The 57,671-nt window shown below is 73.5% G+C and carries 45 protein-coding genes and 5 pseudogenes (1 of these 50 only partly in view); 23 read left to right on the plus strand and 27 right to left on the minus strand.

What is annotated here, in order from left to right; all coding sequences use genetic code 11:
* On the minus strand, window positions 1–1,224 hold the 5' portion of the coding sequence (locus ACRYRX_RS06055) for a phosphoenolpyruvate carboxykinase (GTP) (RefSeq protein ID WP_432510932.1). The gene continues 732 nt to the left of window position 1, outside the view; only the first 1,224 of its 1,956 coding nucleotides appear in the window; the start codon lies at window positions 1,222–1,224; its stop codon lies off the left edge, out of view.
* Between the two features lie 224 nt (window positions 1,225–1,448).
* Between ACRYRX_RS06055 and ACRYRX_RS06060 the strand changes: the two genes are divergently transcribed.
* Complete coding sequence (locus tag ACRYRX_RS06060) at window positions 1,449–1,847, plus strand: OsmC family protein (RefSeq protein ID WP_432510933.1); 399 nt, start codon at window positions 1,449–1,451, stop codon at window positions 1,845–1,847.
* Window positions 1,848–1,890: 43 nt separating this feature from the next.
* Window positions 1,891–2,892, plus strand: a complete 1,002-nt coding sequence (locus ACRYRX_RS06065; protein WP_432510934.1) for a polysaccharide deacetylase family protein — start codon at window positions 1,891–1,893, stop codon at window positions 2,890–2,892.
* 360 nt (window positions 2,893–3,252) lie between these two features.
* Here the strand turns inward: ACRYRX_RS06065 and ACRYRX_RS06070 are convergent, their stop codons facing one another.
* The 4 genes from ACRYRX_RS06070 to ACRYRX_RS06085 all read right to left on the minus strand — a co-directional run bounded on the left by ACRYRX_RS06070 (window position 3,253) and on the right by ACRYRX_RS06085 (window position 7,947).
* Complete coding sequence (locus ACRYRX_RS06070; RefSeq protein ID WP_432510935.1) at window positions 3,253–4,779, minus strand: GntP family permease; 1,527 nt, start codon at window positions 4,777–4,779, stop codon at window positions 3,253–3,255.
* Between the two features lie 86 nt (window positions 4,780–4,865).
* Window positions 4,866–5,747, minus strand: a complete 882-nt coding sequence (locus tag ACRYRX_RS06075) for a carbohydrate ABC transporter permease (protein WP_432510936.1) — start codon at window positions 5,745–5,747, stop codon at window positions 4,866–4,868.
* Window positions 5,744–6,661, minus strand: coding sequence for a carbohydrate ABC transporter permease (locus tag ACRYRX_RS06080; protein WP_432510937.1), 918 nt, complete (start codon window positions 6,659–6,661; stop codon window positions 5,744–5,746). Before ACRYRX_RS06080 ends, ACRYRX_RS06075 begins: the two co-directional genes overlap by 4 nt.
* Window positions 6,658–7,947, minus strand: coding sequence for an extracellular solute-binding protein (locus ACRYRX_RS06085; RefSeq protein WP_432510938.1), 1,290 nt, complete (start codon window positions 7,945–7,947; stop codon window positions 6,658–6,660). The genes ACRYRX_RS06080 and ACRYRX_RS06085 overlap by 4 nt, the downstream gene beginning before the upstream one ends.
* A 161-nt stretch (window positions 7,948–8,108) precedes the next feature.
* Between ACRYRX_RS06085 and ACRYRX_RS06090 the strand changes: the two genes are divergently transcribed.
* The gene (locus tag ACRYRX_RS06090) at window positions 8,109–8,624 is read left to right on the plus strand and encodes a hypothetical protein (protein ID WP_432510939.1); all 516 of its coding nucleotides are present in this window, start codon (window positions 8,109–8,111) and stop codon (window positions 8,622–8,624) included.
* 22 nt (window positions 8,625–8,646) lie between these two features.
* On the opposite strand, the gene ACRYRX_RS06095 is transcribed toward ACRYRX_RS06090, so the two are convergent.
* The 3 genes from ACRYRX_RS06095 to ACRYRX_RS06105 are packed head-to-tail and all read right to left on the minus strand — an operon-like array spanning window position 8,647 to window position 11,681.
* A complete protein-coding gene (locus tag ACRYRX_RS06095; protein WP_432510940.1) occupies window positions 8,647–9,288 on the minus strand; it encodes a hypothetical protein in 642 nt (213 codons plus the stop codon).
* Window positions 9,289–9,328: 40 nt separating this feature from the next.
* Window positions 9,329–10,012 (minus strand): response regulator, encoded by a 684-nt coding sequence (locus ACRYRX_RS06100; protein ID WP_432510941.1) that lies wholly within the window; start codon window positions 10,010–10,012, stop codon window positions 9,329–9,331.
* A complete protein-coding gene (locus tag ACRYRX_RS06105; protein ID WP_432510942.1) occupies window positions 10,005–11,681 on the minus strand; it encodes a sensor histidine kinase in 1,677 nt (558 codons plus the stop codon). Before ACRYRX_RS06105 ends, ACRYRX_RS06100 begins: the two co-directional genes overlap by 8 nt.
* Window positions 11,682–11,931: 250 nt before the next feature.
* On the opposite strand from ACRYRX_RS06105, the gene ACRYRX_RS06110 reads away from it, so the two are divergent.
* From ACRYRX_RS06110 to ACRYRX_RS06125, 4 genes are read left to right on the plus strand one after another with little or no spacing between them, the layout of a single operon-like run.
* The gene (locus tag ACRYRX_RS06110) at window positions 11,932–12,990 is read left to right on the plus strand and encodes a Bug family tripartite tricarboxylate transporter substrate binding protein (RefSeq protein ID WP_432510943.1); all 1,059 of its coding nucleotides are present in this window, start codon (window positions 11,932–11,934) and stop codon (window positions 12,988–12,990) included.
* The gene (locus tag ACRYRX_RS06115) at window positions 12,987–13,526 is read left to right on the plus strand and encodes a tripartite tricarboxylate transporter TctB family protein (RefSeq protein WP_432510944.1); all 540 of its coding nucleotides are present in this window, start codon (window positions 12,987–12,989) and stop codon (window positions 13,524–13,526) included. Before ACRYRX_RS06110 ends, ACRYRX_RS06115 begins: the two co-directional genes overlap by 4 nt.
* Complete coding sequence (locus ACRYRX_RS06120) at window positions 13,526–15,070, plus strand: tripartite tricarboxylate transporter permease (RefSeq protein ID WP_432510945.1); 1,545 nt, start codon at window positions 13,526–13,528, stop codon at window positions 15,068–15,070. Before ACRYRX_RS06115 ends, ACRYRX_RS06120 begins: the two co-directional genes overlap by 1 nt.
* A complete protein-coding gene (locus ACRYRX_RS06125) occupies window positions 15,067–15,468 on the plus strand; it encodes a universal stress protein (protein WP_432510946.1) in 402 nt (133 codons plus the stop codon). The genes ACRYRX_RS06120 and ACRYRX_RS06125 overlap by 4 nt, the downstream gene beginning before the upstream one ends.
* Before the next feature lie 24 nt (window positions 15,469–15,492).
* Here ACRYRX_RS06125 and ACRYRX_RS06130 read toward each other — a convergent pair whose 3' ends face one another.
* On the minus strand, window positions 15,493–16,158 hold the full coding sequence (locus ACRYRX_RS06130) for a 5' nucleotidase, NT5C type (RefSeq protein ID WP_432510947.1): 666 nt from the start codon (window positions 16,156–16,158) through the stop codon (window positions 15,493–15,495).
* Window positions 16,159–16,357: 199 nt separating this feature from the next.
* On the opposite strand from ACRYRX_RS06130, the gene ACRYRX_RS06135 reads away from it, so the two are divergent.
* The gene (locus ACRYRX_RS06135) at window positions 16,358–16,720 is read left to right on the plus strand and encodes a hypothetical protein (protein ID WP_432510948.1); all 363 of its coding nucleotides are present in this window, start codon (window positions 16,358–16,360) and stop codon (window positions 16,718–16,720) included.
* 214 nt (window positions 16,721–16,934) lie between these two features.
* The gene (locus ACRYRX_RS06140) at window positions 16,935–18,158 is read left to right on the plus strand and encodes a saccharopine dehydrogenase family protein (protein WP_432510949.1); all 1,224 of its coding nucleotides are present in this window, start codon (window positions 16,935–16,937) and stop codon (window positions 18,156–18,158) included.
* 315 nt (window positions 18,159–18,473) lie between these two features.
* Here ACRYRX_RS06140 and ACRYRX_RS06145 read toward each other — a convergent pair whose 3' ends face one another.
* The 9 genes and pseudogenes from ACRYRX_RS06145 to ACRYRX_RS06185 form a co-directional block, all read right to left on the minus strand.
* Window positions 18,474–19,934: an aspartate ammonia-lyase gene (locus ACRYRX_RS06145; RefSeq protein ID WP_432510951.1), complete on the minus strand. Its 1,461-nt coding sequence runs from the start codon at window positions 19,932–19,934 to the stop codon at window positions 18,474–18,476.
* 17 nt (window positions 19,935–19,951) lie between these two features.
* Complete coding sequence (locus ACRYRX_RS06150; RefSeq protein ID WP_432510952.1) at window positions 19,952–21,457, minus strand: APC family permease; 1,506 nt, start codon at window positions 21,455–21,457, stop codon at window positions 19,952–19,954.
* A 45-nt stretch (window positions 21,458–21,502) separates the two neighbouring features.
* Window positions 21,503–22,603: a M20 family metallopeptidase gene (locus tag ACRYRX_RS06155; RefSeq protein ID WP_432511048.1), complete on the minus strand. Its 1,101-nt coding sequence runs from the start codon at window positions 22,601–22,603 to the stop codon at window positions 21,503–21,505.
* Between the two features lie 44 nt (window positions 22,604–22,647).
* Window positions 22,648–23,322, minus strand: a complete 675-nt coding sequence (locus ACRYRX_RS06160; protein ID WP_432510953.1) for a DUF1028 domain-containing protein — start codon at window positions 23,320–23,322, stop codon at window positions 22,648–22,650.
* Window positions 23,319–23,741 carry a RidA family protein gene (locus ACRYRX_RS06165; protein WP_432510954.1) on the minus strand — a complete coding sequence of 141 codons (423 nt, stop codon included), beginning with the start codon at window positions 23,739–23,741 and terminating at the stop codon, window positions 23,319–23,321. The genes ACRYRX_RS06160 and ACRYRX_RS06165 overlap by 4 nt, the downstream gene beginning before the upstream one ends.
* Window positions 23,741–25,042 (minus strand): flavin-containing monooxygenase, encoded by a 1,302-nt coding sequence (locus tag ACRYRX_RS06170; protein ID WP_432510955.1) that lies wholly within the window; start codon window positions 25,040–25,042, stop codon window positions 23,741–23,743. The genes ACRYRX_RS06165 and ACRYRX_RS06170 overlap by 1 nt, the downstream gene beginning before the upstream one ends.
* 107 nt (window positions 25,043–25,149) lie before the next feature.
* A pseudogene (locus ACRYRX_RS06175) lies at window positions 25,150–26,699 on the minus strand (GMC family oxidoreductase).
* Window positions 26,686–28,287 (minus strand): annotated as a pseudogene (locus ACRYRX_RS06180) (purine-cytosine permease family protein). The pseudogenes ACRYRX_RS06175 and ACRYRX_RS06180 overlap by 14 nt, the downstream one beginning before the upstream one ends.
* A 27-nt stretch (window positions 28,288–28,314) precedes the next feature.
* On the minus strand, window positions 28,315–29,241 hold the full coding sequence (locus ACRYRX_RS06185) for a LysR substrate-binding domain-containing protein (protein ID WP_432510956.1): 927 nt from the start codon (window positions 29,239–29,241) through the stop codon (window positions 28,315–28,317).
* Between the two features lie 275 nt (window positions 29,242–29,516).
* Between ACRYRX_RS06185 and ACRYRX_RS06190 the strand changes: the two genes are divergently transcribed.
* From ACRYRX_RS06190 to ACRYRX_RS06210, 5 genes and pseudogenes are all read left to right on the plus strand, one after another.
* Window positions 29,517–31,010 (plus strand): aldehyde dehydrogenase, encoded by a 1,494-nt coding sequence (locus tag ACRYRX_RS06190; RefSeq protein ID WP_432510957.1) that lies wholly within the window; start codon window positions 29,517–29,519, stop codon window positions 31,008–31,010.
* Window positions 31,007–32,674 carry an amidohydrolase gene (locus tag ACRYRX_RS06195; RefSeq protein ID WP_432510958.1) on the plus strand — a complete coding sequence of 556 codons (1,668 nt, stop codon included), beginning with the start codon at window positions 31,007–31,009 and terminating at the stop codon, window positions 32,672–32,674. The genes ACRYRX_RS06190 and ACRYRX_RS06195 overlap by 4 nt, the downstream gene beginning before the upstream one ends.
* A gap of 17 nt (window positions 32,675–32,691) precedes the next feature.
* Complete coding sequence (locus ACRYRX_RS06200; protein WP_432510959.1) at window positions 32,692–34,656, plus strand: primary-amine oxidase; 1,965 nt, start codon at window positions 32,692–32,694, stop codon at window positions 34,654–34,656.
* A 9-nt stretch (window positions 34,657–34,665) separates the two neighbouring features.
* A complete protein-coding gene (locus tag ACRYRX_RS06205; RefSeq protein ID WP_432510960.1) occupies window positions 34,666–35,151 on the plus strand; it encodes a hypothetical protein in 486 nt (161 codons plus the stop codon).
* 131 nt (window positions 35,152–35,282) lie between these two features.
* Window positions 35,283–36,669 (plus strand): annotated as a pseudogene (locus ACRYRX_RS06210) (MFS transporter).
* Between the two features lie 1,342 nt (window positions 36,670–38,011).
* On the opposite strand, the gene ACRYRX_RS06215 reads toward ACRYRX_RS06210, so the two are convergent.
* Together ACRYRX_RS06215 and ACRYRX_RS06220 are read right to left on the minus strand one after the other, a co-directional pair.
* Complete coding sequence (locus ACRYRX_RS06215) at window positions 38,012–38,425, minus strand: PIN domain-containing protein (RefSeq protein WP_432510961.1); 414 nt, start codon at window positions 38,423–38,425, stop codon at window positions 38,012–38,014.
* Between the two features lie 169 nt (window positions 38,426–38,594).
* Window positions 38,595–38,739 (minus strand): annotated as a pseudogene (locus ACRYRX_RS06220) (type II toxin-antitoxin system VapB family antitoxin); the annotation flags it as partial.
* Between the two features lie 116 nt (window positions 38,740–38,855).
* Here ACRYRX_RS06220 and ACRYRX_RS06225 point away from each other — a divergent pair.
* Window positions 38,856–39,596 (plus strand): tyrosine-type recombinase/integrase, encoded by a 741-nt coding sequence (locus ACRYRX_RS06225; protein WP_432510962.1) that lies wholly within the window; start codon window positions 38,856–38,858, stop codon window positions 39,594–39,596.
* Between the two features lie 32 nt (window positions 39,597–39,628).
* On the opposite strand, the gene ACRYRX_RS06230 is transcribed toward ACRYRX_RS06225, so the two are convergent.
* Window positions 39,629–40,351, minus strand: coding sequence for a DUF6518 family protein (locus tag ACRYRX_RS06230; RefSeq protein WP_432510963.1), 723 nt, complete (start codon window positions 40,349–40,351; stop codon window positions 39,629–39,631).
* A 199-nt stretch (window positions 40,352–40,550) separates the two neighbouring features.
* On the opposite strand from ACRYRX_RS06230, the gene ACRYRX_RS06235 reads away from it, so the two are divergent.
* Complete coding sequence (locus ACRYRX_RS06235) at window positions 40,551–41,012, plus strand: hypothetical protein (RefSeq protein WP_432510964.1); 462 nt, start codon at window positions 40,551–40,553, stop codon at window positions 41,010–41,012.
* Between the two features lie 463 nt (window positions 41,013–41,475).
* On the plus strand, window positions 41,476–41,904 hold the full coding sequence (locus ACRYRX_RS06240) for a hypothetical protein (protein WP_432510965.1): 429 nt from the start codon (window positions 41,476–41,478) through the stop codon (window positions 41,902–41,904).
* Window positions 41,905–42,019: 115 nt separating this feature from the next.
* Here the strand turns inward: ACRYRX_RS06240 and ACRYRX_RS06245 are convergent, their stop codons facing one another.
* The 3 genes from ACRYRX_RS06245 to ACRYRX_RS06255 form a co-directional block, all read right to left on the minus strand.
* The gene (locus ACRYRX_RS06245) at window positions 42,020–42,559 is read right to left on the minus strand and encodes a hypothetical protein (protein WP_432510966.1); all 540 of its coding nucleotides are present in this window, start codon (window positions 42,557–42,559) and stop codon (window positions 42,020–42,022) included.
* A gap of 158 nt (window positions 42,560–42,717) precedes the next feature.
* Window positions 42,718–43,788, minus strand: a complete 1,071-nt coding sequence (locus ACRYRX_RS06250; RefSeq protein ID WP_432510967.1) for an ATP-binding protein — start codon at window positions 43,786–43,788, stop codon at window positions 42,718–42,720.
* Window positions 43,789–44,355: 567 nt separating this feature from the next.
* On the minus strand, window positions 44,356–45,444 hold the full coding sequence (locus ACRYRX_RS06255) for a diacylglycerol/lipid kinase family protein (RefSeq protein WP_432510968.1): 1,089 nt from the start codon (window positions 45,442–45,444) through the stop codon (window positions 44,356–44,358).
* 227 nt (window positions 45,445–45,671) lie between these two features.
* On the opposite strand from ACRYRX_RS06255, the gene ACRYRX_RS06260 reads away from it, so the two are divergent.
* The 4 genes from ACRYRX_RS06260 (at window position 45,672) to ACRYRX_RS06275 (ending at window position 50,761) form a co-directional block, all read left to right on the plus strand.
* Window positions 45,672–46,037, plus strand: a complete 366-nt coding sequence (locus ACRYRX_RS06260; RefSeq protein ID WP_432510969.1) for a hypothetical protein — start codon at window positions 45,672–45,674, stop codon at window positions 46,035–46,037.
* 129 nt (window positions 46,038–46,166) lie between these two features.
* Window positions 46,167–48,482: an MMPL family transporter gene (locus ACRYRX_RS06265; RefSeq protein WP_432510970.1), complete on the plus strand. Its 2,316-nt coding sequence runs from the start codon at window positions 46,167–46,169 to the stop codon at window positions 48,480–48,482.
* A 348-nt stretch (window positions 48,483–48,830) separates the two neighbouring features.
* Window positions 48,831–50,105: a sensor histidine kinase gene (locus ACRYRX_RS06270; RefSeq protein ID WP_432510971.1), complete on the plus strand. Its 1,275-nt coding sequence runs from the start codon at window positions 48,831–48,833 to the stop codon at window positions 50,103–50,105.
* Entirely contained in the window at window positions 50,102–50,761 is a 660-nt protein-coding gene (locus ACRYRX_RS06275) for a response regulator (protein WP_432510972.1), read from the plus strand. The genes ACRYRX_RS06270 and ACRYRX_RS06275 overlap by 4 nt, the downstream gene beginning before the upstream one ends.
* A gap of 147 nt (window positions 50,762–50,908) precedes the next feature.
* On the opposite strand, the gene ACRYRX_RS06280 is transcribed toward ACRYRX_RS06275, so the two are convergent.
* On the minus strand, window positions 50,909–51,751 hold the full coding sequence (locus ACRYRX_RS06280; RefSeq protein ID WP_432510973.1) for an SDR family NAD(P)-dependent oxidoreductase: 843 nt from the start codon (window positions 51,749–51,751) through the stop codon (window positions 50,909–50,911).
* A gap of 938 nt (window positions 51,752–52,689) precedes the next feature.
* Complete coding sequence (locus tag ACRYRX_RS06285; protein ID WP_432510974.1) at window positions 52,690–53,355, minus strand: TetR family transcriptional regulator; 666 nt, start codon at window positions 53,353–53,355, stop codon at window positions 52,690–52,692.
* Window positions 53,356–53,483: 128 nt separating this feature from the next.
* Here ACRYRX_RS06285 and ACRYRX_RS06290 point away from each other — a divergent pair, with 128 nt between their 5' ends.
* Complete coding sequence (locus tag ACRYRX_RS06290; RefSeq protein WP_432510975.1) at window positions 53,484–55,889, plus strand: MFS transporter; 2,406 nt, start codon at window positions 53,484–53,486, stop codon at window positions 55,887–55,889.
* Between the two features lie 421 nt (window positions 55,890–56,310).
* Here ACRYRX_RS06290 and ACRYRX_RS06295 read toward each other — a convergent pair whose 3' ends face one another.
* Complete coding sequence (locus tag ACRYRX_RS06295) at window positions 56,311–56,898, minus strand: SMP-30/gluconolactonase/LRE family protein (RefSeq protein WP_432511049.1); 588 nt, start codon at window positions 56,896–56,898, stop codon at window positions 56,311–56,313.
* Between ACRYRX_RS06295 and ACRYRX_RS06300 the strand changes: the two are divergent.
* Window positions 56,809–57,502, plus strand: a pseudogene (locus ACRYRX_RS06300) (IS3 family transposase); the annotation flags it as partial. The gene ACRYRX_RS06295 and the pseudogene ACRYRX_RS06300 overlap by 90 nt on opposite strands.
* Window positions 57,503–57,671 lie beyond the last annotated feature (169 nt).

Raw genomic sequence — 57,671 nt, forward strand, 5'->3', positions numbered from 1 at the left:
GCCGATCCGCGGCGTCCAGTCCTCGCCCCGCCAGTCCACCAGGTGCTCGGGGGTCTCGTCGGTCATCCCCTCCCACCACACGTCGCCGTCGTCGGTGAGCGCGACGTTGGTGAAGATGACGTTCTCGGACAGCATCTCCATGGCGGTCGGGTTGGTCGACCAGCCGGTGCCCGGCGCGACGCCGAAGAACCCCGCCTCGGGGTTGATCGCCCGCAGCCGGCCGTCGGGGCCGGGTCGCATCCACGCGATGTCGTCGCCGATCGTCTCCACCCGCCAGCCCGGGACGGTGGGCCGCAGCATCGCGAGGTTCGTCTTCCCGCACGCCGAGGGGAACGCCGCGGCGAGGTGGAACACCCGCTGCTGCGGGGAGGTGACCTTCAGCACGAGCATGTGCTCGGCCAGCCAGCCCTCGTCGCGGGCCATGGCCGAGGCGATGCGCAGCGCGAAGCACTTCTTGCCCAGCAGGGCGTTGCCGCCGTACCCCGACCCGAACGACCAGATCTCCCGGGTCTCGGGGAAGTGCGCGATGTACTTCAGGTCGTTGCAGGGCCACGGGACGTCGGCGCGCGAGCGGCCGATGGCGTCGACGAGCGGGAAACCCACGCTGTGCACGGCCGGCACCCACGGCAGGCCCTCGTCGATGGCGGCCAGGGCGGGCGCACCCGTCCGGGTCATGATCCGCATGGAGACCACCGCGTACGGGGAGTCGGTGACCTGGACCCCGAGCTGGGAGATCGGCCCGCCGACCGGTCCCATGGAGAACGGCACGACGTACATGGTCCGGCCGCGCATGCAGCCGGAGAACACCCCGTCGAGCTCCTCGCGCAGCGCGCCCGGTTCACGCCAGTTGTTCGTCGGGCCGGCGTCCTCGCGACGGTGCGAGGCGATGAACGTCCGCGACTCCACCCGCGCGACGTCGTTCGGTGCCGACCGCGCCAGGAAGGACCCGGGCCGCAGTTCGGGGTTCAGCGGGATCAGGGTGCCCGCGGCGACCATCTGCGCCGTCAGCCGGTCGTGCTCGGCCTGCGAGCCGTCGCACCAGACCACCTCGTCGGGTTCGGTCAGGCGGGCGATGTCGCGCACCCACGCCAGCAGTTCGGGGTTCCGCGTCGGGGCGCTCACCTCCAGGCCGGGCGCCCGCAGGCTGCCCGTCCCGCTCCCCGGCGTCCCGGAGCCGGTGGCGGGGCGCGGCGTCGTGGCGGTGGCGTCGAGCTGGATGGTCATGGAGTTCCTCCCCGGTGAGTCGGATCCTCACCATCCAGCGCCGGAGGAGGCCTCGTGCACCCCTCAGCACCATGAAGATCGGCGGTTCTTCACAACAGCGGAACTCGGGTTGGGAGGTGACGGGCTCCACGAGGGTCGGGGCCGGTGTCTCCCGGGGGCGACGACCACCACCGGCCGGTTCCCTCCACCGTGCGGCACCCCGGGACTGCTCGTACGGTCGCGTCATGGCACACGACCTGTACACCGCCAGCGTCTCGGCCACCGCGGGCGCCGTCCGGTCCGACGACGGCGCCCTCGAGCTCGAGGTCCGCGAGGCGACCTCCTCCCAGGACGGATCGGCCACCAACCCCGAGCAGCTCATGGCCGCCGCTCTCGGCAGCTGCCTGCTGGAATCGCTCAAGATCGCGACGAGCACGACCGGCGGCAGCGACGACGGCGTGCAGGTGCAGGCGCAGGTGACGCTGGCCGAGGCCGAGGGGGCCGGGTACTCGGCCCGCTACGAGCTGTCCGTCACGCTGCCCGACGCCGGCACCGACCCCGAGGCGGTGCTGCAGCAGGCGCTGTCGCTGTGCCCGTTCACCAAGAGCATCGACGCCGGCAGCCTCGACGTGCACCTGGCCTGAACGGCCGGCCGCCGTGCCGTCGCACCCGCCCACGCCGGCTGAGGTGCTGCGCTCGGCGGTCGCCGTCGCCGCCGAGGACGAGGAACGCGCCGGGGTGGCGATGTTCCTCGGGCTGCACCCGGCTCCGGCGACCCCCGCCGCCCCCACCCACCCCGCCGACCCCGGGCTCGGGCGCCGGCTGGGAGCCGTGTGGGACGTCCTGGCCGCGCACGACCCCGACGTCACCGTCCAGGACGCCCTGGCCGTGCTGGCCGACCTGGAGTTCCGCTCCGGCCCCCCGCGACCGCCCGCGCCCCACCCGCCGGACCGGCTGGCCGCCTGGCGCCCGGCCGGGTGGCGCACCCCGTCGCGGGCGCAGCGGGACGCCGAGGTGGCGCAGGTGCGCGACGCGCTCGTCGGGGGGCGCCTGCTGCGCGTCGTGAACCACCACGACACCCCGCTGTCCCGCCAGGAGGAGTTCCGGGCCGCGCTGCACGGCTACGCCGCCCGGTTCGACCCGGTGACCGCCGCCGACGTCCTGGCGTTCTTCGCCACCGGCCGGTGGCCGACCTCCCGGCCCGGGATCGTCCCGGCGTTCTTCGACGGTTTCGCCAGTGCCGTCCGCTGCGCCGCGCCGCTGCTGGCCGAGACCGGCCTCACCGGGTGGTTCTACCCGCCGACGGAGTTCCTGGACGTCGCCCCCTCCGACCAGCGGGCGTTCGCGCGGGCGCACGACTACGGCGTGCTGGAACACCCCGGCGACCGGCTGGCGATGACGTGGGACGAGCTCGCGACCCTCGCGCAGACGCACGAGGTGTGCGGTCACACCGCCACCCACGCGGCCGCCGCGGACGTCCGCACCGACGACGACGTGACGCGGCAGGTGCGCGAACCGGTGCGCAGGCTCACGGAGGTCTGCGGCCGGGTGCCCGCGGCGTGGGCGTGGCTGGGCGGTTCACCCTTCGCCGCGGACTCCCCCGGGGACCGGGCCGTCGTGGCGGAGGGCGTCCCGCTGCTCACGTCGAACGCCGTCCTGGAGCGGTTGCCGGTCCCTGCGGCGACCTGACCGGAGCACCGGGCGCGGAGCCGCCCGGATCCGCTCGCCCCCGGTCCTCCGCCCGCGGGGGTTCGGCACCACGGGCCGCCGGTGGTCTTCACGCTCCCCGCGCCGGGCGTGGACGTCGGTGACGTCGAGGGACCTCGCCTCCGGCTGGGCGTCGAACAACGTGGTGTGACCGGCCAGGACGTGCTCGCGCACCGCGGCCCGGCCGACGACGGTGTGCCCGCTGTCGGTGTCGACCCGGGTCACGTCGTCGCTGGAGGAGCGCGCGAAGTCCGCACCGCCGTGCATCGCCTCGAAGCAGTCGCGCAGCGGTTCGTCACCGCCCGGTCCCCGGTGGGAGGGGGCTCGGGCACCCGCCGGCGGTCACAGGACCAGGTACCCGACGAAGGCGAGGGCGAAGCCGACGAGGCCGATGAGGGTCTCCATGACCGTCCAGGTGCGCAGGGTCGTGGGGACGTCCATGCCCAGGAAGCGGCCGACGAGCCAGAAACCGGAGTCGTTGACGTGGCTGAGCGCGGTGGCGCCGGCGGCGATGGCGACGACGATGAACGCGGGGTCCAGGCTGGACAGGCCCGCGGTCGCCTCGACGGTGGGGGCCATCAGCCCGGCGGTGGTGGTCAGGGCCACCGTCGCCGACCCCTGGGCCACGCGCAGGCCGAGGGAGATGATGAACGCCGCCACGATGACCGGCAGCCCGGTCGCGGCCAGGCTGTCCGCGAGGGCGTCGCCGATGCCGCTGGCGCGCAGCACCCCGCCGAACATGCCCCCGGCACCGGTGATGAGGATGACGGAGCAGACGGGGCCGAGGGAGCCGTTGGCCAGTTCCTCGACCTTCGCGCGCGACAGGCGGCCGTGGCCGAGGACGGCCATGGTGACCAGCACGGCGATGAGCAGCGCGACCGGCGTCTGCCCCAGCAGGCGCAGCCCCTGCACCCAGGTGGCGTCGCCGTCGACGGCACCGGCCGACGCGAGCGTGTTCAGGCCGGTGTTCAGGAAGATCAGCACGAGCGGGAGCAGCAGCACGGCCAGCACCGTGGCGAACCGCGGCGGGGGTCCGGGGTGCTCGACGACGGAGAGCGGGGCGTCCGTCGTGCTCACCTTCCGGCCCCCGTCGCCGCCGGCGCCGGAAGGTCCCCCGCCGGGGGTCCCGCCACCGGCGGGTCCCCCACCGGCACCGGAGGACCCGCCCGACCCGAACCCGTTCTCGGCCGCACGCCCGGCCCACTCCGACGGCAGCGGGACGTCGCTGCGGCGTCCGGCCCACACCCCGAACAGGTAGCTGGCGGTGAACCAGGTGGGCAGGGCGAGCACGAGGCCCACGAGGACGAGGACGCCGATGTCGGCGCCGAGCAGCTCCCCGGCCGCGACCGGCCCCGGGTGCGGGGGGACGAAGGCGTGCATCACCGCGAAGGCCCCCGCGGACGGCAGGGCGTACACCAGGACCGGGCCGCCGAACCGGCGGGCCACCGCGAAGAGGATGGGCAGGAAGACGACGAACCCGGCGTCGAAGAAGATCGGGAACCCGAAGAGGAGGGAGGCGATCCCGAGCGCGAACGGGGCGCGCTGCGCGCCGAAGCGGGCGACGAGGGTGTCGGCGAGCACCTGGGCGCCGCCGGTGACCTCCAGCAGGCGGCCGATGATGACGCCGAAACCGACCAGCAGGGCCACGCTGGCCAGCGTGCTGCCGAACCCGGCGGTGAGGACGTCGACGATGCCGAGCAGGTCCCCCGTGGGTGCGGTGGTCACCACGGCGGTCAGGGCGCTGATGAGGACGAGCGCGACGAAGGCGTGCAGTTTGACGCGCACGATGAGGAAGAGCAGCAGGGCGACGGCGGCGGCGGCGATGAGCAGCAGCGTGCCCGTGCCGTAGGCGGGGGTGACGGTCTCCATCGATCCTCCAGAAACGGCGTTGTTCCTCCGTCGAGCCTAACCCATCGGTGGATCCCCGCCCGGGCTGCGCGCCCGGGGGCAGGGCCTCACTTCAGGCCGCTGCGCGCGATCCCGGCGACGAACTGCCGCTGGGCGATCCCGAACAGCACGAGCACGGGCAGCACCGAGACCAGCGCGCCGGCCATGAGGGCCGGGTAGTCCGTCGTGTACTGCCCCTGCAGGAACGACAGCCCCACCGGCAGCGTGTACAGCGCCGGGTCGCGCAGGGCCACCAGCGGCCAGGCGAACTCGTTCCACCGGTAGGTGAACGTCATGACCACCAGCACCGCGACCAGCGGCCGGGCCAGCGGCAGGACGATCGACCACAGCGTCCGCAGCTGCCCGGCGCCGTCGAGCTGGGCGGCCTCCAGGAGCTCGTCCGGCAGCGACAGGAAGTACTGCCGGGCCAGGAACACCCCGAACGCCTCCGCCGAGCGGGGCACGATGACGGCCCAGTACGAGTTGATCCAGCCCAGGTCGTTGACGAGGTCGAACTGCGGGACGAGCAGCGTCTGGACGGGGATCATCAGCGTCGCGACGACGAGGAAGAACACCACCGCGCGGCCCGGGAACCGGTGCTTGGCCAGGACGTACCCGGCGGTCACGTCGACGACGACGGTCAGGGCGACGGCCACCACGGCGATCGCGAAGGAGTTCTGCACCCACTGCAGCACCGGGAAGTCCGTCAGCGCCCGCCGGAACCCGCCGAGGTCGAGGGAGGTGGGGACCAGCGAGACGCGCCCGGCGACGAGGTCGGACCGGGAGGACAGCGCGGTGACGACCATCCAGTACAGCGGGAACACCCACACGGCGGCCAGGACGAGCACCACGAGGAACCGGGACCAGCGGGTGCGGTCGGGGCGGCGGGTGCGGGTCGTCACGTGCGGCGACGACCCGGCGGTGGTGCCCGGACGGGTGGTGGTGGTCACGACTCCTCCTCGGAGCGGCGTTGCAGGCGCCACCAGAACACGGTCGCCACCAGGATGACGAGGAACACCACGACGCCGATGGCCGAGCCGTACCCCTGCCGGCGGGCCTGGAACCCCTGCGTGTACGCGTAGGTGACGAGGATGTCGGTCGCGCCCGCGGGGCCGCCGCCGGTCATGACGCGGACGACGTCGAAGACCTGGAACACCTCGATGACCATCAGGACCGTCACGAAGAACGTGGTGGGCCGCAGCAGCGGCCAGCTGACGAACCGGACCCGCTGCCACCGGGAGGCGCCGTCCAGTTCCGCGGCCTCCAGCAGGTCGGCGTCGATGCCTTGCAGCGCACTGAGGTACAGCACGACGACCAGGCCGGTGCGCGCCCAGAACAGCACGACGAACACCGACACCGCCGCGGCGGTCCCGCCGGACTGCCAGTCCGGGGCCGGCAGCCCGAACCCCGACAGGGTGCGGTCGACGATCCCGACGTTCTCGTCGAAGATCCAGCGGCCGGCCATGGCGACCACGACGCCGGAGATGACGTACGGGGCCAGGAACAGCGCGCGGAACAGCCCGCGGGCCGGCAGCCGGTCCCGCAGCAGCAGGGCGAGGGCGAAACCGGCCGCGATGCTCGCCGGGACCGACACGACCGCCAGCAGGCCGGTGTTGCCCGCCGCCCGCCAGAACGCGGGGTCGCGCACCATCCGGGCGTAGTTGTCCAGGCCCACGAAGTCGGCGGTGCCGATGCCGGTGGCGTCGGTCAGCGAGATCCGCACCGCCTGCACGAGCGGCCACAGGACGAACACCCCGAACAGCACCAGCGCCGGGGTCAGCAGCGCGTACGACGTCGCCCAGCGCCGGGCCGCGGCGGTCCGCACCCCGCGCGGCGACCGGGTGAGGGGGGCGGTCGCGGTCACGACGTGAGCACGGACCGCACCCCGGCGACGATCTGCGCGAGGGCGGTGCGGTCGTCGTCGCCACCGAGGAAGGCGGCGTCGAGCCGGTCGGCGAGCTGACCGTTGACCGCGCTGAAGTCGGGGACGACGACCTGTTCCACGAGTTCGGTGCGGATGGCGCGGGCCTGCTCGACGAACAGCGGCATCAGGTCGGGGCGGACGGCGTAGTCCAGCGTCGCGGGGTCGACGTCGGTGCGGGTGGGCAGGACCGTCGCGGCCGCGCAGAACGTGCCCATCTGCTCGGCACCGGCGCAGAACTCCAGGAAGTCCAGCGCCGCCTCCTTGCGGGACCCGGCCTCGACCGCGACGAGCGCGTTCCCGCCCAGGTCGGCCGACGCGTTGACGTCCCGGGGCAGGAACGTGGCCTGGTACTCGAACCCGGCGCCGTCGATCTCCTGCAGCAGGAAGTCGCCGGCGAACACCATGGCCACGGTCTGGTTCACGAACAGGTCGCTGGCCGGCTGCCCGCGCGAGGAGGACGCCTGCGGCACCAGGCCGCGCCGGAAGAAGTCCCGGGTGAAGGTCAGCGCCTCCAGCAGCCCGGGGTCGTCCTCGGCGACCGCGTCGAGGCCGGGGGTGAGCAGGCGCCCACCGGCCTGGTCGACGAAGTTCAGCCACCGGAACGCGCCGGCGTTCTGCCAGTTCACCGCGAAGGAGTACGCGTCGGCCCGCGACGGCTGCACCCGGCCCGCGGCGTCGAGGAACTGCTCCCACGTCCACGCCGCGTCCAGCGTCGCCGGCAGCGCCCCCAGACCGGCCGAGGCGACCGCGGCGGTGTTCACCAGCACCATCGAGGTGTCGGTGTGGTGCGGGACGCCGAACGTCCCCTCGGCGTCGGTGACCGCACCCCAGAACGCCGGCAGGAACGAACCCTCCAGCGCCGCCGGGTCGGGCAGGTTCGCCAGCACCCCCTGCGCCCGGTAGGCCGCGACGTCGGTGTAGCTGACGCGGAAAAGGTCCGGCGGGGAGTCGGTCCGCAGGGCGGTGTCGACGGCCGTCAGCACCTCCGAGTACGGCACGACCTGCAGGTCCACCCGCGGGCCGCCCTGCGCGGCGAACCCGTCCGCGAGCGCCTGGAAGGCGGTGAGTTCGGCGTCGCCGGCCCAGGTGATCATGGTGAGGGTGTCGTCGTCGCGGGTGGCGTCGCTGTCGGAGTCGGTGGAGAAGCCGCCGCAGGCGCTGAGTCCGAGGGTTCCGGTGAGGGCGCCGGCGGTGAGGACGGTGCGGCGCGTGGGGTGGGTGGGCATGGGGTCTCCGGTGGGCCACGCAGGGGCCGGGGCACCTGCTCGGTGGTGCAGCGGGTGGGTCGGGGTCTGGTCACGGTAGCGGGGGTGGGCGGGGGTGGCGCGGCGGAGCGGGGTGGTTGTCGGGGGGTGGATGGGGGTACGTGGTGGGCGTGGAGGATCACGTGGACGATCACGAGCGGTCGCGTTACCTGTCGGTGTACCTGAACGACCACCTGGCCGGGGCGACGGCGGGGCGGGCGCGTTTCGCGCGGTCGGCGCGGGCGCACCGGGGGTCGGTGGTGGGTGAGGCGCTGGGCCGGATCGCCGGGGAGGTGGCGCAGGACCGGCGGGTGCTGCTGCGGTGGATGCGGGTGCTGGGGGTGCGGCCGCGGTGGACGCTGGTGGCGTTGGCGCGGGCCGGGGAGGCGGTGGGGGCGTTGAAGCCGAACGGGCGGCTGGTGCGGTCCTCGCCGTTGCGGACGGTGGTGGAGCTGGAGGCGCTCGTGCTGGGGGTGCAGGGCAAGGCGGCGTTGTGGGGGGCGCTGCTGGAGCTGGGGGAACGGGGGGCGCCGTTGCCGCTGGAGGAGGTCGAGGCGCTGCTGGCGCGGGCGCGGCGGCAGGCCGTGGAGCTGGAGGAGCTGCGCCGGGCGGCGGTGCGCGACGTCCTGGCGCCCGGGGGTCCCCCGGGCCTCGGCTGAGGCCCGGGGTCCCCCAGGGGGGTCAGGGCAGCAGGTTCTTCACGACGCCGGCGGCGATCTGGCGGGGTTTCTGCTGTTCGCCCTGCTGGGAGGTCAGGACGAGCAGGACCCCGGTGAGGGCGGGGATGGACCACTGCAGGACCTTGAGGCGGCGCTGGGCGGAGGCGGTGTGCTCGTCGGTGCCGCCCGTGGGTTCGGTGGCGCCGGCGGCGGGGGTGGGGGTCTCCTTGCCGAGGCGGGCGCCTTCGATGCCGGACCAGACGGTGATGCCGAGGGCGGCGGCGGTGAGGGCGGTCTTGACGGCGGTGTTGGCGCCGGCGCCCTGCTGGGTGGCGACGCGGCCGGAGTTGCGGACGAGGAGGGCGACGTCGCCGACGAGGTGGGCGGCCAGGGCGACGCCCTGGACGGGGGCCCACTTGGCCCAGCCGGCGGCGGCGACGCGGGTGCGGTCGCCGGGGTCGCGGACGGCGGCGGCGGCGCCGTTGAGGCCGACGGCGCCCATGAGGGAGCCGCCGAACCAGGCGGCCAGGCCGACGTCGTGCAGGCTGCGGGTGAGGAGCTGTCGTCCGGCCATGAGGTTCTCCTGATCGGTGGGGCGGGTCGAGGCCGGGGTGCGGGTGCGCTGCGGCGCACCGGCCGCGACCGCGTTCGGTGTCTGGGCCACTGTGGCCCGGTGGGGGGTGGGCCGCACGCGGGAGCGCGGGTCAGCGCACCGGTTCGTAGAGCCGCTCGGGGCGTCCGGCTCCGTAGCGCAGCCGCACCCGGGCTCCGCCCTGGTCGACGAAGTGCTCGAGGTAGCGGCGCACGGCGACCCGGGACAGCCCGAGCCGGGCGGCGACCTCGCTGGCGGACAGGGCGGTGCCGGCGTCGGCGAGGGCCCGGGTGACGAGGGTGGCGGTCTCGACGCTCAGGCCCTTGGGCAGGGGGCGTCCGGCGGGTTCGGCGGGGGTCGGCACGCCCAGGGCGCGGTCGACGTCGGCCTGGCGCAGCACGCCGGTGGTCAGGGTGCGGCGGGCGGCGCGGACGTGCTGGAGGCGTTCGGTGAGCTGTTGGGCGCCGAAGGGTTTGATGAGGTAGCCGGCGACGCCGCTGCGCAGCGCGGTGCGGACGGTGTCGGCCTCGCGGGCGGCGGTGATGACGACGACGTCGACGTCGGGCCCGTCCTCGCGCAGCCGGCGCAGGACCTCCAGGCCGGGGACGTCGGGGAGGTAGAGGTCGAGCAGGACGACGTCGGGGTGAAGCCGGCGCACGAGGTCGAGGGCGCGGGTCCCGGTGCCGGCGGTGCCGACGAGCCGGCACCCGGGGGCGGCGTCCACGAACCCGCCGTGGACGGAGGCGACCATGGGGTCGTCGTCGACGACCAGCACGCGCAGCGCGTCGTCAGGCACGGGGGGCCGCCGGGGGGTGGGCGGGGAGGGTGGCGGTGAAGGTGGCGCCGCCGCGTTCGCCGCGCTGGAGGTCCAGCCGGCCGCCGCGGCGGTGGCACACCAGCTGCACGAGGGCCAGGCCGACGCCGTGGCCGCCGGGGGGCGTGTCGTGCTTGGTGGTGGTGCCGCGCCGCACGAGGTGGGTCAGGAGGTCGGGGTCGGCGCCGGGTCCGTCGTCGTGGACGCGGACGAGCGCGCCGCCAGCGCCGTCGTCGCGGACGTCGACCTCCACGGTGCCGCCCCCGGCGCCGGCGGCGGCGTCGACGGCGTTGTCGACGAGGTTGCCCACGACCGTCACGAGGTCGTCGGACAGGTCGTCGGGGACGGCGGGCAGGTGGGCGCCGGTGGCCAGGACGAGGTCGACGTCGCGCTCGTCGGCGACGCTGGTGCCGGCCAGCAGGAGGGCCGCGAGCGCGGGGTCGTGGACCTGGGTGGCGATCTGCTCGCCGCGTTCGGCGTGGCCGCGGCTGACGCGGTCGATGAAGCCGACGACGTCGTCGTAGCGGCCGAGCTGCACGAGGCCGGAGATGGTGTGCAGGCGGTTGGCGAACTCGTGGGTCTGGGCGCGCAGGGCCTGGGTGGCGGTGCGGCTGAGGCCGAGTTCGTGCTGCAGAGCGATCAGTTCGGTGCGGTCGCGCATGGTGGTGACGGTGCCGGCCGGTTCCCCGGCGGGGGTGCCGGTGCGGTGCAGGACGGTGCGGTTGAGGACGAGGAGGCGTTCGCCGGCGACGACGGGGCGGTCGTTGGGGGCGGGGTCGCGGGTGAGCAGGTCGACGACGTCGGGGGGCAGGGGCAGGGAGCGCACGGGGCGGCCGACGACGCCGGGGGGCAGGTCGAGCAGGTCGCGGGCGGCGTCGTTGGCGACGGTGACGACGCCGTCGTGGTCGAGGGCGACGACGCCTTCGCGGATGCCGCGCAGGACCGCTTCGCGGTGGGTGGCGAGGGAGGCGATCTCCTGGGGTTCCAGGCCGAGGGTCTGGCTCTTGACGCGGCGGGCCAGCAGCCAGGCGCCGAGGAGGCCGACGAGGGCGGACATGCCGAGGTAGGTGGCGAGGTCGGGCAGGGCGGTGCGCAGCTGGGTGTTCCAGCCGGCGGCGTCCTGGCCGACGAGGACGGCGCCGACGACGGCGCCGGGTGCGCCGCCGGTCCCCGCGCCGTCGGTCTGCACGCCGTCGTCGGCGAGGACGGGGACGCGGGCGGCGGTGGTGGTGCGGTCGCCGAGGAGGACCTGCCCCAGCCAGGACGGGTCGTCGGCGGGGCCGTGGGGGGCGGCGGGCAGCGTCGTGCCCTGCAGGCGGGGGTCGGCGGGGGAAGCGGTGACGCGGCCGTCGGGGGTGGCCAGGAGCAGGACCGCGACGTCGGAGGTGGTGCGCAGCTGCTCGGCGGTGGCGGTGAGCGCGGTGGCGGTGGTGAGCCCGCGGGCGGTGTCGGCGAGCTGGCGGCGGACCAGGGGCAGGGACGCGACGTACTCGGCGACCTGCCGGACGCGGCGTTCCTGGGCGTCCTGGGAGGCCTGGCGGGACTGGGTGACGGACACGGCGCCGACGCCGACGAGGACGACGGTGAACAGCAGGACCTGCACGACGAGGATCTGCCCGGCCAGGCTGCTGCGGGGGCGGGGTCTGCGCACCGGTGCACCTCCTCGTACGGGTCCCGGTGGTCCGCTGCCCCGCCGGGTGGGCAGCACCTTACGGCGGCGCCCGCCGGGGTCGGTGCCGTCGGGGGCCGGGCGCGTGCGACCACAAGGACCGCAAGGACCATCGCGACCGCAAGGGTGACGGGGGTGGTGGTGGGCGGCAGCATCCTGGGCGACGGGTCGGCCGCGGCTGCCCGTCCGCGGGGGCCGGCCGGTCCCGGCGCAGGCCGTCGACGAGGACGCCATGACCGACAACCCCTGTGATCCCCTGGCCGGTGCCGCGGCGCGCGCCGGGTCCGGCCCGGCCCGGCCCGGGTTGGGCCGGCGGGCCCTGCTCGGTGCGCTGGCCGCCGGGCCGGTGCTGCCGGCCGCCGGGTGCGGTGTGACCCGCCGCGCGGCGGCGACGGCGGACGGGCCCCTGGACCGGCTGCAGCTGCTGGTGCCCAACGCCCCCGGTGGGGGGTACGACACGACGGGCCGTTCGGCGGTGCGCGTGATGGAGGAGGTGGGTGCGGCGCGGGGGGTGGAGGTCACGAACCTCTCCGGCGCCGGCGGCACCGTGGGCCTGGCGCGCTGCGTCAGCGAGAGCGGGAACCCGCAGTTCCTGATGTCGATGGGGCTGGGGGTGGTGGGCGCCTCCTACACCAACGACGTCGACGTGACGCTGGAGCAGACCACCCCGGTCGCCCAGCTCATCGAGGAGGCCGGTGTGGTGCTGGTGCCGGCCGACTCCCCCTTCGCCACGCTGGGCGACCTCGTGGGGGCCTGGCGCTCGGGCGCGGGGTCGCTGGCGGTGGGGGGTGGTTCCTCCCCCGGCGGGCCGGACTTCCTGCTGCCGATGCAGCTGGCCGACGCCGTCGGCGTGGACCCCGCGGAGGTGAACTACGTCGTGTACGACGGCGGCGGGGACCTGCTGCCGGCCCTGCTGGGCGGTCAGATCGCCTTCGCCACCAGCGGGTACGGCGAGCTGCTGGACCAGATCACCACGGGGGCGGTGCGGGCGCTGGCGGTCTCCAGCCGGGAACGGGTCCCCGTCCTGGACGTGCCGACGCTGCGCGAGCAGGACGTGGACCTGACCTTCACCAACTGGCGCGGGCTGGTGGCCCCGCCCGACCTGGACGAGACGGAGGTGGGGCGGCTCGTGGACGCCGTGACCCGCATGCACGACTCCCCGCAGTGGCGGCAGGTGCTGACCGACAACTCCTGGACCGACGCGTTCGCCACCGGCGACGCGTTCGGGCAGTTCCTGGACGAGCAGGCCGGGCGGGTCCGCGACGTCCTGACCCGGCTGGGGCTGGTGTGAGCGCGCCGGCGGCCGGGGCCGCCGCCACGCGCGCGGGGTCGCCCTCGCCGCGGCGCCGGGACCTGTCGCAGCTGGGGGTGTGCGCGCTGCTGCTGGGGCTGGGCGCGGTGGTGCTGGCCGACGCGGCGACGCTGTCGCAGGGGCTGGTGGACGAGGGGGTCGTCGGCCCGCGGCCGGTGCCGTACGTCGTGGCCGCCGGGCTGGTGGTGACGGCCGTGGCCCTGGCCGTGGACGTGCTGCGCGGTGGGCGCGGGCAGGCCGAGGACGGCGAGGACGTCGACGCCTCCGCCGGGACCGACTGGGCCCGGCTGGGCGCGCTGGGGCTGGGGTTCGCCGCGAACGTCCTGCTGCTGGAACGCCTCGGGTGGGTCGTGTCGGCCGCGTTGTTCTTCGGTGTCACCGCCAAGGTCCTGGGCGGGCGGAGCCTGCTGCGCGCGATCGCCGTCGGTGCGGTGCTGTCGCTGGCCACCTTCTACTTCTTCTGGGTGGTGCTGGGGATCCAGCTGCCGCCCGGCCTCCTGGACGGGATCCTGTGATGGGCGACCTGGCTCTGCTGCTCGGCGGGTTCGGCGACGCGCTGACCCCCGCGAACCTCGCCTTCGCGGCGATCGGTGTCGTCCTGGGCACCGCCGTGGGTGTCCTGCCCGGCATCGGCCCGGCCATGACGGTGGCGCTGCTGCTGCCGCTGACGTACGCGCTGGAACCGACCAGCGCCCTCATCATGTTCGCCGGGATCTACTACGGCGGGATGTACGGCGGGTCCACCACCGCGATCCTGCTGAACACCCCCGGGGAGTCGTCGTCGGTGGTGACCGCGCTGGAGGGCAACGAGATGGCCCGCAGGGGCCGGGCGGCGCAGGCGCTGTCGACCGCGGCCATCGGGTCGTTCGTGGCCGGCACCATCGGCTCGGTGCTGCTGGTGGCGGCCGCGCCCCTGATGGTGGGGCTGGCGGTGAACCTCAGCGAGGGCGACTACTTCGCGCTCATGGTGCTGGCGCTGCTGGCGGTCACCGCGGTCCTGGGGTCCTCCCGGGTGCGGGGTTTCGCCTCGCTGTTCACCGGCCTGGCCATCGGCCTGGTCGGCCTGGACGCCATCAGCGGTCAGGCGCGGTTGACGTTCGGTGTGCTGCAGCTGATCGACGGCATCGACATCGTCGTCGTCGCGGTGGCGATCTTCGCCGTCGGGGAGGCGCTGTGGGTGGCTTCGCGGATGCGCCGCACCGCGGTGGAGGTCATCCCCGTCGGCCGGCCGTGGATGGGCCGGGAGGACTGGAAGCGGTCGTGGGGGCCGTGGTTGCGGGGCACCGCGTTCGGTTTCCCGTTCGGGGCCGTCCCGGCCGGCGGGGCCGAACTGCCGACGTTCCTGTCCTACGTCACCGAGCGCAAGCTGTCCAAGCACCCCGAGGAGTTCGGCCACGGGGCCATCGAGGGCGTCGCCGGGCCCGAGGCCGCCAACAACGCCTCCGCGGCGGGGACCCTGGTCCCGACCCTGGCGCTGGGCATCCCCACCAACGCCACCGCCGCGGTCCTGCTCGCCGCGCTGATCTCCTACGGGTTCCAGCCCGGCCCGCTGCTGTTCGAACGCGAACCGGACCTGGTGTGGGCGCTCATCGCCAGCCTGTTCATCGGCAACGCGCTGCTGCTGGTGCTGAACCTGCCGCTGGCGCCGGTGTGGGCGAAGCTGCTGCGCATCCCCCGCCCGTACCTGTACGCGGGGATCCTGTTCTTCGCGACGCTGGGCGCCTACGCCGCGAACCTGCAGACGTTCGACCTGTGGCTGCTGCTGGCCTTCGGGGTGCTGGGGTTCGTGATGCGCCGCTTCGGCCTGCCGGTCCTGCCGCTGATCATCGGGGTCATCATCGGCCCGCTGGCCGAGGAACGCCTGCGGACCGCGCTGACGATCTCCCGGGGCGACTGGACCGGTCTGGTCGCCGACCCGTTCTCCGTCGCCGTGTACGTCGTGGTCGCCCTCGTGGTGACGTTCCCGCTGTACCGGCGCCTGCTGCCGGCCCGGCTGCGTGCCCGCTCCACCGTCGACGTCGCCCACAGCGACCCCCAGCCCGAGGAGGCCCACCGGTGACCGTCGTCGTCGCCTACGCACCCACCCCCGAGGGGGAGGCCGCCCTGCGCGCCGGGATCGAGGAGGCCCAGCGCCGCGGGGAGGACCTGTTCGTCCTGAACGCCCCCGCCGGGACCGCGCTGGCCGAGCGGACCCACGCCTCCCCGCAGCAGCTGGAGCGGGTCCGTCAGCAGCTCGCGGGAACCGCGGTGCCCGCCCGCGTGGAGCAGCGCAGCGGGCAGGGCGACACCGCCGAGGTCGTCGTGGAGGCCCTGCACGAGCTGGGCGCCTCCGCGGTGGTCGTCGGCCACCGCCGCCGCACCCCGGTCGGCAAGCTCCTCATGGGCAGCGCGGCGCAACGCATCATCCTCGACGCGCCGTGCCCGGTGATCACCGTGAAACCCGCGCCGCACGAGTGAGCCCGCCGCGTCGGGGGCGGACCGCTACGACCGGCTGCCGGCCCCCGCCGCGGCGTCCACCCGGACCTGCCGGCGGTGGGTGTCGGCCGGGGTGCGCGCGTCCACCGACCGCGGCAGCAGCAGCGTCCCGCGGGCGGCGCGGTCGGCCTCCACGGCGTCCAGGACGGTGCGCCAGCTGGACCAGTCCAGGTGGGTGCCGGGCAGGTGCTCGTTGTACCCGGTGCGGTAGTAGACGTGCGTCCACGTCGGGGCGGCCAGCGTGCCGACGACCTGCGGCTTGTCGTCGACGAGCACGTCACCGGTGATGAGGGTCTTGTCGCGCGTGACGACCATCCGCTCGGTCCAGTGCAGCCCCAGGTGCTCCTCGACCCACTCGTACTTCTCCCGCACGCAGTGGCGGTACGCCCGCACGGGGGCGGTGCAGATCCGCACGTCGTGCCCGGCGTCGAGCATCGCCTCCAGGGCCTCGCGAGCGCCGGGCAGGGGCCGCAGGCCGCGGAAGAACCCCTCCTGGGCCGGGACGGCGCGGATGCGCTCGTGCCAGTCCGGCGGGTAGCTGTCCTCGATCCAGTAGGAGGTGGCGTCCGATCGCGGGGCCAGGGGTGCGCCGGGGTGGGTGGCGCTGAAGTGGCGGTCGAAGCCGTCGCCGAAGTCCGCCAGGACCTGGTCCTGGTCCACGAGGACGAGCATGGCGGCGGGTCCTCCTGCCGGTGCGCGGGGCGTGGTCCGTTCCCCTCCTCCATCGGCACGCCGGTGCGCGACGTGAAGCCCGGCGTCCGGCGGGGTACGCCCGAACGGCGGATCGGGTCGCGGGGGCGCGGCGCCGACGAACGGGGGGAACGGGCAGCCCACCGGGGGCTGGTGACCGTCGGCCCCGAAGGACCCCACCGTGCTGCACCACTCCCGACCCGTCGTCGCCCCGCCGGCCACCGCGGCGGAGATCAGTGCCCTGGCCCGGACGCTGGTGCGCCGCCCGGAGCTGAACCACCTGGACGACGAGTCGCTGCTGCTGCGGCTGGCGCGGACGACGGCCGTGGGGCACCTGCTGCGGTCGCGGGCGGTGGCCGCCGCCGGGGACGCGGAGCGGTTGCTGGACGCGATGCTGGTGGACGGGCGGGCGGTGGTGCTCGACGTGTCCGACCCCGTCCCGGCCGAGGGTGTCCTGGCGGTGCGCCGGCCCGCGAGCGCGCGGGACCTGCCGCGGGCGCGGGACATGGCGCGGGCGTTGGCGCCGCTGCTGGCGGGGCGCTGAGGCGGGCCGCGCAGGACCGACGAGGGCCGGGACACCGGTCGCGGCCGGTGGTCCCCGCTGACCGCGCCGGGGATCGGCGCCTGCGACGGCCCGCAGGTGCGGTGGCTGCTGCCCGGCGATCTCGTCCGGGACGACGCTCACGCACCTGCGGTGCCCGAACGGGCGGGCACGGTGACCCCGGGTGGGACCGGGGCCGGCGGGTTAGCGTGACGGCGTGGCTGGCGACGTGGACATCGTGCTGTTCGGCGCCTCCGGTTTCGTCGGGCGGCTGACCGCGGCGCACCTGGCCGCGCAGGCCCCCGCCGGCACGCGGGTCGCCCTGGCCGGCCGCTCGCGCGAGCGGCTGGCGGCCGTGGCCCGCGACCTGGGACCCGCCGCCGCGCACTGGCCGCTCCTGGTCGCCGACGCCTCCGACGAGGCGTCGTTGCGCGCGCTCGCGCAGCGGGCGCACGTGGTGGTCTCCACCGTCGGCCCCTACCTGCGGCACGGCCTGCCGCTGGTGCGGGCGTGCGCCCGCGCCGGCACCCACTACGCCGACCTGACCGGCGAGGTGCTGTTCGCGCGCGCCAGCATCGACGCCGCCGACGCGGCGGCCCGCGCCAGCGGGGCCCGGATCGTGCACTCCTGCGGTTTCGACTCGGTGCCCTCCGACCTGGCCGTGCTCCTGGCGCACCGGTGGGCGCGGGCTCACGACGCCGGGCCGCTCGCGAGCGCCACGCTGGAGGTCCTCTCAGCGCGCGGCGGGTTCAGCGGCGGCACGATCGATTCCCTGCGCCTGCAGCTGGACACCGCGCGCCGCGACGAGCGGGCGCGGGCGCGGGTGGACGACCCGTACGCCCTGAGCCCCGACCGCGCCGGTGAACCCGACCTGGGCCGCCAGCTCGACACGTTCGGCCCGCACCGGCGCGCGGCGACCGGCGACTGGGTAGCGCCGTTCGTCATGGCCCCGTACAACACCCGGGTGGTGCGGCGCAGCAACGCCCTGCTCGAGCACGCCTACGGCCCGCGGCTGCGCTACGCGGAGGTCGTGGCGTTCTCCGGGCGCACCGCGGCCCTGCGGGCGGCCGCGGTCGCGGGGGTGCTGGCCGGGCTCACCGGACTGCTGGCCGTCCAGCCCCTGCGGCCGCTGCTCGACCGGGCACTGCCCGCCCCCGGCACGGGCCCCAGCGAGCGCACCCGCCGCACGGGCCACTTCCGGCTGCGCCTGGACGCGCGCACGGAGTCCGGCCGCCGCGCCACCGTGACCGTCGCCGCCCAGGGCGACCCCGGCTACGCCGCGACGGCGGTCATGCTCGGGCAGAGCGCCCTGGCGCTGGCCCTCGACGGTGACCGCCTGCCCGCCCGCGCGGGGGTCCTGACCCCCGCCACGGGCATCGGGGTCCCCCTCGTGGACCGTCTGCGCCGCCAGGGGTTCACGTTCGACGTCGTCGCCGACTGACGTCGCGGGGGTCGAGGCCGTGGCCGACCTCGACGGGGCGTTCGGACCTGTTGCCCGGTCGAGCGACCCCCTCACGACCGCACCAGGCGGTCCGGCCACGTGACGAGGCTGTCGACGGATGGCTGCGCGACGCGTCGGGACCGACGGGCACCGCACGTCGACGCCTGGCACGACGGGCACCTGGTGGCCATCGCCACCGGTCAGGACACCCGGTGCCGCCCGGCCCACCGGCCGAGCTGGTCCTGCCCTCCGCACCAGCGGGGACTGCCGGGAGCCTGAGTTCTGGGGCCGACGGCGCCGGCCGTGCGGGGGGGGTCAGGCCTCACGCACGGCCGGGTCGACCGTCACGGGCAGGTTCGCCAACCGCTCGGGGCGCAGCAGCTCGTCGAGCTGTGCGCGCGTCAGCAACCCGGCCTCGGTCACGAGGTCGGGGATCGAACGGCCGGTGCCCAGCGCCTGCCCGGCGATGCGGGTGGCCGCCTCGTACCCGATCCACGGGTTCAGCGCCGTCACCAGGCCGATCGAGTGCTCCACCCGGTGCCGCAGCAGGTCCGTGTCCGTGCTGATCCCCCGCACGCACCGCTCGGTGAGGGTCAGCACGGCCTGACGGAGCTGGACGGTGGAGTCGAGCAGGGAACTGGCGATGATCGGCTCGAAGGCGTTCAGCTGCAGCTGCCCCGCCTCGGCGGCCATCGAGATGGTGACGTCGCGGCCGACCACGGCGAACGCCACCTGGTTCACCACCTCGGGGATCACCGGGTTCACCTTGCCCGGCATGATGCTCGACCCCGCCTGGACGGGGGGCAGCCGGATCTCGCCGAGGCCCGCGCGCGGCCCGGACGACAGCAGGCGCAGGTCGTTGCACACCTTGGACAGCTTGACCGCGGTCCGCTTGAGGACCCCGGACAGCTGCACGAAGGACCCGACGTCCTGGGTGGCCTCGACCAGGTCCGCGGCCGGGACCAGCGGGTGCCCGGTCAGCCGCGCCAGCTCGGTGCAGGCCAGCGCCGCGTACCCCGGCGGGGCGTTCAGCCCGGTGCCGATGGCGGTGCCGCCGAGGTTGATCTCGTGCAGCAGCTCGCACGCCTCCCCGAGGCGGTCGACGTCCTCGCGGACCATGACGGCGTAGGTGCCGAACTCCTGCCCCAGCGTCATCGGGACGGCGTCCTGCAGCTGGGTGCGGCCCGTCTTCACGACGTCGGCGAACTCGGCGGCCTTGCCCGCGAAGGCGTCGGCCAGGTCGGTCATCGCCGCCCGCAGACCGTGGACGACGTCGAGCACGGCGACCTTGACGGCCGTCGGGTAGACGTCGTTGGTGCTCTGGCCGCGGTTGACGTGCTCGAGGGGGTGCAGCACCTCGTAGCGGCCCCGCGGGTGCCCGAGGACCTCCAGCGCCAGGTTGGCGATGACCTCGTTCGCGTTCATGTTGGACGACGTGCCGGCCCCGCCCTGCACGACGTCCACGACGAACTGCCCGGCCAGCTCCCCCGCCCGCACGCGTCGGCTCGCCTCGACGATGGCGTCCGCCCGCTCCTCGTCGAGGACCCCGAGCGCTCGGTTCGCCGTCGCCGCGGCCTGCTTGACCGCGGCGAGCGCACCGACGAACTCCGGGTGGGCCGACAGGGCGCGACCGCTGATCGGGAAGTTCTCCACCGCGCGCAGGGTGTGGATGCCGTAGTAGGCGTCCGCGGGCACGTCGCGGTACCCCAGCGCGTCGTGCTCGGGCCGGACGCCGGTCCGGTCGCTCCCCCGTGCGGGGGCCGGGGGGAGTTCCACGGGGTTCCTCTCAGGGGTCAGTGCCGGACGGTGGATTCGGGTTCGGCCGGTACAGCGGTTTCCCGGGCGCCGATCGCCCGGCCCACCAGGGCCGCTGCGATCACCACGACGAGCGTCCCCACGGTGAAGAACTCGAAGCTGACGCGGCTCACTCCCCACTCCTCGAGGAAGTCGTACTCGAGTCCGAGCAGCCCTTCCAGGACACCGGGCACGACCGCCGCGATCGAGGCGAGCAGGACGAACGCGCACATGACCGAGGCGAGGGCGGTGTACCCGGTACGGCCTCCGGGCACCTCGTAGGGGCGAGGCACGTCGTCGACGAGTCGGAGCCGGATCATCGCCGGGAGGATGACGACGTAGCTGATGAGCAGCGTGGAGACGGCCTGGGTGAGCACCACGCCGAAGACGGCGGCGGCGGTGCCGTGCACCAGCAGCGTTGCCGCCGCCAGGAACACGGTCGCGACGAGGCCGGACACCACGTTCATGCGGACGGGCGTGCCGAGCCGCGCGGAGAACTCACCCAGTCTGGTGGTGAAGAAGGTCCCGTCCGCCGCGGCGACCGCCTGCATGCGGTCGGTCGCGATCATCCACGCGCTGCCCTGGGTCATGAGGGCGTAGACGAAGGCGACGGCGGTGATCGTCATCAGCGGCCCGGCCGCCGAGCCGAAGACCGCGTAGCTCTCCTCGATGGCCTGCATGACGCCGGCGTCGGCGGTTCGGTCGGCGGGCGTGACCAGGATGATGGCCAGCACCGGGGCGAGGTAGGCGATGAGGGTGATGCCCGCCCCGCGCGCGATCGCGGCGGGGGTGTCCTTCTGCGGGTCGTGCATCTCCTCCGACGCCGCGCTCGGCGCCTCGAAGCCGACGAAGGCGAACAGCGCGACGGGGACGATGGCCAGGAACCCGGCCGCGGTGGGCCTGGCCGCCGACCAGTCCACCCCGGCCGTCCCGACCTGCGCCACGTGGATGAGCGCCGTGACGGTGAGGCTCAGCAGGACGAACAGCTTGGCGTAGGCGCCGATGTTGATGAGCACCTTGCCGCGCTTGAGGCTGATGATGGCCAGCAGGATGGCGACCCAGACGAAGACCAGCTTGACGACCAGATCGCCGAGGGCGGAGGTGGGGAGCACGTACTCCGACCACACCGAGCCCGCGATGAAGGCCAGCGACCCGCCGAGCCAGATGGGGTTGGTGATCCAGTAGAGGATGACCGCGACCGAGGCCCAGGTCCTGCCGAAGGCCCGGCGGACCCACTGGTAGGGGCCGCCCTCCTCGGGGTAGGTCGAGGAGGTCTCGGCGAACACGAGCGCCGACGGGACGAGGAACGCCACTCCGATGAACGCCGACCAGACCAGCCCCTCGGGTCCCCCGGAGGCCAGGACGGCGATGCTGTCGGCGCTGATGACGGCGGCGACGATGAACAGGACGATGTCGCCGCGGCGCAACGTCTTGACGAGGCGGCTCTTCTGGACCCCGCTCGCGGCCGCGTGCAGTTCCGGCGCCCCGGGTTCTTCCTGGATCACGTGTACTCCGATTCTCGACGTTGAGCGAAGTGTGGCCGAGGGATGTTACGGCCAGGTGTCCTGCTGCGAGCCGAAGAGGTCGACGACGGTCCACGCCAGCGCGGTCGCCGCGTCGTGGACCATCGCGTCCGCCGACGCCCCGACGCACGCGGCCGCGAACCCCGGTTCGTGGTTCGCCGCGCCACGGCTGTCGACGCGCACGTAGGGGTGGATCGCCCGCACGACCTGACTGACGTTCGCCATGTCCGTCGAGGCGCGGTTCATCCGGGCCGCTCCCCCGCCGCCGACCGACGGGCGGCCCAGCGCGGTGGCGTTGGCCTCGTAGACGGCCAGCACCGCCTCATCGGTGCGGAACTCCGAGTACGGCTTGCTCTCAGGGGTGATCGTCAGGCTCGCTCCCGAGGCCAGCGCACCGGCCTCGAAGCAGCGGTTCACCCGTTCCTCGAGGACCTCCAGGTCGGCCAGGGTCTCGGCCCGGACGTACCAGCGGCCCTCGGTGCGGTCCGGGATCGCGTTCGGCGCCTGGCCGCCGTTGGTCACGATGCCGTGCACGCGTGTACCGGCCGTCAGCTGCTGGCGCAGCAGGCCGATCGCGACCTGGGCGACGACGAAGGCGTCGTTGGCGTTGACGCCCTGGTCGGGGTAGGCGCCGGCGTGGGCGGACTTCCCGCGGTACTCCACGTGCGAGTGCGCGACGGCGAAGGATTCGGCGCGGGCCACGTCGGCCGGGGCCGGGTGCGCCATGAGCGCCAGGTCCAGGCCGGCGAACGCGCCGCGCTCGAGCATCTCGATCTTCCCGCCCCCGCCCTCCTCGGCCGGGGTGCCGTAGACCTCGACGGTCAGGTCGAGGTCGTCGGCCACGGCGGCCAGCGCCCGGGCGGTGCCGACGGCGGTCGCGGAGATGAGGTTGTGCCCGCAGGCGTGCCCCAGTCCCGGCAGCGCGTCGTACTCGGCCACGATCCCGACGCGGCGCGATCCCGTCCCCGTGGTGGCGAGCACCGCGGTCGGCAGGCCGAACGCGCCGGTGGAGGCGGAGAACCCCGCGTCGGCGAGCGCGGTCGCGACCCACTCCGACGCCCGGTGCTCGGCCCAGCCGACCTCGGGGTGGGCGTGCAGCCGCTGCGCGAGGTCGACGAGCGCGGGCATCGCCTCCTCGACCACCGCGGCCACCGCAGCCTTCGCGGAGCTGGTCACCGGTCGTCCCCCGGCACCCCGTAACCGGGGGCGGCGTCGGGGTCCAGCCCGCGGGTGACGTAGTCGTCGCGTTGGGGTTCCCACACGTCGAGCAGGTCGGTGAGGTCCTCGAACGGGTGCTCGCTCCAGTCCACCCGCAGGTCGGTGACCCGCCACCCGGAACCGTTCACGACCGACAGCCCGGCCGAGTGCACCGGGCCCGCTTCACCGCCCTCGGCCATCGCGGCCCGGTAGGCGGCCAACAGGCGGCGCTCCAGCGAGCCCTCGGCGGCGAAGAAGGCCTCGACGAGCCGCTGCGGCACCTGCGGTGTGGCCAGCATGTTCCCGGCGGCGACCGCGTTGGGCACCACGTGCTCGCCCACGACCCCGAGGGCACGACCACCGGAGTGGATCGCGGTGCCTCCCGCGGCGTCGACGACGAGCAGCTGCCGCCAGTCCGCGGTCGGCTCGACCGCGACCAGACCGGCCAGCGCGTCGGCGGCGGACTCGCCCCGTTCGAGGAGGTCGAGCAGCTTCGGCCCCAGCCGGGGGTCGGTCACGTTCTGCGAGTGCACTCCCCCGACGCCGTCGCGCAGGTGCACGCACCGCGCGGCCACGGCCGGGGAGGAGGAGCTGATGACCGAGCCGAAGGCACCGGTCGTCTCGTCGCGGACGAGCAGCGAGAACGTCACTGCGCGCTCCCGGAGAGCACCGCGGTGGCGTCGATCTCGACGAGCCACTCCGGCCGGGCCAGGGAGTGCACGACGATGCCCGTCGACACCGGGAACACGCCCTTCAGCCAGCGGCCCATGGTGCGGTACACGACCTCGCGGTAGCGGACGTCGACCAGGTAGACCGTCACCTTGACGACGTCGGCGATCGACCCGCCGGCCTCCTCCATCAGCAGGGCGATGTTCGCCATGGCCTTCTCGGTCTGGGCCTCGACGTCACCGACGCCCACCGACTCACGGGTGTCGAGGTCCTGGCCGATCTGCCCGCGCAGGTACACGACGCCGTTCGCGACGACGGCCTGGCACAGGTCGTTGTCGAGGTTCTGCTCGGGGTAGGTGTCCTTCGTGTTGAAGGGGCGGATGCGGGTGTGAGTGGGCATCAAAGCGCTCCTGCCGTGGTTCGGTGGGCCGACGTGTCGTGGGCCCGGTCGTGGGCCCCGTACCCGCGCTGGATCGAGATGCTCTCGGCCAGGTAGGCCGCGTCGTGCCAGACTCCCCAGATGAAGCTGGACCCGCGGCGGGACTGCCACGGCAGGCCGAGGAAGTAGATCCCGGGTTCGCCCGACACGCCACGCGAGTGCTTCGGCCGCCCCGAATCGTCGACGGCGCCGGCGGGCAGCCAGCTGTAGTCGGAGGTGAAACCGGTCGCCCACACGATCGTGGTGACGCCCGCGGCGGCCAGGTCCAGTTCCTCGAGCGGCGCCTGCGCGTCGGCCGGCAACGGCCCCAGGACCTTGGCCTCGGGTTCCTCCGGCAGGTCCAGCCCGTTGCGCTCGACGTACGCGTCGGCCTCGGCCAGCAACCCCAGCAGGTTCGCGTCGCCGTCCTCGATGTTCTGCCGCAGGTCCGTCCCGAAGCGGACGACGCCGTCGGCGCAGGACCGGGTGCGCCCGACCAGCCGCATCCCGCCCGCCGCGAGTTCGCGGAAGTCGACGGTGTGACCGCCGCGCGCGCCGCTGACCGCGATGGTCACGTGCTCGGCCCCGGCCGGCGGCGTGGCCGTCTCCCACTTGCCCAGGACGCCGAGCCACCAGCAGAAGTCCCGGCCGCGGTAGCTGCGCGGCGGGCGGTCGTGCGGACCGACGGACAGGAACACCCGGCGGCCGGAGCGTTGCAGCTCCTCGGCGATCTGCACGCCCGACGACCCGGCGCCGACGACGAGGACGGCGCCGGCGGGAAGCTGGTCGGGGTTCTTGTACGAGCTGGAGTGGATCTGCTGCACGCCCGCGGTGCCCGGGACGATCGGCGGGATCACGGGGGTCTGGAACGCCCCCGTCGCGGCGACGACGTAGCGCGCCTGGACGGTGCCCTGCGAGGTGTCGACGGTGAACCCGGGCCGGCCGGGGTTCTTCACGACGCCGTGGACCTCGACGCCGGTGCGGACCGGGGCGTCGATCTTCTCGGCGTAGGTGGACAGGTACTGCGCGACCTGGTCCTTGGTGGCGAACCCGTCGGGGTCGACGTCGGCGAAGAGCTGGTCGAACTCCAGGCCCGGGAACCGGTCGTGCCACGCGGGGCCGTTGGCCACCAGGGAGTCCCAGCGCCCGGTGCGCCACTTCTCGGCGATCCGGTCGCGTTCGAGCACCAGGTGCGGGATCCCGCGGGCGCCGAGGTGCTCGCTCATCGCGATCCCGGCCTGGCCCGCGCCGACGACGAGGACCTCGATCTCTTCGGTGGGCACGTCGAACTCCGTTCGGTGGGTCAGGGGTGTGGAGTCTTGACGCGACCATCCTGAGCGGGACGGGCGCATCGTTCAAGCAGTCCTTTCAACTGCGGGGCATCAGCTGCTCAGATGCGCTGACGCAGCAGGTCCACGGCCCGCTCGGCCAGGACCATCACGGTCCCGACCGGGTTCACGGCGGTCACGGTCGGGAACACCGACGCGTCGACGATGCTGATGTTCTCGAGCCCGAGGATCCGCAGCGAGGGGTCCACGACGCTGCGCGGATCCTCGGCCGACCCCATCCGGCAGGTTCCCGAGACGTGGAAGACCGTCTGGTGGACGGCGCGTTCCCGGCGGGAGATCTCCTCGTCCGTCTGCGCGTCGGCTCCCGGGAACACCTCGCGGACGACGTGCCCGGCCAGCGGTTCGGCCGCCGCGATCCGCCGGGCGAGCCGCACCCCGGCGACGAGCACCCGTTCGTCGTGCCCGTCGGGTCGGTGAAGTAGCGGTAGTCGATCTTCGGCGGGGCACCGGGATCGGCGGAGTCGATCCAGACCCGGCCCCGGCTGCGGGGTTTGGCCACGTTCGAGGCCACCGAGACGTTCCGGGCGGGTAGTTCCACCCCCTGGGCCTCGACGTGGTCCCCGACCGTCGTGACGGGCAGGTGGATCACGACGTCGGGCCGGTCGGTCCCCTCGTCGAGGGTCGTGAGGACACCTGCGTCCCAGTCGGTCGCGCGCACGTCCGGGACGTCGAGGTCGACCTCGAAGATCGTGATGCCCTCGGCGTGGTCCTGCAGGTTCTCCCCCACGCCCTGCAGGTCGAGCACCACCGGGACCCCCGCGTCGGTCAGGACGTCCTCCGGGCCGATCCCGGACAGCATGAGCAGCCGCGGGGTGTCGATGGCCCCGAGGCTGAGCACCACCTCGCGGGTCCCGCAGAAGCGCTCCTCGACCCCGTCCTCGCGGACCGTCACGACCTCCGTGACGCGACCGTCGGCGACCGCGAGCCGCACCGCGCGCCGCCCCAGGACGACGTGCAGGTTGGGCCGGTCCAGCACGGGGTGCAGGTAGGCCACCGAAGCCGAGGACCGCACGCCCGTGGCCGGGTCGTAACCGATCTCGAAGAACCCGGCGCCGGCGGTGAGGTCCTCGCCGTCGGGCAGGTCGTTCCAGGTCTGCCGGCGCGGCACCCCGAGCGCGGTCACGGCGGACTGGACGCTCAGCTCCACGACGGGGTTGCGGTCCTCCTCGGCGACGGGCGTGATGGGCGCCTGAACCCGGTCCCAGTACGGCAGCACGGTGCCCGCGTCCCAGCCGGCCGCCCCCAGCGCGACCCACTCCCGCAGGTCCGAGGCCAGCGGCCGCCACGAGATCATCGTGTTGACGCTGGAGCAGCCGCCGAGCAGCTTCATGCGAGTCTGCCGGATGCAGGAGTTGCCGCGCTCCTGCGGCACCGACCGGTAGTCGAGGTCGTGCTCGGTCTCGAGCAGTTCGGGCCAGCGGGCGATCTGCAGCGCACGCGGCTCGTCGACGTCGCTCGGCCCCCACTCCAGCAGGCCCACGGACAGTCCGGGGTCCTCGGACAGGCGGGCCGCGACGATGCAGCCGGCGGTCCCGCCTCCCACGACGAGGACGTCGAACTCGGTGTGGACAGCGCCCTCAGCGGGCTGCACGACGGACAACTGCTGCTCCTCGGTCCAGGGTCGCGACCGGCTGTGCGCCGGCAGAGGGGGCGGGGGCGGCGGCCGCGGGGAGCCGGCGACGCATGAGGACGTAGTAGAGCGGGCAGATCACCACGAGGCCGACGATCCAGGAGACGTCGACCTCGCCGATCGCCGCGGCCACCGGCCCGACGAAGAACGCCGTGACCAGGAACGGCAGCTGGACGGCGATCCCGACGACGTAGCAGAGCACGGCGATCCCGTTGACCCGGCCGTAGATCCCGCCGTCGCGTTCGAAGAGCGAGGGCAGGTGGTACTCCCCGTGCCGCAGCAGGTAGAAGTCGACGAGGTTGACCGCGGTCCAGGGGATCAGGACGCACATCAGCAGGATCGTGAAGTTCGAGAAGTTCACCAGGAAGTCGTCCGCCGTCGCGATGGCCAGCACGAGGGCGACGACGTAGATCGCCAGCGTCGCGACGGTCCGCGCCCGCGGTCCGGGACGCCAGTCGTCGAACAGCGTCTGCCCCACCGTGATGCTCGCCAGGCTGCCGCAGTAGAGGTTCGCGCCGTTGGAGACGGTCAGCCCGATCGCGAAGATCGCGATGAGCACCGAACTGATGCCGGGCGCCGTCTCACGCAGGGCGTCCGGGGTGCTGAGGTCCGGCAGCGCCGCACCCGTCACCGCACCCACGACCATGCCGAAGACGGAGCCGAGGACGCACCCGAGGTAGGTCGCCCAGAACGCCGGTCGCACGCCGGTGTCCTTGGGCATGTACCGGGTGTAGTCCGAGACGTAGGGGGCGTAGGCGATCTGCCACAACGCGGCGATCGAGACCGTGGCCGTGAAGCCCACCCAGCTGAACGATCCCGAGGTCACGACCGAGGACGGCAGCGGCTCCACCGCCAGTCACCACACGCCGAGGACGACGAAGGCGCCTCCGGCCAGGACGGACGTGATCGTCCCGAGCGCGTGCAGCAGGCGGTAGCCGACGATCGCCGCGACGGCGCTCACCAGGCCGATCGCGACCACGCCGACGCTGGTCGGCAGGTGCGCCAGTCCCGCCAGTGCCTGACCCCCGAGGACGAGGTTGGAGGCGAAGAACGCCGTGTACATGAGCACGACGATCACCACGACCAGCAGGCTGCCGAAGGACCCGAACTGCGCCCGGGTCTGCAGCATCTGGGGGATGCCCAGCTGCGGGCCCTGGGCCGCGTGCAGCGCCATGACGACGCCGCCCACGACGTTGCCGACGACGACGGCCAGGACGGCGGCCCACAGCGGCAGGCCGTAGACTGCGGTGGCGATCGCACCGCTGGCCATGGTCAGCAGCATGATGTTGGCGCCGAACCAGATGGTGAACAGGTTCCGCGTCCTGCCGTGACGCTCGGTCTCGGGGACGTGCTCGATGGTGCGGGCCTCGACCCCGCTGGACCGGGTGCTCTCGAGATCGGCGACGTGGTCGTCCTTCACACCTGACTCCTTCGCTCGGAGCGGCGCACTGGCCGCTTCCGAGTCAGGATCCGCGCCCGGCCCCGTCGCGCCAAACAGCCATCGCAGTTGCCGTGCATCTGTTCCGGCGATGGATCGACGCGGACACACCCCCGAAACCGGGACGAAACACAGGTGTCAGTCCCGGCGGCTGAGCTGGCGGCCCACGACGACGCGGACGGCGTCGGCGACGGCCTGGGCGCGGGCCGTCGTGCGCCTGGAGGCGAGGGAGGCGATGACGAACGGCAACGCGGGAACGTCGTCGGCGATGGCCCGGGTGACCACCGCCCGCCCGTCGTAGGTCTGGTCGTGCCGCGGGCGCATGTTCAGGATCGAGTACCCGTGCCCCTTGGCCACCAGCGAGCGGACGGTCTCGTAACCGTGCGAGCGGTGCCGGACCACCGGCTCGACGCCGGCCGTGGCCAGCACGGACAGGAAGTACTCCCGGCTGTGCGGCAGGTCGAGCAGGATCATCCGCTCGTGCGCCAGCTCGCGCAGCGGGATCCGGGCCCGGGCCGCCAGCGGGTGCGCCGCCGGCAGCACCACGTGCGCCGGCACCTGGGCGATGGTCTCGCGCCGCACGTCGTCGGGGTAGCCGAAGTCGTAGCTGATGACCATCTCGACCTGACCGGACCGCAGCGCGTCCCGCGCCCCGTCGGCGTCGACCTCGAGGACCTGCACCTCCAGGTGCGGGTGGTCCTGCTCGACCAGCGAGAGCACGTCGGCGAGCAGGAACGGGGCCATCGTCACGAAGCAGGCGATCCGGATGGTGCCGCGCACCTGGTTGTCGAGCCCGCGCGCCGCGTCCAGCGCCTCGTCGAGCCCGGCCAGCACCGCGCGCGCGTCGCCCAGCAGCTGCTGACCGGCCGGGGTGAGCGCCAGCCCCTTCGACCGCTGGCGGATGAACAACTGGGCCCCGACCTGAGTCTCCAGCTGCGCCACGGCGGCCGAGACGGCCGACTGCGCGACCAGCAGCTGCTGGGCGGCCACCGTCATGCTCAGGCAGGTGGCGGCCTCGATGAAGTACCGCAGTTGCGTCAGCGTCACGTCGGGCTTGCGGGCCACGTCGCCTCCTCGGGTCGGCGAGATGCTACTGCTGGATCACCCCAGCTGTTGCCGGGTGCCGCCCGGATCGACGACGAGCCCCGCCGACCCGGTCCGCACGCTGTTACAGCCGTGTTTCGCATCTGCCTTTCCGATGCAGTGCTTCGGGAAGCCCGCGTTGAGCGCTGGCCCTCCGGTGCCTAGTCTTCCCGGACAGCGGACACACCGGACGGTCGAGGACGATCGGGACGCGCCGCGTGGAGCCGAGATCCGCGGCCGGACACTGGGAGAACGAGATGACGAAGACCGCTCAGCAGTGGCACGACCTCGCCGACCAGGTGACCCACCCGACCTCGGCCGTCATCGGTGGCGAGCTCGTCGCCGCGCAGGACGGCCGCACCCAGGCCGACCACGACCCGGCCACCGGCCGCGAGCTCGCCCGGGTCGCCGACTGCTCCGAGGGCGACGTCGACCGCGCCGTGCGCGCAGCCCGCGACGCCTTCGACCGCGGCGTGTGGCGCGGGCAGTCCCCCGCCGACCGCAAGCGCGTCCTGCTGCGGCTGTCCGAGCTGCTGCTGGCCCACGCCGACGAGCTCGCCGTCCTGGAGAGCCTGGACACCGGCAAGCGCATCACCGACACCTCCACCGTCGACGTCCCCGGCGCCGCCGCGATCCTCGCCTGGTACGCCGAGGCGATCGACAAGGTGTACGGCGAGGTCGCACCCACCGCCGCGGGCAACCTGGCCGTCATCAGCCGCGAACCCGTGGGTGTCGTCGCCGCGGTCGTCCCGTGGAACTACCCCCTGGAGACGGCCGTCTGGAAGCTCGGCCCGGCGCTGGCCGCCGGCAACAGCGTCGTCCTCAAGCCCGCCGTCGAATCCCCCTCCACCGCGCTGCGCCTCGGTGAACTCGCCCTGGAGGCCGGGCTGCCCGCCGGGGTCCTCAACGTGGTCCCGGGTCGGGGTTCCGTCGTCGGACGCGCGCTGGGCCGCCACCTCGGCGTGGACGCCGTGGCGTTCACCGGGTCCACCGAGGTCGGCCGGATGTTCCTGGGCTACGCCGCCGAGACGCGGATCCGCCGGCTGCAGCTGGAGTGCGGCGGCAAGAGCCCCAACCTCGTCTTCGCCGACGCCGCCGACCTGGAGGCCGTCGCGGACGGCGTGTGCCAGGGCATCTTCCACAACGCCGGCGAGGTCTGCTCGGCCAACTCCCGCCTCATCGTCGAGCGCTCCATCGCCGACGAGCTGCTCGACCTCGTCGTCGAGCGGACTGCGGGCTACCGCCCCGGCGACCCGCTGGACCCGGCGACGGGGATGGGCCCGCTGGTCAGCGACCGGCACGCCGAGAAGGTCCTGGACCTCATCGCCGACGGGAAGGGCACCGCGTCCCTGCGCACCGGTGGCGGGGTCGCCGGCCCGCGGGACACGTTCGTGGAGCCCACCGTCTTCACCGACGTCGACCCGCGCTCGCGCATCGCGACCGAGGAGGTGTTCGGCCCGGTCCTGGCGACGTTCACCTTCGACACCGAAGCGCAGGCGCTGGAGCTGGCGCACGACACCAGCTACGGCCTGGCCGCCTCGGTCTGGAGCGACAGCCTGTCGCGCGCCCACCGCGTCGCCTCGCAACTGCGCGCCGGGACGGTGTCGGTGAACTGCATCGACGCCCTCGACGTCACGACCCCCTTCGGCGGCTTCAACCAGTCCGGGTTCGGCCGCGACCTGTCGCTGCACGCCTTCGACGAGTACACGGCGCTGAAGACGACGTGGATCGCCTACGGACGGGGAGCATGAGCACCGTGCCGACGCCGGACCTGATCTTCACCGGCGGAGCCGTGCTCACCATGGAGGGGAGCCGCACCGCCTCGGCCCTGGCGGTGGCGAACGGCAAGGTCCTCGCCGTCGGTGGTGAGGAGGTCCTGGCCGCGCGCGGCCCGCGCACCGACGTGGTGGACCTCGCCGGCGGTGCCCTGCTCCCCGGCTTCCAGGACTCGCACGTCCACGCCCTCGCCGGCGGGCTGCAGCGGCTGGACTGCGACCTGGCCGGCGTCCACGGCGCGGACGAGTACCGCCGCGTCATCACCGCGTTCGCGGCCCGCCACGACGGTCCCTGGGTCGAGGGGTCGGGGTGGTACGGCGACGCCTTCGAGGGCGGGTTCCCCACCCGCGACCTCCTCGACGCGCTCGTGCCCGACCGTCCTGCCGCCTTCCTCAGCCACGACTGCCACAGCCTGTGGGTGAACTCCCGCGCCCTCGAAGCGGCCGGCGTCGACGAGCGCACGACCGACCCGGCGGACAGCAGGATCGTCCGCGACGGCACCGGACGGCCGACCGGCCTGCTGCTCGAAGGAGCCGTCGACCTCCTCAGCCTGGTGCGCCCGGTCGTCGACGAGGCACGCCTGCGCCAGGCCCTGCGCCAGGCGCAGTCCACCCTCCACGCCATCGGTGTCACCGCGTGGCAGGACGCCCTGATCGGCGAGGCGCTGGGGTTGCCCGACAACTTCGAGGTGTACCGCGCCGCGGCCGCGGAGGGCTGGTTGCGGTCCCGCGTCACCGGGGCCCTGTGGTGGCCGCGCGGCGGGAACGACGACGACGTGGCCCGACTCGTCGAGCGTCGGGCGCGCTCCGGTGGCCGGTTCACGACGACCGCGGTCGAGGTCGTCCAGGACGGCGTCTGCGAGAACCTCACCGCGGCGGTGAACCGGCCCTACGTCGGTCACCCGCACGAGACGGGGCTGAGCTTCTTCGACCCCGAGGTGCTGGCCGAGAACGTCCGGTCCCTCGTGCGTGAAGGTTTCGACCTGCACCTGCACGCCGTCGGCGACCGGGCCGTGCGCGAGTGCCTGGACGCCCTCGAAGCAGCGCAGGAGCGCACCGACCGGCGCCACCAGATCGCGCACATCGACCTCATCGACCCCGCCGACGTGGCCCGGATGGCCCGCCTGGGGGTCATCGCCAACGTCCAGCCGCTGTGGGCGCGCCAGGACCCGGTGCTGGTCGACACGAAACTGCCCTACCTGGACGAGGGGCACCAGCGCGCGCACTTCCTGTTCGGCGCCCTGCACCGCGCCGGCGTCGAGCTCGCGATGGGCTCGGACTGGCCGGTCTCGGACCCCACGCCGCTGTGGGGCGTCCACACCGCGGTCAACCGCACCGCGCCCCCCGCCGACCCGCACGCCCTGGACGAGCGGTCGCAGCGCGACCCGCTGCTCCCGGACGAGCGCCTGCCCGTCCTCACCGCGCTGCAGGGGTACACGCGCAGCGCGGCCCGGGCCAGCCGGCTCGACCACGTCAGCGGGACGCTCACCCCGGGACGGGACGCCGACCTCGTCGTGCTGGACCGCAACCCCCTCGACGTGCCCCCCACCGAACTCGGAACCCTGCGTGTGCGGGCCACCGCGATCGCCGGTGAGTTCGTCCACGAGGCGTGGGACCGCACGCCCACCCCCACCGCCTGAGCCGCAGGAGAAGACCCGTGACACCGCACCCGCTCGACCGCCTCACCGCCGCCGAGTACGAGACCAACCGCGAGGTCCTGGCCGCCGCCGGCCTGGTGACACCGACGACGCGCTTCCCCGTCGTCACGCTCGCCGAACCCGCCAAGGCCGACGTGCTGACGTGGAAGGACGGCGACCCCGTCGAACGCCGGGTGAGGACCGTCCTGCTCGACCGGGCCGACAACGCCGTCACCGAGGTCCTCGTGGACCTGGGGCGCCGGGCGGTCGTCGCCACCCGCGCCGTCGACGTCCGCACCGAGGGCCAGCCGCCGATCATGCTGGAGGAGTTCGGCATCGTCGAGGACGTCCTCTGGGCGCACGAGGGGTGGAACGCGGCCATGACGCGCCGCGGGATCACCGAGCACCGCCGGGTCAGGATCTCCGCGCTGTCCGCCGGGACGTTCGACATCCCCGGTGAGGAAGGCCGCCGGCTCACGCGCTGCCTGGCGTTCCTGCAGTTGAACGACGACGACAACATCTGGGCCCACCCCATCGACGGGGTCGTGGCCTACGTCGACCTCAACACCCGTGAGGTCGTGGAGCTCATCGAGGACGGCCGCCAGTACGACCTGCCGACCGAGCCGTACGACTTCCACCTGCCGCAGGCCGAGCGCACGAGCCAGAAGCCGATCCACATCACCCAGCCGGAGGGGCCGAGCTTCTCGGTCGACGGGGACGTCGTGGAGTGGGAGGGCTGGCGCTTCCGCCTCGGCTACAACATGGTCGAGGGGCTGGTGCTGCACCAGCTCGGGTTCCGGGACCGCTCGCAGGGTGACCGGCTGCGCCCGGTGGTCTACCGCGCCTCGATCGCCGAGATGGTCGTGCCCTACGGCGACCCGAGCCCGGTGCGGTTCTGGCAGAACTACTTCGACGCCGGCGAGTACTCCCTCTCGCGCGAGGGGAACTCCCTGGCCCTGGGCTGCGACTGCCTGGGCGAGATCCGCTACTTCGACGGTGTGATCCACGACGACGACGGCCACGCCCGGACCATCACCAACGCGATCTGCATGCACGAGGAGGACTACGGCCTCCTGTGGAAGCACACCGACGCCTACAGCGGGGCCTCCTCCACCCGACGTCAGCGCCGGCTCGTCGTCTCGTTCTTCATCACGGTCGGCAACTACGACTACGGGTTCTACTGGTACCTCTACCTCGACGGCACGATCGAGCTGGAGTGCAAGGCGACCGGCGTCGTGTTCGCCTCGGCGTACCCCCGGGACGTCGAGCCCGGCACCTACCCGTGGGCCAGTGAGATCGCCCCCGGGATCGCCGCCCCGTACCACCAGCACCTGTTCTCGGCGCGCCTCGACATGCAGGTCGACGGGACCGTCAACGCCGTCGACGAGCTGGAGGTGAAACGGGTCCCGATGGGGCCGGACAACCCGTACGGCAACGGCTTCACCCGGCAGAGCCGTCGGCTCCGCACCGAACTGGAGGGCGTCCGCGAGGCCGACAACCGCGTCCAGCGGGTGTGGGCGGTCAGCAACCCCGACGTGCGCAACGCCGTCGGTGAGCCGGTGCGGTACGTCCTGCACCCCGAGGGCCAGCCGACCCTGCTCGCCGACGAGGGTTCCTCGATCGCCCGCCGGGCCGCGTTCACGACCCGGCACCTGTGGGTCACGGCGCACGACGACGCGCAGCGCTTCCCCGCCGGCGACTACGTGAACCAGAGCGCGGGCGGGCAGGGCATCGACACCTGGATCCAGCAGGACCGCTCGATCGACGGTGCCGACGTCGTGCTGTGGCACACCTTCGGACTCACCCACTTCCCGCGGCCGGAGGACTGGCCGATCATGCCGGTCGACACCACGGGGTTCGTCCTCAAACCCGACGGGTTCTTCGACCGCAACCCCGCGCTGGACACGCCCGACCCGGCGCGCGGGCGGCAGGCGCACGGTGAGACGGCCGGCAGCGACGGCGACTGCTGCCACCCGGCCCGCTGACCTCGGCCGATGACCTCCACGACCGTCTCGGCGGCGGTGCAGGACGCCGCCGCCGGAACCTCCACGACGGGGGAACCGGGCCGCCTCGACCGGCTGGTCGTGCCGGTCGGTGTCGTGTGCTCGGTCTCGCACCTCGTGTCGGCGCCGGTGCACGGCGCGAACCACCCGGTCGCCGGGATCCTCACGGCCGCGGCGGCGGTGTTCTGCCTATTCCACCTCGGGCGGCTGTGGCGGGCTCCCACCGTCGGCGGCTGGTGGAGCACCGGCGCGCTGGCCGCGCTGATGACCCTGCACTCCCCCGTGCTCGACGCCCTCGGCGGCTCGGCCGGTACTGCCCCGCACCGGCCGGGCACCGGGCACCACAGCGCCTCGACCCCGCTGCGGGTCCTCTCCCTGGAGAGCCTGACCACCGCGGGCACGGTGGCCGGGGTGGTCCAGACCGTGCTCTGCCTCGTCGTGGTGCTCCGCCTGCGACGGCGCCCCGTCCCCCGCTGAACCCTGCATCGGGACGCCCGATGCGCCTCGACGGGAATCGTCGTTCGACCCGGCGACCGGTCACCTCCTATGTTCGAGGGACCGCACGCCGGCGGATCCGGACGACGAGGTCCCCAGGAGGAGACCCCGAGATGTCCACCCCCGAAACCATCCCTGAAACCGTCCCCGACCCCACCGGCAAGGCCGCCGACCCCGTGGCGCTGCGCCGCAGCGTGGCCGCCGGCGCGGTGGGCGTCTTCGTCCACTGGTTCGACTGGGCCGTCTACGCCTACCTCGCCGGAACCTTGGGCACGGTGTTCTTCCCCGAGTCCTCCGGTCCGGCCGCCGTGCTGTCGGTGTTCGCGGTGTTCGCCGTCTCCTTCGGCATCCGGCCGCTCGGTGCGCTGATCTTCGGCCCGCTCGGTGACCGCATCGGCCGCAAGCGGACCCTGTCCATCGTCATCCTGCTCATGTCGGCCGGGACCCTGGCCATCGGGCTGCTGCCCGGCTACGGCACCATCGGCATCGCCGCCCCCGTCCTGCTCGTCGCGATCCGACTGCTGCAGGGCCTGGCTGCCGGCGGCGAGTTCGGCAGCGCCGCCAGCTTCCTGGCCGAGTTCTCCCCCGCCGGGCGCCGGGGTTTCGGGGTGAGCTGGCTGGAGGTCGGCTCCCTGTCGGGGTTCCTGGCCGGTTCGCTGGCCTACTACCTGCTGAGCGTCTCCCTGACCGCGTCGCAGATCGTGGACCGGGGCTGGCGCATCCCGTTCCTCGTGGCCGCCCCGATGGGGGTCGTCGGCCTGCTGATCCGGTCCCGCATCGAGGACACGCCGGAGTACCGGGCGCTGGAGAGCACCGACGACGTCCCGCAGTCGCCGGTGCGTGAACTGTTCGGCAACCACCTGGGCACGATGCTGCGGGCCGCGGGCGATCATGACGACGATGCACGTCACGTTCTACGCCGTGCTGACCTACCTGGTGACCTACGAGACCGACCACCTCGGCCACGCCGCCGACGACGCCGCGCTGCTGTCGACCGGGATGTCCCTGCTGGCCCTGGTCCTCGTGCCCACGTTCGGCCGGATGTCCGACCGGTTCGGCCGCCGGCCGGTGTTCCTCGCCGCCGCGGTCGCGCTGTTCGTGCTCGCGACGCCGGCGTTCCTGCTCATGCGCACCGGCACCTGGGGCACCGTCGTGGCCGGACTGGTGCTCGCGGTCCTGCTGTCGGCGATCCGGGGCACCTACGCGGTGTGGAGCGCCGAACTGTTCCCGACCCGCAACGGCCAGGGCGGGCTCTCGCTGGCCTACAACGTCTCCGCCGCGCTGTTCGCAGGTACCGTCCCGTTCCTCATGACGGTGCTCATCGAGGCGACCGGCAGCACGCTGGTGCCCGGCCCGTACCTCATGGTCGCCGCCGCGGCCGGGATCGTCGCCGCGATCACCCTGAAGGAGACCGCGGGTACCCCCTTGCTGACCGCCGAGGACCTCGGCGCCTCACGCGCGCCGGCGATCGCCGACCCCGCCGGGCGGCGACGGGCCTGACCCTCGGCCTGAGCCCAGGGCCTCCTCCTGCGGGCGGGCGCCCTCCGCTCCGGCGCGAAGCCCGCCCGCCCCCTCCACGCACACCCGCAGGCAGCCGACCACGAGGCTGGGGTCGTCGAACCCCGACCCCGTGACGCGCGCGCAACGGCCGGTCGTTCTCCTGCGACCCCCCCGTCAGCGCGGGCGCAGCAGGTCCTGCACCGTGCCCGGGGTCCGCCGTGGATGACCTCCTCCGGCGCCAGCGACCAGGCCGTCGTCGTTGCGACTGACGCCCGGCTTGCCGCAGAGGCGCTCGTCCAGAACAGCTACGTGCGCACGTCGTCCTGGCGCTGCGGCCCCGACTGCACCCGACCTCGAGGTCGGAGCCGTTCGGCGCGGCTGGTCGAACGCGGGAGGGCCCCGGTGCCCGGGGGAAGTGTCTGACGTCGTCCATCCGGACCACCGGAGGCCCTCGTGATCCACACCGGTGCTGGCCTGACCCCACGTCGAATGTCTGCTCGTCCGCCGAGTCCCGGGCCGAGCCTGCCCCGCCGCGCACGTGGCCGAGGAGATGGGTGTCTTCCGCGAGACCGCCCACCTGTGGGTCGACCGGTTCAGCCAGAACCACTACGAGGACTGCGAGCGCGGCACGGTGTGCGCCTCCACCCCCCGCAGCACCCGCAGCGACCGGCCCGGTGGTGAACCCGACCTCGGGGAACCGGGCGGACCGGGCTGGGACACGCTGCTGGACCACCTGGCGCGCTGGTCCGGGCCCGAGGCCGCGGGCGTGGTCGCCGTCGACGAGGACCTCTCCCGGGTCCACGGAGGCTTCCGGTGTCGGTTTCCACCGCGACCCCCACCACACCGAGCCCGCGCAGGAGCCGGCCTTCCCCGCCCCCGTGCTCACCACCGCACCCCGGGTGCAGCCGCTGCGCACCTGCCTGCTCCTGTCCGGCCCACTGGCCGCGGTGCCCACGCTGGGACGCACCTGGCGCTACCAGGACCGGCACTGGTTCGAGCGCCACGGCCCACCGCGCTGTGGCTGGCCGGCCGGCCGAGGCCGGCGCCTGGGCCACCCGCCTGACAACCGCACGGTCACCCCGCGCTCAGAGCGCCACCACGGGCGGCCGCGACTTCACGCCCATGCGACGAGCGAACGCATCTTTCCCCTGCAGCTGTACAGAGATGCTGGCTCCATCTTGCGACACGCCGACAGCCAGCCTCGCTTCGATCGGCGTGTCGCAGGATGGAGTCAGCGTTTCTGTACGGGGCCGCGGGTTCACGCACATCCCGCAGTCCGGGCGAGGAGCCTGGCAGAAGCGGCCACCGAAGGCGCAGACCGTCCTTGCTGTCGATCAGCTCCCTACGTGGTCGTTCCCCGCGCAAGCACCCACCGTTGCGGGACGCCCGCGCACTCCTCGATCAACTCGAAGTCCCGGTCGTAATGCAGGACCGCGGCCCCTTCTACGGCGGCATGAGCTGCGACCAGGATGTCCACCGGGCCGGGTCCGCGATGCTGCCCCTTGGCGACGAGCCCGCCTTGGATGGTCCGAGCTCGGACGTCCACCTCCTGTGACCCGTGGAGCACACGCATCGCCGTGGTCAGGTACTGCCACTGCTGCAAGTGATCGGCCTCGTTGCGGGCAGAGACCCCGACCTCGAGCAAAGTCGGGCCGCAGATGACCAGCTCGTGATCAGCCCGCAACGCCTCGACGGCATCCCGGACGCGTGGCTTGCTGAAGCGCTGGATGACGCTGTTGTCGAGGACGAACCTCACGCAGCGCCCTTGGTGCCACTGCCGCCCGGGCGTTGTGTGTACTCGTCCAGCTTGGTCTGCTCGTGAGCGAGGTGTTCACGCTCAGCTTCGAGGTGGGCCTCGCTGGAGAAGCCGCCGGCGTCGACGTAGTCCCAGAGGTGACTCCACGCCTGGTCCTTCTCCGCCTTTTCGACGGCAGCGCGCAGGGCGGCTTCGACGGTGTCCTTCTTCTGCTTGGTGCCCAGCGCGCCAGCTGCGCGGCCCAGCAGGTCGTCATCGATATCGATGTGCGTGTAGGTCATGCAGACTCCCGGGGGTCGACGTACGTCAATCATAAGCCTGACGTACGTGGAGGTCGAGGCATTCGCCCCCCCCGGGACCTGCGGCACGCACCTCAGCGCGCGGTGTGAGGGGCCTGGCGCGATGAGGTGCAGCGGAAGCACGCTCCTTCATGAGCCTCACCCCTGACCACCTGCCCATCCCCCTCGGTGACGGCACCTGGCGCACCGACCCCCTGCGCCTAGCGATCGCGGCCTACCTGGCCCGCTACCGCGGCGAGACCCGCCGTCACGCCGAGTCCGACCTGCGCGCCTACCTCACCTGGTGCCAGCTGCGCGGCCTCGACCCCCTCCAAGCTCGCCGGCCCCACGTCGAGCTGTACGTGCGGTGGATGCAGGAGACCCAGCGCTTCGCCGCCTCCACCGTCTCCAGACGCATGTCGGTCGTAGCCGGCTTCTACCGGACCTGCGTCATCGACGCCGCGCTGGAGCACCCACCAGCGGACTACGCCCGCCGCCCCAACGTCCCGCCGGAATCACCCACCCCGGGCCTGTCGCACCTGCAGCTCGAAGCGATGCTCGCCACCTCCCGGGACTCGGCCAACCCGTGCGACTTCGCCCTGGTCTGCCTGCTCGGACTCCTGGGCCTGCGCATCGTCGAAGCCTGCGCCCTGGACACCGCCGACCTCGGTGAGGAGCACGGCCACCGGGTCCTGGGCGTGGTGGGCAAGGGGCACAAGGTCGTCCTGGTCCCGCTGGCTGCGGCGGTGGGGAGATCGGTGGACCGCGCCATCGGCGACCGCTCACGAGACCACGGACGGCAGCCGCTGCTGCTGAACACCCGCGTCGGGCGCCTGGACCGCCACTCCGCCACCCGGCGGCTACGGCACTGCCTTCTCGCGGTAGCGCGCTGACCACGCCCCCAAGACGTCGACCGCAGCCAGGTTCACGCCAGAACACGGTGCAACAGGACTTCCCCGCCAGCACCCAACGGCAGCACCAGCAGCAACCACACCGCAGCCGCACCAACGCCCCGAACACGCTCACCCGACCGCGCCGCCGACGCGGCGGCGCCGAGCACCGCCACGAGGACGGCACCGAGGACGCAGAAGACGACCGCGTCACCGGTGTAGCGCAGGTAGACGCCGTAGGTGACCGCACCCTCCGCGAGGAAGACCCCACCCAGCAGCGCCGCCCCCAGCGCGGCCACGCGCAGCGAACGCGCACGCCGCCAGCACCACCCGGCCACCCCCAGGACCGGCCCACCGAGCACCCCGGTAGCAGCCCACATCACGACCATGGCGGGGTTGACGCCGAAACCCCGCAGGGCAGACACGGCGTAGTAGCCGGCGACCTCCCCGAAGCACACCAGGACACCGGCCAGCACCGCAGCCCAGGGCCGCCTGCTCCAAGCGCCGACCAAGAACGCGGGAGCGACCCAGGGACCCACCGCGTTGGCCAGCCCGGCGAAGGGCCACGGCAGCACGCTCTGCAACCCGGACGTGGTCGCCCCCCACACCACACCGATCAGCACCGCCGCACCGAGCAACGGTGCTGCACCCAGGCCACCGCGTCGGGTGTCCCCCTCCCGCGGAACGTGCGGCGATGCCGTCAGGGCGGCGGGTTCGCTCATGGCCCAAGCCTGCCGGGCCGCAGGTGACCAGGACATCACCGCGTGGTCGGACTCTGGACACGCGGTTCCTCATTCCCCAGGTTGAGGGCCGGGCTCGACGATCGACCTGAGTTCACGGTCATCCCGCGGTGTGCGCGCTGACGCTGGCGGCCCGCGACGTCGCGGTCGTGCCGATCTGCGCGCGGTGGACATTGGCGACGTGCCCCGTTCACCCACGCGAAGTGGGCACCCCACCATGCTGATCAACATGCTCTCGAGAGAGGAACATCTTCAGCGTTGGCGAAGTACCGGACGCACCGCCCTGGCCGGGGCTGCGCTGGGAAGCGCCGGCGGCGCGGTCACCGGCGCGCTGGCCCTGCTTGGCGACGAGGTGTGGGGGCCCGCTGAAGCCCTGACCGTCGGCGTCATCGACGGCGCCCCCTTCGGCGCTGTACTGGGAGCGGCCTTCGGCGTAGTCAGCGGTGCGCTGGGTGGCTGCCTGGCGATGCACGTCGTGCGCCGCCACAGCCTCCTGGCTCGCATGCTCCTCGCGCTGTGCTGCGCCGTCCTCATCGCTACCGCCGCGGCCTGGAGCCTGCCTGAGCCGACCCGCACGGTGGGCACGCTCCTTGCCGCAGCGGCTGCCGCGGCAGTGTCCTGGGTCAGTGCACCGTGGTGCTTCCGGCCGTTGCGCGACGCCGTGAACCCCGCCAGCTGATCGACAACCAGGCACGATCGCACGGTCATCCGACGTGGCCAGGACATCGCGCTCATCCCGCCGTCGGGCGGCTTGAGGTGCCAACATGATCACCATGACTGCGTGGCGCCTCACTGCTGAGAGAGAGAGAGAGAGAGGACTGGCTGGTCAGGGAGCGATCTGACACTCCCGGCTGCTACGACTCCGAGTGGCTCTCCGGCCCCAACCCCGGCTACGGCTTCGGCTCGCAGACGTCCGACCGATCGCCCATCAGCGAGGACGAAATGAGGAACGCCATCGCCGACTTCCTCGCCGGCATCAACCGCGAGACCGGCTACCTCGACTGAGACTCCGGCGGCAACGCCGCACGCACGCACTCGGTCATGGAGCGGCTCGCGAGTTCGCGCCCACGAGCGACTGACTCCTCGAGCACCCCACCACCGCTGCACCGCCCGAGTGCCGCACCGTGCGCGACACTCGGCCCATGGGCGACAGCGAGCAGGCCGGCATCGTCGACCAACTCCAAGAGGTCATCGACGCCGTCCTGGTCTGTCGGGGGTTCGCCACCGGTCAGGCCGGCGCCACTGAGGGGCGACGCGAGATCGTCTGGTGCGCGGCTGCTGACGACTTCGCGGCCCGTTTCCCCGAACTGCCCGCCAGCCAGGAGCCGGCGGACGGCTGGGGCACCATGTGCACCGACGTCGTCGTCGACCTGACCAGCGTTGGCGGCCAGTGGCGCCTGAGCGAAGTCAGCGTGGAAGGCGAGCCGCTGGATCGGTTGCTCGCCGGTCTGGATCTCTCCGCCTCAGCCGGGCGGGCCGCCGCCCTGATCGGCGCGACGGCCGAGGACAGCCTCGCTCTCGTGCCGCCACTGTTGATCGAGTTGCTCGATGATGCCGGCCCGAGGCGTTGACGGCCTCGCGGTCATCCCGTGGTGCGCGGCGCGCACGGTCATTCCGCGATGCGGGGGAAATCCTCTCCGCCATCGAAGTCGCCCCTCACCGCGCCGGCAGCCGGCCCGAACTCGCCTAGGACCGGGGCAACCTCCACCCCCACTGCCACGGCCACAGGAAACGGCGGGTCGTGTGCTCAGACTCCTCGTGAGGCGAGGACGCCACCCGCTGGTAGGCCCCCTCCAACGCCTGCTCGTACCCAGCCCGCTCGAAGACCAACGTCGACGGCACCCCTTCCACCAGCGACTCCGGTTCGGTTCTTTCCCAGCGCAGGTTCGACCACAGCACCGTCTCCGCGTGCACGCTGAGTGCGGCCGAGACGTCGACCTCCCCGCAGACCACGCACGAGAAGATGCCCACCCGTCCGGGTGTGAGGTCGGCCTCGGCCCTGCCGCCGGTCAGGACGTCGACGGACTCAGCGATGCCGTCGAGCCACGGCCGGTTCAGCGGGGTGACCACGGTCTCGGCGCCGGGCAGCCCTGCGCGCAACGTCACCCCACCGATGACCCAGTCCAAGAAGAACGACTGCGGCCGTCGGGTGAGGTTGCCGTCATGCATGACGTGCTCGGTCCAGGCGTCCGCCAGCTCGAACGTCAGGGGCTGCGTCTCATCCACCCGTCCAGTGTCGGGTCAGCGGGTGCGACCGCACGGTCATCCCGCGGTGCGCGCGCCGGCGCTGACGACTTCACGGTCGTGTCGAAGGACGGGAGACCGCGTACGCAGTCACTCGAGCGCTGGCTCCCGGGGTGAGCGCATGACGTGCTCGTTCCGGGCTACAGCTGCTCGAGCAGGTCCTCGCCCCACTCCTGGGTGAGAACCTGCGCGCTCCCCGCGCCGGCGCGTGGCTCGAACCACACGCACTTGCCCGGCCTCTCCGCGTCGGGGAAGACCTCGACCCCCCACGCCGCGGAGACCGCGGCGACCACCTGCAGCCCGCGGCCCGTCGTCGCGCTCAGCCCGTGCCGACGGGTGACCACCTCGTGAGGGGAGTCGTCGGCGACCTCGACCCGCACGCCACCAGCAGGCAAGGCCCGCACGGTGAGGGTGAAGGCCGTCCGCGCGTGCAGCATGGCGTTGGTGACCAGTTCGGAGACCGCCAGCTCAGCGGACTCCTCCACGTCAGCGGCGTCCGCCTCGGCCACGGCCCAACGCACGTGACGCCGCGCTCGGGCCACCGCGCTGGCCAGCGGGTCCATCACCAGCGGCTGCCCGATCACCGACCCGGCTTCGGACCCGGTCCCGGACGTGGACGGCAGCACGCTGGGGAGGAGAGGAGGTCCCCCCGCCGGTGCCCTGCCAGGTTCCGCAGGGACGTGCCCGGCGGAGAGGTGCCCACCGGGAAGGTACCTGTGGGTGCCGGAGGCGTCGTCGCCGTCGCCGTCGCCGTCGATGTCGGATTCCGTTCCACGCCAGGGCCGGGGTGCCTGACCGGCCAGCTGCTGCAGGATCTGGCCGAACAACCAGCGCCGGAAGGCCACGACCTCCCGCCCGGCTGGCGCCGTCAGCAGGTGCTCCTGCGCTCGGCAGAAGTCGTCGGCTTCCTCCAGCACCTCGCTGAAGTGGCGGACCCAGGCCGCCGAGGCCGCTGAGGCCTGGTAGATCGCGTCGTAGGCGACCTGTCCGGCGGCGAGTGCGTCGTCCATGGCCTGGGCCTGCTGCGCGCGGTAGGGAGCGTAAGTGGTGTCCAGGTCGACGGCCAGCTCCAGCAGCCGAGCAGGCAGTGAGGCGCCCAGGTCCTGCTCACGCCCGAGCCGGATCAGCGCCAACTCCCGCAGCAGCCCCTCGACGTGGACGCCCAGAGCGGCTCGGTGCCGCAACGGCAGGCCCAGCAACTGGACTTCCACGGTCACGGGGGTTCGCGCTGGCTGCTCAACGCCTGGGTCACGCACCACACTCGCACCTTGACACAGGGATCTGGCGGTGGTCGCGCTGAAGGCGTACCGGGAAGTCGGCGGTGACGTGGTGACGGTCCGGTGCGCAGGTGAGTCAGGCAGGGCTCGGGGCACGTGCGCGGGTGTCCTCCGCGGAGCGGCTTCGATCGGGCGGGGCTGGTCCTGCCGGTGCAGGCGCACGGCGATGAGGGCGACGTCGTCCTCGGGGGTCGGTGGAAGCGTCCGGGCCAGCACCCGATCGATGAGGGCGTCCAGATCGCTGTCCTCGACGATCTGCCTCCAGCGTGCCCTGCAGCCTCTCCAGCCCTTCTCGCGGGGCCTGGTCGAGGTGCTCCACCAGGCCGTCGGTGTGGAGGACGACGGTCGAGCCGCGGCCGGGGGCGACCTCGCCGTCGCGGCGCCCGGTCCCAGGCACCCCGCAGCAGCTGGTCGGTGTGCAGCCCAGCAGCGCGGTGACGACGCCATCGGGGTTGATCACCGTCGCCGGGGGAGAAGGGCTCACCGGCACCGCTCCGCACGTCAACTGACCAGGCTCAACCTGACGGTGGGAGGCGTGCTCGTGCCCTGCGGGTGCCTGCGTGAGCTGCGGGCAGCAGGACGGCGCACGCGCAACGCCGCCGGACTGGCCCACAGGCGGATGCGCCGGGCACGGCCCACCACGTCACCGTCGACCTGCACCGGGAGTTCGACGTCGCTGCGCACCTCGAAGCCGCTCGCCCTCAGCCGCGGCAGCAGCCGTTGCGTCGCCCCGGGACCGGCGGCCACCGACCACAGCGCCCGGGCCCACCGCACCAACCCCCGCGGCGGCAGCACGACACCGTCGAGCACCCCGTCGCCCGGATCGGCACCGGGCATGAGGGTCAGGCCCATCGTCAACCGTCCGCAGTTCCCCACGACGACGCCTCGGGTGGCGTGGGTTCGACTCCCCCCGCCGTCGGCCCGGACGGTGAGGTGGGAGGACGGCCCCCGCAGCGCACCGATCCCGGAAACCAGGTAGGCCGCGTGGCCGATCCTGCGTTTCAGCCCCTCCCCCGCGCCGGCGATCATCGCGGCGTCGAACCCGGCGCCGGCCATCACCAGGAACAGGTGCTGCTCGACCGCGGTGCCCTCCCCGTCGCGGTCGACCTCCAGGCGACCGACGTCCACGGCACCGTCCACCCCGGTGCAGGCGGTGCGCACGGCTCCCGCCACGTCGTCCAGGGGGATGCCGAGGTTGCGGGCCAGGAGGTTGCCCGTGCCGCAGGGCAGCACCCCCAGCGCGACCCCGGTCCCGACCAGCACCCCGGCCACCGCGCGCACCGTCCCGTCCCCCCCGGCCACCAGCACCAGGTCGGCGCCGGCGTCGAGCGCCTGGCGGGCCTCGTCCCGACCGCAGGTGGCCGCGGTCGTCGGCGACCACGACACCACCTGCCACCCGAGTCGGGAGAACTCCCGCTCGACCTCGGTCCGGAGTCGCGCCAGGGCCTGCTCGCCGGGGAACTTCGCGGGGTTCACCACGACAGCGGCCCGACCGACGGGGCCGGTGCTCGGCGAGCCCGCCGGAGCCGGGGCGGGCAGTGCGAGCAGGCGCTGGGTCGTCCCGGGGCGGGAACGCGGCTGACGGGTCATGTCGGCGAGGTTCGCCCAGCCGGCGGTGGAGGTCGTCGTACGAGCGGACGGTCCTGACCTACTGCCCCGGCAGTACCCCCGGCAGAACCGCCAGGAACCGTCGGTGAAGCCGTCGCGGGTTCCTGAGTCGGGGCTCGTCCTGGGCGGGGGTCCTGCTGCGGTCGCAGCAGAACCGGGCACTGCGCGGGGACGACGCGCACGCCGGGTTCGGTGAGCACCGTGGTGCCGTGACCGCGAAGCGCACCGCCTCCTCGACCACGGGCCCACCGGCGACCGGCGGGGCAGCGACGGATCCCACCCGCGACGGTGAGGAGCAGACCAGCGCCGGGGTGGTGCTCGTCACCACCTACCCCCACCTGCTCGTCGAGGTGCTGCGTGCTCGCGGCACCTCGGCGGACCTGCGGGACGAGGACGACAGGGTGGTCCGGGTGCTGGGTGCCGCGGTCGCGGACGTGGTCGCCACCGCCGTCCGCAACTGCCTCCCCCTCACCGTCGTCAGCGCGCCTCCCGAGCCGACACGGCGCCGGCCGGGGCGAGTCACCGCCGAGAAGTCGACAGCGGCGATCGACCGGCGGCTACTGCCGACGCAGTAGCCGCGATGACCGCAGCTGGACGACGTGGGGAAGGCTCCCGCGGCCGATGCTGGAGGAGTCCCGCCGGCCCGTCGTCGTGCTCGGACCCCGCCTCTCCCGTCTTCTCCCCGTTTCCCTGGAGGAACTCCGATGTCTGCCCTCGCTCGCTGGTGCGCCCGCCGGCGCTGGACCGTGGTGGCGGTGTGGCTCGTGGCGCTGGCCGCGCTGGCCACCGCCGCGCTCGGCGCAGGTTCGAACTTCTCCAACAGCACGAACCTGCCGGACACCGAGTCCAGCAAGGCCTACAGCCTCATGGCTGCGGCCGGCATGTCCTCCGGTGGTGAGTCGGGGAACATCGTCTGGCACACCGAGGGGACGGCTGTCGACGACGCGTCGGTGGTTACCGACGTCTCCGCCGCCCTCACGCAGATCGCCGCCCTGCCCGGTGTGGAGTCCGTCGTCAGCCCCTACACCGACGCCGGCACCGCTCAGCTGAACGCCGCGGCGGACACCGCCTACGCGACGGTGACCCTCAGCTCCGAGGACAGCGTCGCGAAGATCGAGTCGATCGCCGCCGGTCTGGACACCGCCAGCCTCGACGTCGCCGTCGGCGGCACCGCCTTCGAGGCGGAGGTCGGCGCCGGCGGGGGCACCGAGGGAGTCGGCATCCTCGCCGCCCTGGTGATCCTGCTCGTCGTCTTCCGCTCGATCTGGGGCGGGCTGCTGCCCATCATCACCGGCGTCCTGGGCGTCGGTGCCTCGCTGCTGTCGATCGTCCTGCTCTCCCACGTCACGACGCTGTCCGCCAACGTCATCACCATGGGCTCCCTGGTCGGCCTCGGCGTCGGCATCGACTACGCCCTGTTCATCGTCAACCGCTACCGCAACGCCTTGATGGCCGGCAAGACCGTTCAGGACGCCGTCGTGGAGGGGGTGGACACCTCCGGGCGTGCCGTCGTCTTCGCCGGCGCCACCGTCGTCATCGCCCTGCTCGGCGTCTTCATCGTCGGCATCGACCTGCTCACCGCGATGGCCCGCGGCGCCGCCCTGGCCGTGGTCATGAGCGTCCTGGCCGCGATCACGTTCCTGCCCGGACTGCTCTCGATCCTGGGGCACCGCGTCCTGTCCCGTCGTCAGCGGCGCCAGCTGGCCACCACCGGCCCCGTCGAACCCGTCAACGCCGTCAGCGCCTCCCAGCGCGGCATCGCCCACCGCTGGGCTGACCTGGTGCAGCGCAACCCGCTCCGTCTGGCCGTTCTCGGCTTGATCGTCATGATCGCCCTCGCCGCGCCGGCGGTGAGCCTGCGCCTGGGCTCCGCCGACGCCAGCAGCGACCCCAGCGGCTCCGCCACCCACCGGTACCACGCGATGATGTCCGAGGGCTTGGGGGACGGTTTCGACGCCACCCTGGTCGTCGTCGGCGAAACCCCCGACCCTGCCGCCCAGCAGGCCTTCGACGCCCTGGTGACCCGGGTGCGCGGCGTCGAGGGCGTCAGCGCCGTCGACGCCGCCCCGGCCACCGGCGCCGTCTCGATCGCGTCCGTGGTCCCCACCACCACCGCCCAGGCCGCGGCGACCGAGGACCTCGTGCACACCCTGCGGGAAGACGTCGTCCCCGCCGCGGAGTCCGGCACCGACCTGCGCGTCCACGTCGGCGGATCCACGGCCAGCAGCATCGACTCCGCCGGGAGCACCCTGTCCAAGCTGCCGCTGTTCCTCGGCCTCATCGCCGTCCTGGGGTTCCTGCTGCTGGCCATCGCCTTCCGCAGCGTCCTGATCCCGTTGATCGGCGCGCTGGGCAACCTCGTCACCCTCGCGGTCAGTCTCGGCGTCCTCGTCCTGGGTTTCCAGCAGGGCTACGTCACCGACGTCCTGCAGCTGGGCAGCGGCGCGCCCATCGAGTCCTTCGTGGCCGTCCTGGGCATCGGCATCCTCTTCGGGCTGGCCATGGACTACCAGGTCTTCCTGGTCAGCCGCATGAAGGAGGAGTGGGAGCACACCCGCGACAACTCCCGGGCCGTCCGCGTCGGGCACGCCGAGACGACCAGGGTCATCACCACCGCCGCGCTCATCATGTTCTTCGTCTTCGCCGCGTTCGGTTTCGCCGGCCAGCGCATCGTCGCCGAGATCGGGGTGGGGCTGGCCGTCGCGGTCCTGGTCGACGCGTTCGTCCTGCGCCTGACCGTGATCCCCGCCCTCATGCACCTGATCGGTCAGCGTTCCTGGGCCTACCCCCGCTGGGCCGAGCGCATCACCCCCCGCATCTCCGTCGAAGGCGGATCCTCTCCCGCCCCGGTCGAACCCGCCGCGACGGCTCGACACCGCACCGGCGCCGCCCTCACCCCCGTGCCGCGCACGCACGGTGACGGAGACCAGGACCGAGGGACCGGGACGGTCCAGGACGCCGACGGTCCGACCGCGCAGGGCTGCACCCGGGGCAGCACCCGGAGCACCACCCAGCTCTGACCGGCGCGGGCCCCGAGCTCCAGGCCGGTGTCCGGCCCGGGCAGGTGACGAGGCAGCGAGCGGGCAGATCCCCACGGGGGTCTGCCCGTTCGTCGTGCAGGAGGAGGACCTCCTCCCCTCGCCCGGTGGACCTCGCCCGGGCACCGGCCCGGCTGCCTCGCCGCCCCTCGAGGACCGGCTGCCGGAGGTGTACTGCGACCGCAGTAGAACCGGGTGCTCCACCGCGACGACGCGCGACGCGCCGAACGGCGCGAAGGTCGTCAGGTGAGTGCCGACAGGGCCGCTGCCCGGGGAGCAGCCCACCGCACGCGGCTGTGGAACCGGTGGGCAGCTGACACGATCGCTGCCATGAGCTCTCCCACCGGCAGTGCGCACCGGGCCGAGGACGGTCCGACCCGGCCCGTGTGGCTGGTGCCCGTGGGACTGCTGGTCAAGACCGTCCACGTGATCGTCCTCGCGGCGCTGGTCACCGGGCTGACCGCCGACGCCCACCCCTGGCGCGCCGCGCCGGTGTACGCCCTGAGCGCTGCCGGGGTGCTGCTGTCCAGACGGTCCTGGTGGATCGGGCTGACCCTGGTCGCCGTGGCACCCCTGCTGGCGGTGACCTCGGGCGCCGAGCCGATCGCGCTGTGGACCGTCGCCTCGTTCACGACGTTCCTGCTGACCGTGCGCGGGGCGCCGCCGGTGCGGGCCGGCGCGATGGCTGCCGCCGGCAACGTCGTGGCCCAGTGGCTGATCGAGGGCGGTTTCAGCGCCCCGGCGTTCGTCACCCCGGCCGTGGCGGCGTTCTCGGCGGTGGCGGCCGCGGCCGTGGGCAGCGCCGTCCGCAGCAACAACCGCTTCTGGGAAGCGCTGGAGCAGCGCGCCCGCGACGCCGAGGTCGGCCAGGAACTGCGGGTCCGTCGAGGTGTCGCCGAGGAGCGGGTGCGCATCGCCCGGGACCTGCACGACAGCGTCGGGCACGCCGTGGCCGTCGTGAACATGCGTCTGGGTGCTGCCGAGGTGCAGCTGCCCGCCGGCGGTGACCCGTCCGGTGACCCGTCCGGTGGCACGGACGTCGAGGCCGTCCGTGCCGAGCTGGCCGCGGCGCGCGCCGGCATCCAGGACGTCCTGCGGGAGATGCAGCAGATCCTGGAGGTGCTGCGGGTGGACGAGGGGCAGGCGCTGGCCCCGTCCCCCGACGCCGGCGGTGTCGAGCAGCTCGTCGCCGGGGCCCGCTCAGCCGGTCTGGACCTCGACGTCGACCTGGGCGAGCCGGGTGACCTGCACCGGCCGCTGCCCGCGCAGGTGGGATCGGCCACCTACCGCATCGTGCAGGAAGCGTTGACCAACGTGCAGAAGCACGGCACCGGGACGGCGAGGCTGCGGGTCGACGTGGCCGAGGACGGGGTGCGCATCGAGGTGCTCAACCCGTTGCCGGCCGACGGGTCCCGGGCGGTGCCGATCGCGGAGGGGTCCTCCGGGACGTCGGCGGCGGGAACAGCCCGGCCGACGGGCGGGCACGGGCTGGTCGGCATGCGCGAACGCGCCGCCGCCGCGGGCGGGCAACTGGAAGCCGGGCAGCACGACGGCTGGTTCCGGGTACGAGCGCACCTGCCGGTGCGGAGAGGAGACGTGCGGTGATCGAGGTGATGATCGTCGATGACCAGGAGATGATCAGAGAAGGATTGCGCATCATCATCGGTGCCCACCCGGACCTGCGGATCTCCGCCGTGGCCGCCGACGGGCTCGAAGCGCTGAAGCTGCTGGAGACGACACCGGTCGACGTGGTCCTCATGGACATCCGCATGCCCGGCGTCGACGGGGTGGAGGCCACCCGCCGCATCCGCGCGACCCGCAGCAGCGAGCAGGTGCGGATCTGCGTCCTGACCACCTTCGACCACGACGAGAACGTCCTGCGCGCCCTCAAGGCCGGCGCGGACGGTTTCCTCAGCAAGGGAGCCGGCCCGGCGGAACTGACCAACGGCATCCTCGACATCGCCCGCGGCGGGAGCGCCCTGTCCCCCACCGCCCTCAGCGCCGTGGTCACCCACGTCGCCGGGGACACCTCCGTGCCCCACGACCCCCGGGCCGTGGAACTGTTCACCGCGCTCACCGCGCGCGAACGCGAGGTCGTGGAAGCGATCGTGACCGGACTGGACAACCAGCAGATCGCCGAGCGGATGTTCGTCTCCCCCTTCACGGTCAAGACGCACGCCAACCGGGCCATGAGCAAGGTCGGCGCCCGGGACCGGGCGCAACTCGTCTCCCTGGCCGTTCGTGCCGGGATGCGCCCCTAGCTGCAGCGGGTTCACTCCACCCGGGTCGTCGTCCTGGCCGCGCGCGGGCGGTGCCGCCACCGCGCGGCGCGTTCGCGCAGGACGACCGGGGAGCGGGCGCCGCCTCAGCGGCCGCTCCCCGGTGGCCCCGGGCCCGGGGGGAGCGGTTCAGGCGGCGGACCACCCGCCGTCGGAAGCCAGCACGACACCGTTGACGTTGAACGCGTCGTCGCTGAGCAGCCAGGTGATCGAGGAGGCCAGCACCGCGGCGGTGACCGGTGCCGGGAGGATCCCCCGGGCGCTGCCCAGACGGGTCGGCCCGAACGGGGAGGTCACCTTCACCTCGATGTTGGTGATCGTCGGGCCGGGGGCGACGGCGTTGACGCGGATTCCGCTGGGGCCGTACATGAAGGCACTGCTCTTGGTCAGCCCCGCGACCGCGTGCTTGGACGCGGTGTAAGCGGCCCCTGCGGCCGAGCCGCGCAAGGCCGCCTCGGAGGCGGTGTTGACGATGGATCCCGCGCCGCGCTCCAGCATGCCGGGCAGGACGGCGCGCATGAGTTTCATCGTGCCGTCGACGTTCACCGCGAAGACGCGCTGCCAGACCGCGTCGGTCATCTCGTGCAGCGCGGACATGTCGTCCATGATCCCGGCGATGTTCGCGAGCGCGTCGATCCGTCCGTCGGCTGCTTCGAGGATGCCGGCGATGGAGGTGTCGTCGGTGATGTCGGCGCCGACGGCGGTGACCTGGAGACCGGGCAGCGCGGTGACGAGGTCGTCCAGGCGCTCCTCGGCCACGTCGACGGCGACGACGTGTCCGCCTTCGCGCGCGACGCGGGTGGCGGTGGCGCGGCCGATGCCGGACCCGGCGCCGGTGACGACGACGGTCCTGCCCGCGAAGCGGTCGGGGGTGAGGCGTTCGGTCCAGGCGGCCTCGGCGGCAGCTGCGGCGGCGGCCATCGGGTCGTCGGTGGGGAACTCGGCGGCAGCGAGGTTGCCCTGGTCGGTCATGGAACTGCTCCTTCGTCGTGGTGCCGGGGATCGAGTCGGGTGGTGGTTCTCGCGAGGTGGTCAGTCCGCGACGACGATGGCCAGGGCCGGGCACCCGTGCGCGGCCTGGTGGACGTCGTCGGAACTCCCGGCGGGGGGCTGGTCGTCGAGCAGGACCACGGTGCCGTCCTCGACGCGTTGGTCGAGGACATCGGGTGCGGCCGTGACGCACTGCCCCGACGCGACGCGGGCGTGCTCGTCGATCGCGGTTCGTCCGGGTTCCTCCTCAGGTGGTCCGGGTGGAGCGCGGGGTTCGAGGTTCACCGTTCCGAGCGGTGTCACCAGGTGGCGGGCCGGGCGTGGACGCCACCGACGGGGGCGTCGTGCTCGAACGGGATCACCTCCGGCGGAACCACCGCCGCGACGTGGGGATCCGCCGGTACACCGCGCCGAGGACCGCGTGCGGTTCCCGTCGGGCCGGCGGCGACCTCCGCGGGTGACGTCGAGGTGGGGCAGCGGTTCCTCGGCCGCGGAGGCGATCAGGTTCGGGTTCTCGCTCCCCCGCAGCAGCAGGACCACGAGTTCGGCTGCCGAGTCGCGTTCCTCGGGCGCCACCAGTGCGGCCGGGGACCGGCCCGGGTCGGCACGGTGCACCACCAGCCACCGGGAACCGCCGTCCCACGACGTGACGCGCGTGCTGGGGTCGCCCTCGCGCTGCAGGCGCTGCGGGTCCGCCGGCAGGGGTCCTGCGTCCTGCGCCGGGGAGGTCACCAGGTCGGTCATCGATCCTCCAGGGGTGGTTCGGTCGCGAGGCCCCGGGGTCGAGAACTCCTTCCCCACCGGCTGTGACGGGTTCCCGGTCCGGCAGCCACCGGGACGCCCCTGCGGAGCGGGGCCGGCCTCGCCCGCTCCCCGATGCACCGGAGGACGCTCACCGCGGTCGACGGCCACCGCGGCGTTCAGCCGACGCGGCTCACCGACGCCGTCAGCATGCCCACGACGGCGTCGACGAGGCCGTCGGCGCACTCCCCCCAGCTCGCCCGGGCCGGCGCCCGCCCGGTGGCGAGCGCCGTCTCGCGCTCGGCGTAGAGGTGGACGGACAGGAGCCGCATCATGTCGGACCGCTCGGCGCGCACGGCCGGCGGGACGTCGGGCAGGCACGCCTGGAGGCCGTCGACGATGCGGCGCAGGGTGGGTGAGCGCAGGGCTCGTTCGACGACGAGGTCGTGGCGACGGGGGTCGGTGGCCAGTTGCGCCGACAGGCGGGCGTACCAGGTGGGTGAGCCGAGTTCCTCGAGGTGCTGGGCGGTGGGGCGCACCAGGCAGTCGACCCAGGCGCGCAGGTCGGCTGACCCCTCGACCCGGGCCAGCTGCCGGGCGCGCAGGCTCTCGACCGCTGCGAGGTGGCGTTCCACGATCGCTTCGACGAGGTCGGCGGTGGTGCCGAAGTGGTAGTTCACGGCGGCGTTGTTGCCCTGCCCGGCGGCGGCGCTGATCTGGCGGTGCGAGACGTTGTCGAGGCCGTGCTCGGCGAACAGCCGCTCGGCGGCGTCCAGGATCGCTTCGCGGGTGGCCTGTGCGCGCGAGGCCGGACGGGCCCGTTCCGGCTGCGGTGATGCGGTCACGTCCTGCACGTGCGTCCCTCCACCGTCTGCGCCGTCTGGTTGCCCGTTGCAACGAAACGACGAGTGTGCTCAACTAAGTCAATCAGTTGCATTAAGACTATCCCCTCGTCGACCGAAGGACCAGCGTGATGTCTTCCTCGCCCGGGCCGGTGCCCGCTGCGCGCGGCAGCCGAGCCACGACGCCACCCCCCGCACCCGCGGACCGGGCGAGCACCAAGGCCGGTCTCGTCGTGGCCGTCCTGGCCCTGGCCGGGATCTCGGTGTCCCTCATGCAGACCCTGGTCATCCCCATCGTGGGTCAGCTGCCGGCCCTGCTGAACTCCACGGCCACCAACACCTCGTGGGCCATCACCGCCACCTTGCTCGCCGGCGCCGTGGTCACCCCCATCGCCGGCCGGCTGGGCGACATGCTGGGCAAGCGCCCCGTCCTGCTCACCAGCGTGGCCGTCATGGTCGCCGGCTCCGTCGTCTGCGCCTTCGCCGAATCGCTCACGCCCATGATCGTCGGGCGCGCCCTGCAGGGCTTCGCCGCCGGCGTGATCCCCCTGGGCATCAGCCTCATGCGCGACGTCCTGCCCGCCGACAAGCTCGGGCCCGCCACCGCCCTGATGAGCGCCTCCCTCGGCGTCGGCGGTGCCCTCGGCCTGCCCGCGGCAGCCCTGATCGCCGACAACCTCAGCTGGCACTGGCTGTTCTGGGTCGCCGCCGGACTCGGCGCGGTGGTCTTCCTGCTCATCGCCACCCTGATCCGCGCACCGCGCAGCACCGCGCGCACCGGCCCGGCCCCCCGCTTCGACGTCCTCGGCGCCATCGGCCTGTCCGGCGCGCTGATCTCCCTGCTGCTGGCCGTCTCCAAGGGCAAGGACTGGGGCTGGACCAGCGGCTGGACCATCGGGCTGTTCGCCGCCGCCGTCGTCCTGGCCCTGGCCTGGGGCCGCTGGGAACTGCGCACCGCGCAGCCGCTGGTCGACCTGCGCACCACCGCCCGCCGCCAGGTGCTGCTGACCAACCTCGCCTCGCTGGTCTTCGGCTACGCCATGTTCGGCATGTCCCTGGCCCTGCCGCAGATCATCCAGCTGCCGAAGGCCACCGGATTCGGCCTGGGCGAGTCGATGCTCGTCGCCGGCCTGGCCATGGTGCCCGGTGGCCTGGTGATGATGGTCACCGCGGGTGCGTCGGCCAAGGTCACCCGCGCTCACGGCCCCAAGGTCAGCCTGATGATCGGCGCGGTGATCGTGGCCGCCGGCTACGGCCTGGGCGCGATCTTCATGGACGCCGTCTGGCAGCTCGCGATCGTCTCCGGCGTCATCGGCGCCGGCATCGGCTTCGCCTACGGCGCCATGCCGGCCCTCATCATGTCCGCCGTCCCCGCGAACGCGACCGCTTCGGCCAACAGCTTCAACACCCTGGTCCGCTCCGTCGGGTCCTCGATCTCCAGCGCCGTCGCCGGCGCGGTCCTGGCCGCCTCGGCGACCACCCTGGGCACCGTCACCGTGCCCTCCCAGGGCGGTTTCCGCACCGTGCTGATCATCGCCGCCGGTGCTGCGCTGGTCGCGCTGGTCATCGCGTTCTTCCTGCCCGGACGTGCTCGCCCCGCCGACTCCCCCGGCACCCCGGGACCCCTGGCAGCGGCCCCCGCCGGCCTGCCCGAACCCCGGTTCGAGGGCCGGCCCGTCAGCTCGCCCGCCCAGGTCCCCGCCCAGGTCCCGACCCAGGTCCCGACCCAGGTCCGCCAGACGATCGCCTCCGCGCTCACCGTGCACGGCACCGTGTTCACGAGCGGTCCGCGTCCCCTCCCCGGGGCCGTCGTCACCCTCACCGACACCGCCGGGCACCAGGTCGCCCGCGGTGGGAGCGACACCGAGGGCCGCTACGAGCTGACCGTGCCCACCGGCGGCACCTACCTGCTCATCACCGCCGCCCCGCACCTGGCCCCGCACGCCAGCCTCATCGCCGTCGGCCGTGGACCACTGGCGCACGACGTCCACCTCGCGGGGCGTTCCGCCCTCACCGGCCGGGTCCTGTCCCCCGGGAACACCGCCGTCGGGGCCGCGATGGTGACCCTGACCGACGTCACCGGCCGGGTGGTCACCTCGACCGTCACCGACGTCGACGGCACGTACGCCTTCGACGCGCTCCCGGCGGGCTCCTACGTGGTGACCGCCCGCTCCGGTGAGCACCCGCCGGCCGCTCAGGCGGCCGAGCTCGGCGACGACACCGCCCTCACCCTCGACCTGCCCCTGCCGGGGTCGGCGGCCCTCGTCGGCAGGGTGACCGCCGGTCGCGACGGTCAGGCCCTGTCCGAGGCGCTGGTGACGCTGATCGACGCCGCGGGTGACGTGGTCCACCGGACGACGACCGGCCGTGACGGTGGTTACCAGCTCACCGACCTGCCCCCCGGGCAGTACACGCTGACCGCCTCCAGCCACGCACCGGCCACGCAGACGGTGACGGTGCGCGCCGGCACCACCGGCAACGCCGACCTGCACCTGGGCGACGGCGCCGACGTCGTGGCGCAGACGCCTCAGCGCTGACGCGGCAGGTCCCGCGCTCGAGCACTGGTTCGCGGCGGCGTCCGGGTCCCCACCGGTGGTGGAGGACCCGGACGTCGTCACGCACGAGGGGTCGAGAGCCCGGCTCGAGGACCCGGCTCGATCCCCCGCGCTCGTGACCCGCTGGCGCCGGCACTGGACCGGCCGCGAAGAACCACGCCTCGTCGCCGTCACCCGGGCCCGGCCGAGCTCGTGCAGGCCGAGGCCGCCGACCCCGGACCGCCCCGTTCGGGACTGCGCGGCACCCGGGTTCACCACCACGGCGAGTTCACCCGGCGGGAGAGGCCCCTCTCCGGGCAGTCCTGCGAGATGGTCGTCCCAGCTGAGGTGCGGGGGTGGCGATCGGCGCACCACCGCGACCGCTGCACGTCGGGAACCGTCTCAGCGCGACGCTCCCGCAGAGCTACCCGCCGTTGGACTGGCGCGTTCCTCCGGCGAGCGCGTCGAAGGCGTGCAGGAACCCCCCGCTGGGTCCGCTGACCGTGACCACCGCCTCCCGCGTGCCGGGTCGGACGGCGACGCCGGTCGCCGAGTACGCCCCGTCGTCGGGGGTGTCGGCCTCGACGGTGGTCAGGTGCTGCCCGGTCGGGCTGAGCACCTGCACGGCAACACGTCCGTGCAGGCCCTGGTGGACGTTGCCGTCGGCGTCGACGGCGTTGGAGTCGATCCGAGCGGCGCCGGTGTCGACGTGCACGGCCGGGTGGATGGCCCGCAGCTGTCGTCCCTGCTCGGTCAGGGCCAGGTGGTCCATCCGATTGGCGTCGTACTGGCTGACGTACGACCCGTCCGAGGTCTCGTCGAAGGAGATGCCGTTCGGCGCGGGCAGCGCCCCGGCCAGGACGGCGGCGGTCCCTGCGGAGGGGTCGATGCGGACGACCCGGCCGCGGGGCTGATCCGGGCCGAGGTGTACTACGAGTGGCGCGCCAACCCGGTCACCGCCCGCGACTGGAACGATGACCACCTCATCAGCACCGCCATCGACATCCACCACGATGCCCCCGGGTTCGGCTACCGATCCATCGCCGATGAGCTGCAGCAGCAAGGCGTGAGGGCATCACGCAACCGCGTCCAACGCCTGTGCAGCCTGCAGGACCTGTTCTCAGCCCACGCCCGCAGACGTGGCGCCGGGCGCCGGCCGGGGCCACCGGTGCACGACGACCTCGTGCACCGGCAGTTCACCGCCGACAAGCCGAACGCCCTGCGGCTCAACGACATTTCCCCCAAGCGGGAGGTGCCCCACCGAGCACCCCACCGCCGGGGGAAAGCTCTACCTCCGTGCGGTCGAGGACGCCTGCTCCAACCGGAGCGTCGGCTACTCCATCGACGCGCGGATGACCGCCGATCTCGCGGCGCAGGCGCGCGGGTCGATGGGCCGGGTCGGGACCTGCGCGGACAACGCCGCGATGGAGTCGTTCTTCAGCCTGCTGCAGAAGAACGTCCTGGATCACCGGCGCCGGTCCAGCCGCGAAGAACTGCGGCTGGCGATCGTCACGTGGATCGAGCAGACCTGTCACCGTCGCCGTCGGCAGCAGGCCCTCGGTCGCCTGACTCCCGTCGAGTTTGAGACACTGCTGCAGGCCGCTCACCCGGCCTGAAAGCCCCTACCGGCAAGGGTCGACTGGAGTGGGGGCAGACCCCATCAACGTCCACGCGCACCTCCAGCAGGCGCGGAGCGAGGACGTGCTGCCGCAGGCCCGTGCCGGTGCTGGCCAGCTCCCTGCGCACCGGCTGCTCGACGTTGGACGCCAGGTGCCCGACAGGAGC

This window comes from Kineococcus lubricus, assembly GCF_050871965.1.
Classification (GTDB): domain Bacteria; phylum Actinomycetota; class Actinomycetes; order Actinomycetales; family Kineococcaceae; genus Kineococcus.

What these genes read in the sequence shown, in the direction of transcription:
- ACRYRX_RS06060 (WP_432510933.1), top strand. Translation starts at nt 1,449, where the DNA reads ATGGCACACGACCTGTACACCGCCAGCGTCTCGGCCACCGCGGGCGCC.
- ACRYRX_RS06070 (WP_432510935.1), bottom strand. Translation starts at nt 4,779, where the DNA reads ATGGAGACCGTCACCCCCGCCTACGGCACGGGCACGCTGCTGCTCATC.
- ACRYRX_RS06085 (WP_432510938.1), bottom strand. Translation starts at nt 7,947, where the DNA reads ATGCCCACCCACCCCACGCGCCGCACCGTCCTCACCGCCGGCGCCCTC.
- ACRYRX_RS06110 (WP_432510943.1), top strand. Translation starts at nt 11,932, where the DNA reads ATGACCGACAACCCCTGTGATCCCCTGGCCGGTGCCGCGGCGCGCGCC.
- ACRYRX_RS06120 (WP_432510945.1), top strand. Translation starts at nt 13,526, where the DNA reads ATGGGCGACCTGGCTCTGCTGCTCGGCGGGTTCGGCGACGCGCTGACC.
- ACRYRX_RS06130 (WP_432510947.1), bottom strand. Translation starts at nt 16,158, where the DNA reads ATGCTCGTCCTCGTGGACCAGGACCAGGTCCTGGCGGACTTCGGCGAC.
- ACRYRX_RS06155 (WP_432511048.1), bottom strand. Translation starts at nt 22,603, where the DNA reads ATGCCCGCGCTCGTCGACCTCGCGCAGCGGCTGCACGCCCACCCCGAG.
- ACRYRX_RS06165 (WP_432510954.1), bottom strand. Translation starts at nt 23,741, where the DNA reads ATGCCCACTCACACCCGCATCCGCCCCTTCAACACGAAGGACACCTAC.
- ACRYRX_RS06190 (WP_432510957.1), top strand. Translation starts at nt 29,517, where the DNA reads ATGACGAAGACCGCTCAGCAGTGGCACGACCTCGCCGACCAGGTGACC.
- ACRYRX_RS06195 (WP_432510958.1), top strand. Translation starts at nt 31,007, where the DNA reads ATGAGCACCGTGCCGACGCCGGACCTGATCTTCACCGGCGGAGCCGTG.
- ACRYRX_RS06205 (WP_432510960.1), top strand. Translation starts at nt 34,666, where the DNA reads ATGACCTCCACGACCGTCTCGGCGGCGGTGCAGGACGCCGCCGCCGGA.
- ACRYRX_RS06225 (WP_432510962.1), top strand. Translation starts at nt 38,856, where the DNA reads ATGAGCCTCACCCCTGACCACCTGCCCATCCCCCTCGGTGACGGCACC.
- ACRYRX_RS06230 (WP_432510963.1), bottom strand. Translation starts at nt 40,351, where the DNA reads ATGTCCTGGTCACCTGCGGCCCGGCAGGCTTGGGCCATGAGCGAACCC.
- ACRYRX_RS06235 (WP_432510964.1), top strand. Translation starts at nt 40,551, where the DNA reads ATGCTGATCAACATGCTCTCGAGAGAGGAACATCTTCAGCGTTGGCGA.
- ACRYRX_RS06240 (WP_432510965.1), top strand. Translation starts at nt 41,476, where the DNA reads ATGGGCGACAGCGAGCAGGCCGGCATCGTCGACCAACTCCAAGAGGTC.
- ACRYRX_RS06255 (WP_432510968.1), bottom strand. Translation starts at nt 45,444, where the DNA reads ATGACCCGTCAGCCGCGTTCCCGCCCCGGGACGACCCAGCGCCTGCTC.
- ACRYRX_RS06265 (WP_432510970.1), top strand. Translation starts at nt 46,167, where the DNA reads ATGTCTGCCCTCGCTCGCTGGTGCGCCCGCCGGCGCTGGACCGTGGTG.
- ACRYRX_RS06270 (WP_432510971.1), top strand. Translation starts at nt 48,831, where the DNA reads ATGAGCTCTCCCACCGGCAGTGCGCACCGGGCCGAGGACGGTCCGACC.
- ACRYRX_RS06280 (WP_432510973.1), bottom strand. Translation starts at nt 51,751, where the DNA reads ATGACCGACCAGGGCAACCTCGCTGCCGCCGAGTTCCCCACCGACGAC.
- ACRYRX_RS06290 (WP_432510975.1), top strand. Translation starts at nt 53,484, where the DNA reads ATGTCTTCCTCGCCCGGGCCGGTGCCCGCTGCGCGCGGCAGCCGAGCC.